We start from the raw sequence: 57,671 nt of genomic DNA, 5'->3' as shown, positions 1-57,671 counted from the left end.
TTTGCGTTACCAGTGCATTACGCTCGTTCATCACTTTGCGTGCGGGCCAGCTCTGGCGACTGTCCAGATCATCGAGGTAGGTATAGGTCCAGCCCCATTCCTTTACCTGCTCTTCGAGTGCCTTCACCCGGCGTTGTTGGTGTTGGTTGCCGACCAGTCTTGTTAGTTGAACGCCTGACTTGAAGTAGAAAGCTCTACGCATAAGATCGCGAAGGTCGCTTTCCTCCTCTCCGAGGTGAGATTCCAGGCGACGTAGCATCAGCAGGTAAGGATCTGTGTTCAGCAGGTCGGCGCCACCGTCCTGAACCTGTTTGCGGAAATCCCAGGCGAGCGGTCGGATATCAGGATACGCGGAAGCATACTCACGGTTGAGCAGAAGTTTCAGCAGTGACTTGTATGGATTGCTGAGCCCTTTGTTGAGTTGCCACAGGCCAGCGCCAACGAATTCTCCGGCGGGAATGGTCGGCAGACTGCCGACATCCAGCCACTCGGCGACATCAATCAGGTGGTTGTCCGTAAGTCTGGTCCAGTAGCTGTCGGCCTGATATTCCAGATCCTCAGGGGTTAACCACCAGCGTGGAGTTTTACCGGCTAACCAAAGAGCACTGCGGTAGAACTCATCCAGTAACAACAGGTGCTGGCTGCTGCCGCAGTCTTCGCCATCCGCGGACTGGCTTTGACCGTCGCGAAAGTCTTTGAGGTTCATCAGAAAAAAGTGGACTTCTGTGCCTTGTGAGTCTGCCCACTTTTCGATGCGCGTACACTTCTCCTGCAGATCGCTGATCTGCTGATCCGTTAGCAGCTCGTCGTGGCATAGCCAGACATCAAGGTCGCTGTTGCGGCTTTGGGCAACACTGCCCAGGCTGCCCATCAGGAACACGCCTTCAATACACCGTTGGCCCGGATCTCTGGGAATCTGTGCGCCCCGGGCGAACTGGTGCAGTGCTGAATGATGCTCAAGCGTAGGGGTGTACCCAGTGATCCCGCAGGGAGTGTGCGGTGCAACATAGCCCGGCAAACGAGAACCATTGCAGTGCAGCAGGAGCGGCAGAACGTCCAGCACGGCCTGCTGTCGGGGGGATAGTTGTTCTCGCGCGGAAGCCAGCTTCTGAGCGTTGAGGTCAAGAAAGTTCTGACGCCAGCGATTCAGAGTGCTCTGGTCCGGGGTAGGGTTGGCCGGGTTCATCACTTACTGCACAACGTGGGTGTGTATCTCAGTATAGATGGCCCGGCATTTTTCGCCGTTTTACTGTTTCTGTCAGAATCAGCTTATCCGGCAACCCTCCAGAAATACCTGCGCTACCTTGCCCGACACCGTTCGGTTTAACAGAGGGTGGTTATGACCACCAGAGGCAATTTCTGAGGCAGAGAGTGTGTATTCACCCTCTGGATCGTACAGCACCGCATTAAAGTCAGCGCCTTCCGTCAGAGACTGCGGAAGCCCGAGGACATTCGCAGGTGTGACGGATATGGCTCGCACCAGTTGCTCTACGGTCAGCTCTTCGCGCGTCACCAGCGTCATCGCCTGCGGTAGAAAAGCGTCATACTGACTCATGCCGGGCTCGGCATCAGAAAACGGTGCTTTCTTGGCCGCCAGCTCATGAGGGCTGTGGTTTGAACTGATGGCAAGTTCACCGCGGGCAACGGCTTGCACCAGTGCCTCTCGATCGCGCTCGCTGCGTAACGGTGGCTGTACGTTGTACAGGCTGTTGTAGCCGGTAACAGCTTCGTGGGTAAACAGCAGGTTCGCCAGTGGTGTATCGGCGGTTACCCGTAAGCCATTTTCCAGCGCCTGTTGTAGCATGCTGACACTGCGTCGACAGGTGATCTGGCTGATGTGAGCGCGAACACCAGTCTGCTCTACCAGCAGAAGAATCTGTGCCAGAGCAATAGTTTCAGCGGTCTCGGGTATCCCCGGTAAACCCATGCGGGTGGCCACCGGACCTTCGTGCATGCAGCCACCATCTGACAGGCTGAGATCATTGGCATTCAGGAATAACGGAATATCGTAGGTCGCTGCGTATTCCATCAGGCGTCGCAATACATAGCTGTTTTTGATCGGACGACGGGCGTTGCTCATGGCGACCGCGCCTGCTTCAGCAAGGGTGTACATGCTGGCCAGTTGCTCGCCTGCGAGGTCCTGTGTCATGGCACCCAGTGGCAGTACGCGGCTGAACCCGGCTTTACCGGCTTTTTCCAGAATAAGCTTGATCACAGCGGAGGTATCGGCGACCGGCTTGGTGTCCGGTAAGCTGCAGATGTGCGTGAAGCCACCGCGGGCGGCCGCTTCTGTTTCGCTGGCAATGCTGCCTTTCTGGCTGTAACCCGGTTCGGGCAGATGACCACCGAGATCAATCAGCCCCGGCATTAACCATTGGCCGGTGGCATCGATCGTATGTTCAATTTCACCGGCGTCTGGTCGACGGCCGACTGTAGCGATCCGACCATCGGCAACAAATACGTCTGTGACTTCATCGGTTTGAGTCTGAGGATTGATTACCCGTGCATTGGCAATATGCAGATATCTCATCAGGCAGGCTCCTCACTGTTTACCGGTGTTTGCTGGCCACTCATAGCCATGGCCATCACGGCCATCCGCACGGCAATGCCATAACTGACCTGGTTCAAAATGACGGACTGATTGCCGTCGGCGACGGCCGATTCAATTTCAACACCGCGGTTGATCGGGCCCGGATGCATAACGATGGCATCGGGTTTAGCAAACGCGAGCTTTTCTTCGGTCAGACCGTATAGTTTGAAAAATTCGCCTTCCGATGGAAGCAATGCATTCTGCATGCGTTCTTTCTGCAGGCGCAGCATGATGACCACGTCGCAGTCGGCGAGCCCCGCTTTCATATCGTAATAAGGAACGGCGCCCATGCTTTCGATATCAGAAGGTAGCAGGGTTCCGGGGCCAATGACTCTGACTTCGGCAGCGCCTAGCGTGCGCAGGGCGTGGATCTGAGAGCGGGCAACCCGTGAATGCAGAATATCGCCGACAATAGAAACGATTTTTCCTTCGATATCGCCTTTGTGACGGCGGATTGTGAGCATATCAAGCATAGCCTGAGTCGGGTGCGCGTGGCGACCGTCACCGGCATTAATAATGGCGACGTTTGGCGTTACCTGTTCGGCAATGAAATGGGCGGCGCCTGAGTCTGAATGGCGTACAACGAACATGTCGCTGTACATGGCCTCAAGATTCCAGAGGGTGTCCATTAAGGTTTCCCCCTTAGAAGTCGCCGAGCGCGCGATATCGAGGTTGAGAATATCCGCCGACAGACGTTTCGCTGCGAGCTCGAAGGTTGAACGGGTCCGGGTGCTGTTTTCAAAAAACAGATTGACGACGGTTTTACCGCGCAGCAGAGGAACGGTTTTTACTGCTCTCTCCTGTGTGCTGATAAATGAGTCCGCGGTGTCTAAAATTTCTGTGAGTAGCTCGCGGCTCAGGCCTTCAGTCGTCAGGAAGTGCTTAAGGCGTCCGTCTTCGGTGAGCTGGACTGTGTTGGGATCAGTCATGTGGTGTTCCTGTTCAGGCCAGAGTCAGAACTAAAGGGCGCGGGCCGGTCAGCTTGACCAGCTGGCCATCATTTAATGCCAGAGTCGCTCCGCAGAGGTCTGGCTGAATCGGTAATTCGCGACGACCGATATCCAGCAGACATATAAGGGTAATGCTGGCTGGGCGGCCATAATCAAACAGCTCGTTCATGGCGGCGCGTATGGTTCGGCCGCTCATGATGACGTCATCGATCAGGATGATGTGTCGGTCTTCAATGGAGTCCGGCAGCTCTGACCCCTGAACCTTCGGGTGCAGGCCGTGACGAGTGAAGTCATCGCGGTAGAAACTGATATCAAGTGTGGCGACGTCGTCGGCACATTTCAGTGTGTCATTGAGACGTTCTGCAACCCAGACGCCGCCCGTTCGGATACCGACCAATAAGGGGTTGTCGAGCTGGCGCTCGCTAATCAGCTCACTGACTTGCTCAGCCAGGTCTTGAGTAATGTGTTCTATGTCCGGCAGATTCATCATTAGTCTCCTGCTTTCGGGTGTTCTGACATCCAACTTTCCAGAATCAGGCAGGCAGCGAGGCCGTCTACCGAGTAGTCACCAAAGTTCTGATGCCCAGAATCTTCAATGACCATGCCTTTCGCTTCGTAGCTGGTCAGGCGCTCGTCCTGCGTGTACGAAGGGCGATGGAAACGACCTTCCAGACGGCGGGAGAATTTTGCCGCTCTCCGGCTCATTTCTGAAGGGGTGCCGTCCATATTGAGTGGCAAGCCAGTGACAAAGGCGTCAGGTTGCCATTCTTTAATAATGCGCTCCAGAGAGTCCCAGTCGGGTACGCCGTCTCTGGCTTTGATGGGCTCCAGAGCATTGGCACTGTCTGTCAGGCGCTGGCCAATAGCAATGCCGATGCGTCGGGTGCCAAAATCAAACCCCATGACGGAAGTGATACGATCAGGAATCTGAGGAGTATCAGGCATGGCCTGACTCATCACTGAGGAATTCGGCACTGACACCCAATTTACTGAGTGCAACATCATAAAGGTCGCGCTGGTCGAGGCGAAAAAGAAGGTCGGGAGTTGCCTCCAGTGTGAGCCAGGCGTTTTCGCGCAGCTCTTCGTCCAATTGGCCTGCACTCCAGCCGGCGTAGCCAAGACCAAGCATGTAATTCTGAGGTCCTGTTCCTTGAGCAATCGCACGCAGAATATCCTGAGACGACGTCAGGTGGGTTTTCTCTGTAATATTCATGGTGGCGCCCCAGTCTCCGGTTTCTTCGTGCAGAATAAAACCTTGCTCCGGACTGACTGGTCCGCCCTGAAGGATGGTAGGCGTAATGTGGCTACGACGATCAATATCCAGCTGTTCGCAGATATCACTGAACTCAATACTGGAGGGCTTGTTCAGTACCAGCCCCATCGCGCCATCCGCGTTGTGTTCGCATAAGTAGGTGACCGTGCCGCCGAACCAGGAGCCATCAAGGCCGGGCATCGCAATCAACAGGTGGTTACGCAGGCTGTTCAGTTCAAGCATCAGTTTGACCCCGAGAGGTAACGGTCACCGGTGAATTGCCAGGTGCGGATGATTTCCAGTCTATCCATTTCGCGCCGCATTTCGTTGGTAAATGGGGCGAACGGAGCAGCAAGGCGGACAATTCGTGTGGCAGCTTCATCGAGTACTCTGCGGCCCGAAGACTCAAGCACTGCGAGCTCATGGATGCTGCCATCAGGGTTGATGGACACTAAGATCCGTAAACGGCAATTGTCGTAGCAGTTTTCAGCTTCCTGTGGATAGTTAATGGCACCCATTCGCTCAATTTTCTGACGCCATAAATTCACGTAGTAAGCGTCGGTCGCTTTCATTGTAGATGCAGCGGTCAGACGATGAATACGCGGCATTCGTGCGTACATTTGGCGTTCGGTATCCAACTTAGCCTGCAGGCTGGCGATTTCGAGGCTGCGCTCAAATAAGCTTTGTTGAGGGCCGTCCGGAATATCTGGGGCAGGCGGTTGTTGTTCTGCAATCTGCTGTTGCTGTTTATCAGGACTGCGGGTGGTTGAAACAACTTGGGTATGCTGGCTGTCCTGCAGGCGCGGAGCCGTTGGCATCTGTTCTTCGCGTACGTTCTCACGGATGTCGTTGGCGTGGAAGTCGGCTTCAACGTCCGTGGTCTGCATCTGCGCTTCGTCCAGAGTGCCGCTGCCCTGTTGGTTTTCCTGGGCAAGAAAGTCGGCATCTTCGGGCGCTTCATCACTGCGGTAGCCTGCCAGGGTGACGTCCAGTGTCGAACTGAAAGCCGGGCTTTCCTGCGCACTGAAACTGATGCCCAGCACTAGCATGGCGTGCACCATGAGCGCGACGAAGATCGCGAACATCATGCGGTCATTGCTTGATACGGTCTGGGCACTCATGGTCTGTCAGGGTCTCCGTCGTTGTGCGCGCAAGTCTGCTCTCACCTTCAGGAATTGTCCACACTGGAACGGCGGATTTCCAGTAGTGTATCGATCAGTTGTCCGGCGACGTCGATACCGCTGTCGCGCGAAATTTCCCGCACGCAAGTCGGGCTGGTGACGTTGATCTCTGTCAGGCAGTTGCCGATGACGTCCAGGCCAACAAAATACAGGCCGCGTTTTATCAGCTCAGGACCGATGATGCTGGCGATGCGGCGATCGTCTTCCGAGAGCTCTTGCGTGACTCCGCGTCCGCCGGCGGCCAGGTTGCCGCGTGTCTCGCCTTGCGCAGGAATGCGAGCGAGGCTGTACGGAACGGGCTCGCCATTAATCATCAGAATGCGCTTATCGCCCGATGTGATTTCAGGAATGAATTTCTGCGCCATGATCTGTTGTGTGCCGTGAGCGGTCAGAGTTTCGATAATGACGCTGACGTTAGGGTCATCCTTTTTGAGTCGGAAGATGGAGGAGCCACCCATACCGTCGAGCGGTTTAAATATTACGTCTTCGTGCTCTGCGTGAAATGCCTTCAACAGGTCGGCACGTCGCGCAACGATGGTCGGTGACATAAGGTCAGGGAAGGCTGTAGCGAATACTTTTTCGTTGCAGTCACGCAGGCTTTGAGGACGGTTAGCAACAAGAACACCTTCCTCTTCGGCACGTTCAAGAATGTAGGTGCTGTAGATAAACTCGCTATCAAACGGTGGGTCTTTGCGCATAATGATGATGTCGAGTTCCGCCAATGGACGGTCTTCGAAGTCACCCAGATCAGCCCAGTGTTCTGGATTCATCGCCACGTTTAAGGGCGCCATGCGGCCATATGAGCGGCCTTTCTGAATAGAGAGATCAGGTTGTTCCATGTACCAGAGTTCGCAGCCTCGTTCCTGTGCTGCATTTAACAACGCGAGGGAAGTGTCTTTCTTGAAGTGGATGTCCTGAATAGGGTCCATGATTACGCCAAGTCTTATAGTCATTGCGTCTCCGCTGCGTGGTCAGTCATCTGAGTGACAGGAATAATTAATCGTCGGATTGTAACGTATCCGATTTGGCTTTTTCAGCGTTTTGTCGAGCCTTTGTCAGTGACAGTGTGTTGCATCAGGCAGGGTTCCCGGTATGCTCTCTAGCCTGCCCGGGCGGAGTGTGATACAAAAGCGGAGCGTCCCGGTGGCCCCGGGGAAACGACTGATTTTCTGTATTCTTTGCAGGACAGTCGGGGGCTCTTGCCGGTCTGAGGGTTGAGTCACAGAACTCTTTGGCCAATCAGAGTAAAACAACAACAGATAATTGGATGGTGAAAGGCCTGTCGTATGGACGATAATTTTCAAGATGTAAAGGTCATGGTGATTGACGACAGTAAGACAATCCGTCGTACTGCCGAAACCCTGCTGAAAAAAGTTGGCTGCGAAGTCATTACAGCCACTGACGGTTTCGATGCCCTGGCTAAAATCGCCGATACCGACCCGGATATTATTTTCGTCGATATCATGATGCCGCGACTGGACGGCTATCAGACCTGCGCCCTGATCAAAAATAATTCCAAGTTTAAGTCTACCCCAGTCATCATGTTGTCGAGTAAAGACGGCCTGTTTGATAAAGCCAAAGGTCGTATTGTTGGGTCTGATGAGTATCTGACCAAACCATTCAGTAAAGAAGAGCTGCTCGGTTCTATCCGTCAGCACGCGAAATAAGTAAGGGGTAAGTAGCATGGCGCGCATTCTTGTGGTGGATGACTCACCAACGGAAACCGAGGCTTTCCGGGCGGTGCTCGAGAAAAACGGCCACGAAGTGTTGAATGCAGAAAACGGTGCTGATGGTGTCGCGGTTGCTCGTCAAGAGCTTCCGGATCTTGTTCTGATGGATATTGTTATGCCTGGCCTGAATGGCTTTCAGGCAACCCGTCAGCTAACGCGGAGCCCTGAAACCAAGAATATTCCCGTTGTGATCGTGACCACCAAAGATCAGGAGACCGACAGGGTTTGGGGTAAGCGTCAGGGGGCCTCAGGCTATTTGGTTAAACCTGTCTCTGAAAGTCGTTTGCTGTCAGAGATCAACGCTTTGATCGGCACTGAAGAAGGCTGAAGGCATGACACCATTTGCTCTGCTCACCGCGATGGAAAATCGCAGCCGACGTTTTGCGTCGCCGCTGCCTCAGCAGGTTGAAACTGTATCGACCTGGCGCGGAATCGGATTTCTGCTAGGTAATGAGCAATACGTCGCCAATATGGCGGATGTCGTGGAAATTCTGCAGATGCCAAAAGTAACCCGTGTGCCTGGCGTCAAAAACTGGGTGCTGGGTATAGCCAACGTCCGTGGACGTATGGTGTCTGTTATGGATCTCAATGGTCTGCTTGGTCAGCCATCCCGTGGTAACTGGCGTAGCCAGCGGGTGTTGGTGATTGAGCAGGATGAATACCTTACCGGCCTGCTCGTAGACGCAGTGCTTGGTATGCAAAGTTTTCCGGTAGACCGGGAGGTGCCTGTGCCGCAGGTGCCTGATGCTCTCGCGCCCTTTGTTGCGAAAGCTTTTGAACGCGATGGCAGGAACTGGCCAGTCATGGAGTTTGGTGAGCTGTTGAGATCACCTGAGTTTATGAATATCGCCGTATAAACACGGAACGGAAAATAATAACAATTTACTGGCCCGTCGGGTCGGATAAGCATGCAGCGAGTTTGGAGAGGACGGCATGAGTGGAAACACAGTAAATCAGGGGAAAAAGAGTAACTTCAGTGCCATTGTTCTGATGTTCGTTTTCCTGATCGGTTTCATTGGTATCACCATTGGGGTCAACATTCTGGCCACAAAAGATGAACAGTATCTCGAGCACTCGGGTGAGCTACGGGTTCTGTCACAGGAATTGGCGAAAAACGCAGTGGAAGCCGCAGGCGGTAAGCCTGACGCATTTACTCAGCTGCGTCAGGCCCGTGATAACTTCGATAAGCGTTGGGGATATCTCGCTTCCGGTGATAGTGCAACGAGCCTGCCTCCGTCAGAAGATGCCGCGCAGTCGGGTGTTCAGGAAACCTGGAGCAGCGTACGTGAAGATGCTGACCAGATTATTCGCTCTGAACAGATTGTTCTCTCGGTTCACGAAGTGGCCGAACTTCTTTCTGAAACGATTCCTCAACTGCAGGTTGAGTACGATGAGATCGTTGATATTCTGCTTGAAAGTGGCGCCCCTGCTGAGCAGGTTGCAGTTGCCCAACGTCAGTCCTGGCTCGCGGAACGTATCGTCCGCTCAGTAAACAAGGTACTGGCAGGTGGTGATGACGCAGTGATGGCGGCGGACGCTTTCGGTCGTGACGCCTCGCTGTTCGGTCGGGTACTGAACGGTATGATTCAGGGCAACATCGCCATGAATATTTCTCAGGTAACGAACGAAGAAGCGGTGTATGCGTTGGCTGAAGTCGCTGAGCTGTTTGAATTTGTATCGGGCTCTGTTGACGAAATTCTGGAAACCTCTCCTGAACTCTTCCAGGTTCGTGAAGCCTCCGACAATATCTTCCAGAATTCTCGTGTTCTGCTTGAACAGACCTCTGTTCTGACCAATGAAATTCAGAATAACGCTGAAGAACGTAACATGATTCAGCTGGGTGGTTATGTTCTTGCGTTTATTGCACTGCTGTTTGCGTATATCTATTTCCGTACAGAATCTAAGAGCGCCCGTGAGCGCGAGGAAGATGCTCAGCAGCGAGAGCAGGATACTCGTCAGACGAATGAACAGAACCAGGTTGCGATTCTGCGTCTTCTTGATGAAATTGCTGACCTTGCAGACGGTGATCTGACAGCGTCCGCGACCGTAACCGAAGACTTTACCGGCGCTATTGCCGACGCGATTAACTTTGCGATCGACCAGATGCGCGTACTGGTATCCTCGATTAATGATACTGCGGTACAGGTATCGTCGGCGGCTCAGGAAACTCAGGCGACAGCGATGCATCTTGCTGAAGCATCTGAACACCAGGCCCAGGAAATTGCCGGTGCCTCTGCAGCGATCAACGAAATGGCGGTGTCGATTGACCAGGTATCCGCCAACGCCTCTGAATCATCTGCGGTTGCGGAGCGGTCGGTTGCGATCGCGAACAAAGGCTCTGAGGTTGTACAGTCGACGATCAGCGGCATGGATAACATCCGTGAGCAGATTCAGGAAACGTCTAAGCGTATTAAACGTCTGGGTGAGTCGTCCCAGGAAATTGGTGACATCATCTCCCTGATTACCGACATTGCTGACCAGACCAACATTCTGTCTCTGAACGCGGCTATTCAGGCATCGATGGCGGGTGACGCCGGTCGGGGCTTCGCGGTAGTTGCGGACGAAGTACAGCGTCTGGCAGAACGTTCTGCGGCGGCGACCAAGCAGATTGAAGCTCTGGTTAAAACGATTCAGAACGATACCAACGAAGCCGTTATTTCGATGGAACAGACCACCACCGAGGTAGTTCGTGGTGCCCGTCTGGCACAGGATGCGGGTGTGGCGCTGGAAGAAATCGAAAGCGTATCAAACAACCTCGCAGAGCTGATTCAGAACATTTCCAACGCCGCACGTCAGCAGGCGTCGTCAGCGGGTCATATTTCCAACACGATGAACGTGATTCAGGAAATTACGTCTCAGACCTCAGCCGGTACGACCGCGACTGCGAAGTCGATTGGTAACCTCGCTGAAATGGCGAATATGCTGCGTGAATCTGTTGCCGGCTTTAAGCTGCCTGAAACAGTGAGCGACGCAGAATTTCATGAAGAAACCGAAGAAGAGCAGAGCACTCTCTGAGGGCTCTGACGCAACGGTCTGATACATGAGCCAGTCAATCCGCAATGGTCTGAGTACGGTCCCTGAACTAGACGATGTACAGTTTAATCGTTGGCAGGGATTGCTGGAGGAGCGCACAGGGATGTTTCTGCCCCAACAGCGGCGCTCTTTCCTACAGACCAGCTTGGGTCTGCGCATGCTGGAACTTGGCATTCGCGACTATGGTGAGTACTACGAAAAGATTCAGGACGGCCCTTCTGGTGTGATGGAGTGGTCGACACTGGTCGACAGGCTCACTGTTCAGGAGACGCGTTTTTTCCGCGACCCCGATGCTTTGCAGCTGGTCGTTGAGCATATGCGCCGTCAGCGTCCGCGCCTTCAGGCCCGTGAGGAGACAATGGAGTTCTGGAGTGTTGGTTGTTCCTCTGGAGAGGAAGCCTACACACTGGCGATGCTTGCCGAAGAGAATCTCGCATCGACCGGTCTGAAGTACTCCATTACTGGTACCGATATCTCAACCATTGTACTGCGCAAGGCTCGCAGTGGCCGTTACCCGTTGCGGGCGCTGGAGCGTATTCCGGTTGAATACCACAATTGGGCTATTGCTCCGCTGTCTTCTCAGCAGGTAGAGGTTGCTGCTCAGTTGCGTCGCCGCTGCTGCTTCAGCCAGGTCAATATTCTTAATCTCAAGAGTTGTCCGCTACAGTCGCAGCACGTGATCTTCTGTCAGAACGTTCTTATTTATTTTCGTCGCTGGCGTCGGCGGGAAATTCTTGATGCTCTCGCGCAACGTCTTGCGCCGGGAGGCTTACTGGTTATCGGGCTCGGTGAAATGGTGGACTGGGAGCATCCGTTATTAGAATCGGTGCACAGCGGTCAGGTGACCGCGTTTGTCCGCAAACAATCCACATCGACAGGGGAGAGTGCAAGGCGATGAGTCAGGACTACATCGCCCTGGAATGGGTAAAAGGGGAAATTCAGGATACGCTGCAACAGGCTCAGCAGGCACTTGAAGCGTACGTTGAACACCCCGAAGACAGAAGCCGTCTGCGCTTCTGTTTAAGTTACCTGCACCAGGTGCATGGAACATTGCAGATGGTGGAGTTCTACGGAGCTGCGCTGCTGGCTGAAGAGATGGAAGCGGTTGCTCTGGCGTTGACCGAGGGTTCCCTGAGCAATGAACAGGACGGCCTTGAAGTCCTGATGCAGGCGATTATTCAGCTTCCTCATTATCTGGAGCATGTGAAGGTCGGGCGTCGGGATCTGCCCGTCGTGTTGTTGCCCATTCTGAATGAACTACGCTCGACCCGAGGCGAAAACTTCCTGTCTGAAACATCATTGTTCACGCCTCATGTCGAACACAATGCGCCATTAACCGGAGCGCAGAAAAATCTGTTTACGCAACCCAACTTCTCGCCATGGTTGCGTAAAACACGGCAGATGTTGCAGACCGCAACCTTGCAGCTGCTGCAGGATCGTGACCCTGATCTCGCAAAGCACTACATCAACAAGCTCTTCGCCAAATTAAATAAGTCCATGGGAGGTACACCTCAGGGGATTGTCTGGCTGCCAGCGTTGGCGTTCAGTGAATGGTTACTGAAACAGGAAAGCTTGCCGAAGAGTGCAAAGGTTCTGCTGCGTCAGCTTGATCAGCTTTTGAAAACCGGCCTTGATAAAGGTGTTGCGGCGATAAATCGTCCGCCCGCTGAAGAGCTGTTGAAAAATCTGCTGTTTTACGTGGCCCGTACCGATGTACGTGGTGATGCTATTCGCCTGGTGCAGAAGCGTTTCAGGCTGGCTGAAGCTCTGCCGAATGCGGAAGATGCTGAAGACCACGCCATGGGCGCAGGCTCTGATGCTGTATCGGGTGCATTAACTGCTCTGATTGAAGAAATTTCTACTGTTAAGGATGAGCTGGATCAGGTCGTCCGTGGTTCTGCAGAACGCGAACCCGCTCTCACGTCGATCCGAAGTACTGTCCGTCAGGTTGCCGATACGATGGGAATGTTGGGGCTGGGAATGCCGCGACGGGTGATGCAGGAGCAGGAAAGCGCGATTGTTTCGCTATTGGAAGCAGAGGCCAGTGACGAGCAGGACAGTAAATTGCTCGATGTTGCAGGCGCACTTCTGTATGTCGAGGCAACACTCAATGGCATGATCCGCGATGGCGATACCAGCAAGTCGGTGAGCGACAGTGCGATGTCTGATGCTCAGCGTGCAGTATTGCGTGAAGCGCGGAATGTACTGGAGCAGGTGAAAGACGGCGTCGTCTCTTACATTGCTCACCAGTGGTCAACCGAGAAATTACAGGAGGTTCCATCCCTTCTGCATTCGATTGAGGGGTCATTGAATATGATCCCAATGCCGCGCGTTGCGGTATTGCTATCTGACCTTTCAACCTTTGTACAGCAAGCGTTACTGGCCGACCGCCCAGCCCCTGAGTGGGGTGTGATGGATATGGTCGCCGAAGTTCTCAGCGGTGTTGAGTATTACCTTGAGCGTTACTCAGATGAAGCAACTACCACCGATATCGCCATTATTGAGCGTGCAGAGAATACGCTCAGTAAGTTAATGGAGCGCTGCGGTATTGAGGCGGCGGCGTCTGAAGATCTCTCAAATGTTGAGCTACCGGAAGGTTTTGCCGATGAAGCGGTTGATGTCACCAGCTTCTCTGAAGCGCTCGGTCTTGACGATGAGTTGGTAGAGAGCAACCAGGACCTGGCCAAGGATGATGCCGAGACGCCTCCTGTCATTGAGCTTGATGATGAGCTCAATGAAGAACTGGTTAATGAGGTCCCGACACAATCTGAAAGCTCTGCACAAAAAGATGCCGACGATGACCTCATTGACGATGAGATCATTGAAGTCTTCCTCGAGGAAGCTGAAGAAGTTACCGAAACTCTTGGCGAGTTCTGGCCCGCTTATCGCCAGAATCAGGACGACAGTGAAGCCCTGACCACGGTAAGGCGCTCTTTCCATACCCTGAAAGGCAGTGGGCGTATGGTGAAAGCAGACGATGTCAGTGAGCTGGCATGGTCTGTCGAAAACATGTTTAACCGCGTGCTCGATGAAACGATTTCCGTTAACGATGACATGATTGCGTTCGTTGATCGTGTGGTCGAGCAGCTCCCCGGCCTGATCGAAGATTTCCGTGCGAAGCGCGCCGCTTCAATTGATGTTCAGCCTTACATGGATTATGCCTTTGCCACCGCCGAAGGCAACCAGCCGGCGACTCTGCCAGGCTCAGGGGATGATGCGCCGGAGCTTGAAGATCAGGTTTCTGCTGATCTCGATGCAGACGGAAGTCGTCCGGATGAAGACATGGACGTGTTGGAAGAAACCCTTAATCCGGAGGCTGCAGAAGACGCCGATGCTCAGCAGGAGGCAGAAGATCGCGCCGCGCTGCTGGAAATTTTTATTGCCGAAGCTGAAGCACATCTTGCGGTTGTCGATGAGTTTGTTAGCGAGTCGAACGAAACGGCCTGTGGCAACCAGATCAGTGATGCTCTGCAGCGCGCTCTGCACACTCTTAAGGGAAGTGCTCACATGGCAGAGCTGGCTCCGCTCGCCGATGTTGCATCTGTCATTGAAAAATTAACGAAAGAACTTCGTGCATTCCGTTTACCGAACACACCGGACCTCGCATCACTGCTCAATGATGCGTCTGCAGCGCTTCGTTCTTATCTGACCGTCGATCAGTTGATGCTGCTTGAGGATATGCCAGAAGCACCGCCTTTAATGGAACGTGCCGCTGTCATTGAAACAGAGCAGCTTCAGCCGATGTATCAGGGCGACTCGCAGGCTGGCATTTCGACTGAGGCGATCAGTCATTTTCTGGCTTCCGGCATGGACTCCCTGATCGAAGCAGATGAACTCCTGCAGACCTGGCAGGAAGAAGATCGTTCGGAAGTGCTCGATACTATTTCGTCAGATCTGGCTTCGGCGGCGCAGGCTGCAGACGATGCTGGTATTCCTGCTGTGAAAGAAATGGCTCTGGCGCTGCATCACTTCTACCAGGGAGCGGGACAGGCCGCAGCTCACCCTGAGCCAGAATTGGTTGGTTTTATCAGCGACGCTCACGAAGAGCTTCTCAATATGATGGATTGTCTGGCCGCTGGTCAGGACCTTCCTGATGTGTCGGAGACTGTCCGCCGCGTGCGTGACTGGCAGTTCCCTGAGTCTCAGCAAATCGAAGACCAGCCAGAGCCGCGGTCAGAAGACCCGGCCGACGAAGAGTCTGCAGAGGTACCTGTCGCTGAATTTTCGGAGCCTCAGGTGCCAGAGTCGTCTGTGGTTGAAGGAATGCTTTCGCAGGAGGCTGCAGATACACCACCCGTTCCAGAGGTTGATGAAACGTCATTGAGTGAACTGGAACAGGCAGACATCGAAGAGCAGGAAGACGATCTGATTCTCGATATCTTCCTGGAGGAAGCGGAAGAAATTACCGAAGCTATTGAAGCCATCATGCAGAAGTGGGAAAAAACACCCGACGACCTTCTGCCAGTGGCCGAGCTTCAGCGAGAGCTGCACACCCTGAAAGGTGGCGCTCGAATGGCTGAGCTGCCTGAAGTTGCTGACTTGTGCCATGAACTGGAAACACTCTATGAACGCCTTAACGACGGCGTTATTGATCTGTCCGAAGATACGCTGCCGCTAGCGCAAAGTGCGCACGACCTACTCTTTACCCAGTTGCAATCGGTCAGGGAGGGCAAGGGCCCGGAGAATCCTGAACGTATGATTGAAGCCTTGAAGGTAGCATCGCAGCGTAGTGGGACTGAGCAGGCACCTGTTGAGGAAACGGAGACTGCAGATTCACGAGCCTACGCGGTTCAGTCTGAAACTGCCGATGAAAGCGATCGTGAAATTGTTGGCATCTTCCTCGAAGAAGCTGGTGAGTTGATGGAAGCGCTGGATGAGGGTGTCGAGGCATGGCGCACCGAACCGGCATCGACTCAAGGTGCTGACGAGCTGTTGCGTGTTCTTCATACCTTGAAAGGCGGTGCTCGTCTTGCCGGGTTGTCTGTCATTGGTGACACTGCGCATAACTTCGAATCGGATATTCAGAAGGCGTTGTCACGTGAAGCGCGATTCGATGACACCTTCTTCAGACACATCCATGAACGACAGGAAAATCTGCAGTCAAAAATTGACGATGTCGCAAACCTGCTCGACAGTGACGGCGTCCTGGTACTGGGCGAGAAGGAGCTGGTGGTCGATTCACCTGTTTCTGCTCAGGATGTGGTTAGTGATGTTGATACGCTCTCCAGCAGTGATTCTTCACTGACAGAAGAGCTGGGTGAAGAAGCGTCAGCCGATGCTGAAACTGAAAACTCGCAGCTGGCCGTCGTGCCACTTCCCGGCAAAGAAATTGAGACGGCGCCAGAGCGCACACCACCGGCTATGGCGCAGCAGCGCAAAGCACCGACCGAGCTTGTAAAGGTATCGGCCGATCTGCTGGACAGCCTGGTAAACCTCGCTGGCGAGACCGCCATTGGGCGCGGTCGTCTGGAAGAACAGGTCAGCGATTTTGCTGGAACCCTGACGGAAATGGATCAGACGCTGGACCGGATGCGCGATCAGCTGAGACGTCTGGATATTGAAACCGAAGCTCAGGTGATCTTCCGCCAGGAGCGTCATGGACCAGATTACGAAGACTTTGATCCTCTGGAGATGGACCGCTATTCGGCAATGCAGCAGCTTTCGCGAGCATTGATGGAGTCTGCATCTGACCTTATCGATCTTAAGGAAACCCTGTCGGGTAAAACCCGTGACGCAGAGACGCTGTTGCTCCAGCAAAGTCGTGTGAATACCGAGCTTCAGGAAGGTCTGATGAAGACTCGTATGGTTCCGTTCCAGCGCATGGTGCCGCGTCTGCGTCGTATTGTTCGTCAGGTGAGTCTTGAGCTGAATAAACAGGTCGAGCTGCGAGTTAATAACGCCGACGGTGAAATGGATCGAACCATCCTTGAGCGTATGATTTCGCCTCTTGAGCACATGGTTCGGAATGCGGTTGACCATGGTATTGAAAGTGGAGAGCAGCGCCGGGCAGCGGGTAAACCCGAGAAGGGCAGCATTGAACTTGATATCCGACGTGATGGCGGTGACGTGGTTCTGACCTTACGTGACGACGGACAAGGGATTAACCTGGATGCTGTTCTCAAGAAAGCGCGAGAGCGTGGCATGGTGCCGGAAGGCGTCGAGCCGACCGAACACGACATTCTGCAGTTTATTCTGCAGCCCGGTTTTTCGACCGCAGAAGTCATCACTCAGATTTCTGGTCGTGGTGTCGGCATGGATGTCGTTAGCAGCGAAATTAAGCAGATGGGCGGTAGTGTAGAAATTCGCTCTGAAGCGGGTTCAGGCAGTGAGTTTGAAGTGCGCCTGCCATTCACCGTATCTGTGAACCGCGCACTGATGGTACGTATTGGTGAAGACCTCTATGCGGTACCTCTGAATAACATTCAGGGCATTGTTCGTGCTTCTGTCGCTGAACTGCAAAACCTGTACGATCAGCCAGAGGGCGAGCGCTTCTTTAACTACGCTGGCCGCGATTATCAACTGGGTTATCTGGGGGCTATGCTCGATGAGCATTCGCACCCGAAAATATCAGGGCAGCATATGCCGTTGCCTCTGCTACTGGTTCGCGGCCAGGTTCCTTTTGCGTTGCAGGCCGATGCGCTGCTTGGCTCCCGTGAGATCGTGGTGAAGAGCCTCGGCCCTCAGTATGCCAGTGTGCGTGGCATTTCTGGTGGTACGATTCTCGGTGACGGTAGCGTCGTTATTATTCTCGATCTGCCAGCCATGATCCGGACCTACACCAGCCTCGAGTATCAACAGGCGAAAGCGCTGGATAATAAAGCGGCAGAAGCGCGTCATGAACAGGAGCGCAGGCTGCCTAAAGTACTGGTTGTTGATGACTCGGTGACCGTACGTAAGGTGACTACGCGTCTGCTCGAACGCCATGGTATGGAAGTAATGACCGCGAAAGACGGTATGCATGCGATGGAAGTCTTGCAGGATGTGAAGCCTGACGTGATGCTGCTCGATATTGAGATGCCGCGCATGGATGGCTTTGAGGTCGCCTCTCTGGTACGTCACGATGAGCGCTTAAAAGATCTGCCGATCATCATGATCACTTCGCGGACGGGTGATAAGCACCGTGAGCGCGCAAGAAGTATTGGTGTGAATGAATACATGGGTAAGCCCTTCCAGGAAGAATTGCTTCTGGAAAATATCAATGCCTTCCTGGGACATGAGGTTTACTGAGTGGCCAGCCCAAAAGTCGCTGTGATAAACAGCGACCTTTTGCAGCAACGCATACTGGCAGAGTCTCTGCAGCGGCTGGGGTTTGAAGTAATCCTGAATATCCCCGCTGCAAGAATGACTCTGGCGGCGATAGAGCAGACTCATGCCGATGCATGGTTGGTTACCTTTCGTGATGATGACGACGTTTGTGGCGAGAGTTTTGACGCTTTACTGAGCGGTGAAGCGCCAGTTCTGGTGGGATTGGACGATGCGCCAGATAATCATTGCACCAGCTTTTTGCGATGGGAAAAGAAGCTACTGACAAAGCTTCGGGATCTGACGGATACGCCAGCACCAGCGGCAGAAGTCAGTCAGATGCCATGGGAACAGAAGCAACACAGGGAGATTCCGCTTCCTGATGTATTTGCCGATGGCGCTTCGAAGCTTCCTTTGCAGATTTTTGTACTTGGAGCGTCCCTCGGCGGCCCGGAAGCCGTGAAAGAATTTCTTGATGTGCTTCCAGCCGGATTGCCGGTAGCGTTTGTGTACGCTCAGCATATTGATGAAAGATTTGAGCAGGCTTTGTGTCAGGCGGTTGGGCGTCATTCTGCGTATCAACTTAAAAATGTCGAGAATGCAGCGGTACTGGCCGCTGGAGAAGTGCTGATTGCGCCGGTATCAACGACCTTCGACCTGGTTGGTATGGATCGAATCAGTGTAGGGAGTACATCCTGGGATGGGCCTTACGGACCGTCCATTGATGGCGTGATCGACGTGGTGTTTAATCACGCCCGGCAGCGTTTCGGTTGCATCCTTTTCAGCGGCATGGGTAGTGATGGAGCCGAGAGTATCTCGGCGCTGCCGCAAGGCACAGATATCTGGGTTCAGGCGCCCGAAGGGTGTGGAAACGCATCCATGCCTGAAAGTGCGATTCAAACAGGCAGGGTCACCTTCGTCGGTGATTCGTACCAGTTAGCGTTAAAGCTGGTTGAACATCTGAAAGAGAAATGGACAGAGAATTATGAGCGAAAACCAGATCACCAGTGCGGATAATAAGCCTGAACAGGTCGACTGCCTGCTGGTGCCGTTGAAGGATCGTAATCTTATTCTGCCGAACGTGACGGTAGCCGAGGTTATTCCGTTTTCGCACTTGCTGACGACAAATGCCAGCACAGACTGGGTACTGGGTCGCCTCGACTGGCGTGGAACTCTGGTTCCGGCTCTGTGTTACGAACTGATGAGCGGTCAGGCTGCGCCGGCGCCTAACCCTGATGCGCGCTTTATTATCGTGAATGGGGTCAATGCTAATCCTCAGATGCCTTTCTATGCCATCCTCGTGCAGGGTATTCCTCGATTGATGCACGTCGGTGAAAACGATCTACAGGAAGTCGAAGCCATGGGCATGGGGCAGTTTGATAAGGTCGCAGTGACGTTTGAGGGGGTTACCGCGATGATCCCGGATCTGGAACGGGTTGAGAATGAGGTGCTCATCACTATCTGACTTTGCCCTTTCAGGTTTCCGCAAACCGGTGCTTGCTGTATAGTCAGCCGCTGCAATAAACAGAGAATCCGGACGATGTTCCAGCTATTACGCCGCCGTCTGCAGGGCCGGAAAGCAGCAATAGATATCCAACCTTTTAGCCGTTCACCGGCTGAGATTCCTTACCGTCAGGCCAAAGCGATTGTGACCCATGTCGCCGCGGATCGCTGTCGCAGTAATTTTCTTGGGTTTCCTGTCCAAGACAGTCCATTTGTGCAGATTCTCATCCAAGACCATTCTAGGTATGAGGGCAGTGCTCTAGAAGCCTTTTATCAGACATTTCAGCCTGAAACGGTTGGGGAACTTCTGGGGCTGAAGATCAGTGCAATTGCGTCGATGCCAGCGATGTCTGCGGTCATGCCGTGGTGGAACCGTCACCCGGAGCAACGCCTTGAGCAGGTAGCCGTAAAGTCGGGCAGCGGACGTTTACTGGGTAAGGAAGCGATTAAACTGGGTGCTTCAGAGCAGACTGACTTTGGCTGGCAGTATTATGGCCCAGTGAGTGCTCCTGTCGGAAAGATGGAGTATGAGCGACAGGTTTCTGTATTCCAAAGTATTCGGGATAAAGGCTTCCAGCCGACTTCAGCAACGCAGATTCACGGTGAATTTCTGGTCAATGGAGAGGACTGGGTGTGGGTGAATATTGGTGGAAAACACCGTCTGAATTCTTTGGTTGCGCTGGGTAATCCGGAGATTCAGGTGTCTGCGAAAGGCAAGTATGGTCCGGTGATCATCCGCCGTAGTGAGTCTGCTATCTGGCCGAATGTTCAGAACGGGCTGTTTGACGAAGCAGAAGCTCTCGAATTATTCGATCGTATACTTGCGGGACGTGGCCCGGAGATGAAAACGCAATGAGAGTTGCCGTTATAAATGATACTCGTCCGACCCACCATTTTGGTTGCATGCTGGTTATGGAAAACCTCCTTCGCTTATTGAGTGAACAAGGGGTGGAAGTGGTCTGGACCTGGCCAGTCAGCGTTGACTGGCGTCGCCATAAAAAACGGATACTGAGTATGCCACCAGTTGACGCCATTATTATTAATGGTGAGGGCACAATTCATCATAACGATAGCCGCCGCTTTTCTCAGGCATTGGTTGATATGGTGGACTTCGCTGCGGAAACATTAAAAAAGCCCTGTTATCTGCTCAATGCCACTTTGCATAAAAATTCCGCTGCTGCCTATCAGAGCCTGGGAAGAGCACGCGCCATTTATGTGCGTGATCGCGGTAGCCTGAAAGAATTGCAGGAATTCGGGGGACTGACTGGTGCCTATGTTCCGGATCTGACATTTGCATCAAATGCTTCGCATAGCAGCAATCAAAGCAACTCTGATCGAACCCTGGTGGTTGATAGTGCTGTTAAGGAGGATAGCCGTTTTCTTGAGGCCTATGCCAATGAGAACGGCTTTGATTTTCGCTCTATGGTCGTTGCCCGTCCATCTAATGCCCGTTTTCTTCGCAGTCCAAGACCTTGGGTAAAAAATGTCATTAAGTGGCTGAAATCGGACAGGAAACTGGCAACGGATGCAGGAAGTTATATTCGTTATCTTAAGGGCTACGGAATGGTTATTACCGGTCGCTATCATACGGTGACCATGTGCCTGAAAAACAGAATTCCCTTTGTCGCGCTGGAGTCCAACACACCGAAGGTCAGATATCTGCTTACTGATGTTCTTGGTGAAGCAGGCCGGTCGTTGACAGTAAGTAGCTTGACATCTGCTATTCCGGAATGCCTGGAAAGTTTCAGTGAAAAGGAACTTGAGGCTATTGCTCTATTTACCGCGGATGCGGAAATTGCAATACAGTCGATGATTGCAGATATCTGCAAGGACATCCGTCGTGGTGCAGAAGGACGATACGAATACTGATATGAAAAGAAACTGGCTCAGGACGGCCAGGGCAATCGCCCGAGTTCATAGTATCTGTAATGAAAATTCGATCAATCCGCGCATACTGCTGGATGTACTCGGTGAAGCATCGGGTCAGTTACGAATTACAACTCTTAATCTTGAGTATGCCGAATTAGGTGGAGTGAATAATCAGGGCATGTTTCTCCATTATGGTGATTCAGGTCGTACACCGCTTGCTCTTTCTAAAATACAGGCACCGGAGTTAGCAGAGAGAGAATTCCGCTTTATCCGCTGGTCACATGATCAGGGTGAAAAGTTGACGGCAGCGCCAGTGTATTACCGCCAGCTCAGCAGCGATCTGGCCGTTACCAGCAGTACATTTCTGAAACAGCCTTCTCGATACCTGCCGTCCGTTATTCATGCACTACATTGGCGCCTTATGCAGGTGGACGATTATGAGCATGCTTTAGGGGATAGGCGTACTTTACGGGCTCAGGTTCGTCCCGATACGAATATACGCAAAGTACTTCATCATCTTGTCAGTGAAGAACATGCCGGAAAAGCGCTGGCGTTTATAGAAGGTTTTCTCGAAGAACGAAGAGGGGTGTTGGGGCAGCGTATTCGTGAGCGAATTACGTTGGTTGCGCGTACAGTGATGCGTAACTGGGAGGCGTTGTTTGAGCGTGAGGTAGGTCTGGTCCATGGTGATTTTAAACGCCAGAATATTCTTTCTGTATCGGATTTTGATTATCGCCTGATTGACCTTCAGTACTATCTGGTAGGCATCCGTAGCTGGGATCTGGCTTTTTACTACTCCAAATACGACGAAGGGTTTACCTACGCCCTGATGGATTATCGTGGCGCAAACCGCATTCTGCGTACGTCAGATGAATCTCTGTTTGTGTTCCTGTACCTCATAGCCTCTTCACTGAAAATTAAGCCAAAACATCGCGAGCAGGTAATGATAAGAAAGCTTCTTCCTGCACTCAGCTACTTTGAACACCAGGGAACCTATGCAGCCTGAGAAACAACGTCGTATCGGAATTATGGTGACAAGCCTGATGGGCGCCGGTACCGAAAAAACCATACTTACACTGGCAGAAGCTCTGGTCAGGGAAGGCGCTCTGGTCGACCTCTACGTCCTGCGCGATCATCGCGATTACACCCCTCAGGCGGGGGTGAACTGTATCTGGCTGAAAACGTCGTCAAATCGCGAGGCCAGAATCCGCCTGAAGCAGAGCATTTCTGAGAAGGGTAAGGATTACTACGATCTGTTTGTTATCAGTAATGCTAAATACTACCCGGTGGTGCCGGTCACGAATAAGGTCTGCTCTGTACACATAACGCCGACAGCGTGGATTACCGATGGTCCTCGCTGGAAGTTCTGGAGTCGCGCGAGAAAAATCCGCAATCTCCGCAAGAAGTTTGCCGCGCGCCCTGTGATTGCTCTGTCAGGGGGCATCAGAAATGATCTGGTTAATAATCTGAAAGTGCTTCCTGAAAATGTGAGGCAGATTGTTAACCCTTTCGACCTTAAGGCGATACGAACAGCTGCCGAGTCTGATGGCAACCTGCCGGAAGGCCGTTATATTGTATCCATCGCCTCTCTGAATGTTCGAAAGCGCCATGCAGATACAATTCGGGCACTGGGGTGTATGCAGAACACAGAGGTTTCACTGGTATTAGTGGGCCGGGGGGAAGATGAGAATAATCTTAGGGCATTAGTCAATGAAATGGGCCTGCAGGAGCGAGTGATTTTTTGGGGCTGGGATGGGAATCCATATCGTCTGCTTAAAAATGCAGCGCTTTCAGTTCTTGCTTCTGAGGCTGAGGGTTCTCCGCGAGCTTTGATTGAGTCTCTTCTTGTCGGTACTCCAGCCGTCGCGACAGATTGTCCATCAGGACCTTCTGAAATACTGATTGATGAACTGGCGCCGTTTTTGGTGCCAGTGGGGGACGTGAGTGCTCTGGCGACCGCGATGGATCGAGCGCTGTGTGAGTATCCGAAAATTCCCGCCTGGATTGAAAAGCGCTTCGATTCTGCTGAGGTCGCCAAATACTACCTGGCGTTATCTGAAGAGGGTGTATCCAAACGGTAAGCTGAGAATTGCAGAAGCAGGAAGATGACTGACAACATAAGTGTGAGTGAGGTCGCCCGAATTGACGGAGTGTTAGTCAGTCCGTTGAGTAAATAGACAGTCGACACCGCAAGCACAGACTGTGCGACGATATTCCTCTTATTTCTAAGGGCCCATGCTAGTGGGTATACGGTAAATGCCATAAATAGTAGCCCGAGCGGGATGCCCATCCAGGTCATAGCGTTTATAAAATCATTATGAAGGTGGATGAAGCTGGTTGCTCGTGGGTGCATGTAGTCCTTTAACTCTAGGTTCTTTGCTTTAAAATGATCATTCTGCTGTCCGATACCAACCCCGCTGATGGGGTGTTCAATAATCAGGTCTTTGGCTCCCCTCCACATTTCAAATCTCAATCCCATTGAACTGCTTTTTACGTTGGAGGATATATTTGAAAGACCGTCACTCAGTCTGGAAAACATAGAGGACTGCATTACTGCAAATGTGGTAACCGAACTGAGTAAGATGACTATTACTACGGTTTTAATCCAGCCTATATACTTCAGGCCTACTAGAGTAATGGTAAACAGGGAAACAACCAGTATTGAAAGCAGTGGTCCGCGACTGCCACTCAGAATAATTGCCCATATTCCCAAAACACTTGCGAGAAGACTGACAACAAGCAGGATTGGATGCCTGAGGGGCTTCATAGTCATCATAGACATAATTACGGTCGCACTTAATATAGCCAGATTGGTTCCGTAAATTATCTGAAGTGAAATATTGCCACTGGTTCGGTAGCTCGGTGAACTGTGTGCATACTGGTCAATAACTCCGGGAATTGCCATGCATGCAACCGAAACTGGTAAAGCCCAGCGAAATAATTGAAAGGTAAGCTTGTCTACAGTAGCAACAGGCAGAATCAGGGCAAAGCATATCGCAGGGGTCACGAAGTCTTTTCTGAATCGATCTGACATTAAAGTTTCAGATAGAGATGTTTCCACCAGAACTATCGAGGCAGATAAGAGCAGAAGAATACTCAAGATTATGCGGGGATCTTTCAGGTCAAATTTTACCGGTAGATTATTTTTCGCGGTAAAACACTGCACCCCAACACGTAGCCAGGTAACCAGCGCAACGAGTGCAGACAGGTGGAGTAGAGTCTTGGTGATCTGGTAGTTCAAACCATAGGCAATAAGACCTGCCAGCATCAGATACGAAATCAGCCTGCCACTTGAAGTGAAAGTGTGGTTCATACAATTCTTACCTCAATTCCAATTTTATCCATTAGTTCTGTCAGGCTATTTGTTTTTTCTGCGAGACATACGACCTTAAGCTGTGGGCGCAGCCAGCGAGCTGTCAGCAGAGCACTGGATATATCGCCGATAACGCAGCATCCCGGTTTTAATCCGCCCAGGAGTAGCTCGAAAGGAATTTTTGCGTTGACCTCTTTCATCCATCCGGCATTCTCGGTTGTTGCGGACTCTGAGCGTGGGTGGCGCTTGATACCGCAGTTTACATGCTGACTCCCTTCCTGTAGCAGTAGTTGCTCAGTCTTTTCCGAACGTACAGATTCGTGAGGAAGGATGATTAATGCATTCAGCTCTGCTATTTCTGATAGCGTGTCAGAATAATCAGCGCCCAGTGAGGCGAAAGCTGGATGTGAGAGTAGATCCGGGATCTGCCGGACCTCTTTTTTCCGGAGCTGGGGCACTGCGTGTTCCGGAAATGCAAGGTGAGCCATCTGGATCCAGTCAGATGCACCGATTGTCTCAGGTTGTTTCCACCAGAATCCATAGGTAAGCTTTTTGAGAAGATTGTCTATGATCCCATCACTCAACCAGCCGGTCTTTCTGCCAATGTAAGAGTAGGTGCCGTCGTCAATGTAGTGACCTTTCACTGTGGATGGCAGATGGGCCATAAGCCATTGAAACTCTATACGGCGGTCATTTCCGGTATACAGATCTGTTACGTCCAGACTCATGGCCTGCTGGGTAAGTTGCTCCAGAATGTTTTTGCGCTGCTTCTTGGCGTCGAGACTTTTAGCTTGAAAGGTAGCCAGGCGAATTTCTTTGAAAGGCGAGCCACTCCATGACAGGACTCTCTTAATAAATTCCGAGCTTTCATGAGGTTGATCAATCAGCCATAGGTCGCTGATATCCTCTTTGGGTAGTTCAAGAGCAATCATACTGGCAATCACAATATTAAATGGGGTAGACGCCAGAAAAAGGTGATGGGCCATGATCAGTGATATCAGCGTATGAATGAAAGAATACGGGAAGCCATTGAGTCCAGATGGTGGTCGTCAGGGTTCTGCCAACTTCCCGGTACAATGTGCTCATCTCTTATATGTGTCAGAAAAGCATTACGTAGGGCCTGATCAGGCTGCCAGTCTGCTACGTTTCTGAGGGCATTTTCGAGCCCCTGCTGCCCTTTTGCTTTGAGTGTCAGACCTTCAATTCCATAGAATGCCTGACCGAGAATGATAAGTTTTTTGTTCATCAGGATAGCCTCCATCCCGACTGAAGAGTTTATGGTACACACGGCATCTGCATGACCGATCAATACTGGCGTTGGAGTATCGGTTTCAATATGCAGTTTTCCTTTGCGTGAATTGATTTTTTCAATCAGGTCACTGTAATCCTGCTCACAGGCTGGGTGAGGCTTAAAAACAACGTGTGGCATCTTATCCCCGAGTGTTTTTTCGGCTTGTTCAAAGTGCTTCACCATATCAAACATGTTTTTAAGCCAAGGGGAGAACAGTACAATCTGGCTATCTGTATTCACTTGAAAGGGAACGAATATATATGAGTCCGGAAGTTTATCCGGGCGTGAAACTGGACAGGGTGTAACCGAAAATTCCTTGCAGTGTGTCTTGTAGTAGGCTGGTTCACGCGGTACGGAGTTTAGATAATTGATGCCTTGAGGATCCAGCGTGGTGGTCCCAGGGAAGAGTCCGCGTTCAATATACATGGTGGGTATGCCAAGGTCCCGGGCAGCTATGACAGCAATCCGCTGACGGAACTTCAGGCCATTCCAGATCACAAGGTGAGAAAATTGCCGACTCTTAAGCGTGTGATAATAGATGCTGTATAGAGCCCGTGCTTCTATTAATTTAAGGGGAAATAAAATATAGAACCGCTTCCCACCTGAAGCGACGGAGGCGGGACTATTCTGTTTGGTATGTAGGAAGTCGATTGCCACCCGAATTAGTGACGACCCGGGAGCCCGGAATAGCGTGATTAACCATGCGGGTGTCTGCCAGAGATTTTTGTACCACAGTACCGATGTCTCACTAGCACCAGAGTGCCTCAGGTAGCCACTGAGTTTATTGGCATAATGACGATGGGTTTTTCGCGCGGCAAATATCGCGATCTTCACAGTGAATGTCCTTTATCTTTGCCGCGCCATTGTTTTCTGATCAGATCAGATTCCGCCAGACGCGCAGGCTGGCCTCAGATTGGTTCAGGGTATAGAAATGAATACCCGGTGCGCCGCCTTCGAGCAGGCGATGGCACATTTCAGTGACGACTTCCTCACCAAACTGCTGGATTGATTCTGTATTGTCACCATAGGCTTCCAGCTGTTTACGGATCCAGCGTGGAATCTCAGCACCACATGCATCTGAGAAGCGTGCCAGTTTGCTGTAGTTAGTTATTGGCATAATACCGGGAATAATTGGAATATCTACACCCATGTCACGAACCCGGTCAACAAAGTAGAAGTAGCTGTCGGCATTGAAGAAGTACTGAGTAATCGCACTGTCCGCACCTGCCTTCACTTTGTTTACAAAGCGTTCGAGGTCGCTTTCAAAACTGGTCGCCTGTGGGTGCATCTCTGGGTATGCCGCGACTTCTAAGGTGAAGTGGTCACCGGTTTCTTCACGGATGAATTCAACCAGCTCATTGGCGAAACGCAGTTCGCTGCTGGCCAGGCCTGCGCCGCTGGGCAGGTCGCCACGCAGAGCAACGATGCGGTCGATGCCCAGGTCTTTGTACTCGTTCAACAGTGAGCGCAGATCTTCTTTGCTGTCGCCGACGCATGACAGGTGAGGCGCGGCAGCAATACCACGTTCCTGAATGGCTTTGACGATGGCATAGGTGCGGTCGCGGGTAGAACCACCGGCACCGTAGGTCACCGAGAAAAACTCTGGATTAAAGGCAGCGAGTTCGTCGCGCACTTTCAGTAGTTTTTCTGTCCCTTCCTCGGTTTTGGTCGGGAAAAATTCAAAACTTAAGGTCGTCATTTTCACTTCTCTTAATCTGGCAGAGAGAGCCCCTCTCTCACCAATTATTTTGTTCCAAGCTTACGCGCTGCTCACTTCCTACAAGCTTCCGGGGAGCGTTAGCGAAGCAGGCAGAGCAAGGCGAAAAGTGGCGTGAAAACGCAGCTTACTGGGTGTAAGTGAGTATTTCGCGCCGCTTTTCAACAAAGCTATGCCAATGCAGCTAGCTCCGCTCAAACATCAGTACTTGTACGCTTCTGGCTTGTACGGACCATCTACATCGACATCAATGTACTTCGCCTGAGTTGGAGTCAGCTTGGTAATCACACCACCAAAGCCTTCTACCATATCTTTCGCCACTTCTTCGTCGAGTTTCTTTGGAAGAACTTTAACGTAGATGCTTTCTTTTTTCTCGGCTTCCATCATGTCGGCGAACTTGCGTTCATACAGATAGATCTGCGCCAACACCTGATTAGCGAATGAACCATCCATGATACGTGATGGGTGGCCAGTCGCATTACCAAGGTTCACCAGGCGGCCTTCTGACAAAAGCAGCAGGTGATCGTCAGTCGCTTTGTCACGATACACCTTATGCACCTGCGGCTTGATCTCGTCCCATTCCCAGTTCTCACGCATGAACGCGGTATCGATTTCGTTATCGAAGTGACCGATGTTACAGACGACGGCGCCGCTCTTCAGCTTCTGAAGCATGAACTTGTCGCAGACATTCACGTTACCGGTGGTCGTCACGATCAGATCGGTTTTACCCAGCAGATCGCCGTCGACAGATTCCAGCGTGCCTTTGTTTTCTCCGTTGATGTACGGAGAAACCACTTCGAAACCATCCATACAGGCCTGCATAGCACAGATAGGATCGATCTCAGTGACCTTAACAATCATGCCTTCCTGACGCAGAGAAGCGGCAGACCCTTTACCTACATCACCGTAGCCGATGACCAGTGCTTTCTTACCCGACAGCAGGTGGTCCGTCCCACGCTTGATAGCGTCGTTCAGCGAGTGGCGGCAGCCGTATTTGTTGTCGTTCTTAGATTTGGTCACAGCGTCATTTACGTTGATCGCAGGGACTTTCAGGGTTCCTTCTTTCATCATTTCCAGCAGGCGGTGTACACCCGTGGTGGTTTCTTCAGAAATACCGTGAATCTTGTTCAGCATCTCTGGAAAGTCGTTGTGAACCATTTCGGTGAGGTCGCCGCCGTCGTCGAGGATCATGTTGGCATCCCACACCTGATCTGTGTCTTTCTCAGCCAGAATGGTCTGCTTAATGCACCAGAGGAATTCTTCTTCAGTTTCACCTTTCCAAGCGAAGACAGGGATGCCCGCCGCAGCGATAGCAGCCGCCGCATGATCCTGAGTTGAGAAAATATTGCACGAAGACCAGCGTACATCAGCGCCCAGGTCCACCAGAGTCTCAATCAGAACGGCGGTCTGAATGGTCATGTGGATACAACCCATGATTTTTGCGCCCGCCAGCGGCTTGTCATCGCTGTACTTACGACGCAGTGCCATCAGAGCCGGCATTTCGTCTTCGGCGATTTTAATTTCTTTACGGCCCCAGTCGGCGAGGCTCATATCTGCAACTTTGTAATCAGTAAACTGGGTCATCTTTTTGCCCTTTTGCTGTTACGGTCGCCGGGGAATACCAGCGACCTGAAAATAAATTTGAGATTTAGTGCGCGATTAAACGCCTGCGGCGGTTTTCAGTGCATCCACCTTGTCAGTGCGCTCCCAAGTGAACGCAGTGAAGGTTTTGCTTTTCGCTTCACCGTTGTCTTTGTATTCGTAGGTCATTTCGAACGGTTCACGGCCAAAGTGGCCGTATGCCGCCGTTGCCTGATACATAGGGTTCAGCAGTTCCAGCTGGTTCTGGATGGCATATGGACGCAGGTCGAACACCTCGCGGATCACTTTCGCCAGCTCGATGTCGCTGATCTTGCCAGTGCCGAAGCTGTTAACCGACACAGACGTCGGCTCAGCAACACCGATGGCGTACGACACCTGAATTTCACAGCGGTCAGCCAGACCCGCAGCAACGATGTTCTTGGCGACATAGCGGCCCATGTAAGCCGCAGAACGGTCAACTTTTGATGGATCTTTACCAGAGAACGCACCGCCACCGTGACGGGCCATACCGCCGTAGGTATCAACGATGATCTTACGGCCAGTCAGGCCCGCATCACCCACAGGACCACCGATCACGAAGTTGCCGGTCGGGTTGATGTGGTACAGCGTGCCTTCATGCAGCCATTCAGCGGGCAGTACTGGCTTGATGATGTGCTCCAGCACTTCAGCGCGCAGTTCTTCCAGAGAGATGCTTGGATCGTGCTGCGTTGACAGTACAACCGCATCCACTTTCGGACTGTCGCCTTCCCAGTTGATGGTGACCTGAGATTTTGCATCCGGACGCAGCCAAGGCAGGGTGCCGTTACGACGCAGTTCCGACTGACGCTGCACCAACAGGTGCGCGTAGTACACAGGCGCTGGCATCAGGTTCGGGGTTTCGTTGGTCGCGTAACCGAACATCAGGCCTTGGTCGCCCGCGCCCTGATCTTCAGGCTTAGCACGGTCAACACCCATGTTGATATCAACAGACTGCTTACCAATACCGTTCAGTACGGCACAGGTCGCGCCGTCGAAGCCGACATCAGAGCTGTTGTAACCAATGCCTGTGATGACATCGCGCACGATTTCTTCGAGGTCGACGTAGCAGGAGGTGGTCAGCTCACCGGCAACCACGGCCATGCCCGTTTTCACCAATGTTTCAACAGCAACACGGGCGTAAGGATCACGAGCAATGATGGCATCCAGTACCGCGTCCGAAATCTGGTCAGCGACTTTGTCCGGGTGACCTTCAGAAACAGACTCTGAAGTAAAAATTGAATATTCGCTCATTTGCGACTCCTCAAAAAAATGCACTCAAGCATGAAATAAGCGGAACTGGATCTGAAACCCGTTCCTTAAACCGGAATACTGGCTTTGTCCTTCCTTCAGCCCGGCTTCTTCAGCCCACTGACTGAGATCGGCAGGTTCAAAGCCAAGCCATAAATCTCCACACGACTCACGCGCCCACACTTGTTCGTGTCGACACAGATCGGTTACTAAAAACGTGCCACCAGAATGCAGAAGCTGAGCGACATCGTTAAAAATACTTTTGGGTGACGGCACATGGTGCAGCACCATATTGGCAACAGCGAAGTCATAGCTGCCTGCTTTCTCTTGTGACTCCAGCAGGGTCCGTGTATCTCCCTGTACGAGTGCCACGTTGCTCAGTTGCTCGTTTGAGCAGAACGTTTCTGCTTTTGAGAGCAGGTCTGGCGATATATCCAGGCCGGTTACGCCGTTAAATCGCTTGCTCAGCGGTTGCAGAAATGCTCCCTCGCCAGGGCCGATTTCCAAAGCGTAGCCACTATTTGAGCCCTGACCGGGACGGTAGCCCAGCGAGTCAAGAATGGTCGCCAGTGCATCACCGTATTGCTCGTACGAGGCGATCAGATCCTGCTGCTCCCGAAAGTCATCGGCGTGTCGCGCGAAAAAACCGGCGCAAGCCTCTGCTCGTTCAGCAAGTACGCCCGATACCGCCGGGCTGAGATCAACATCATCATGCGCAGCGTCCATGGTGCGGAACAAACTACGCAGCCAGTTACTGAAAGCATCGTCGCCCGTATTCAGGGGCCGGCGATAAAAGATACTGTTGCCTTCGCGCTGATTACTGACTAACCCGGCCTGCGACAGCACTTTCAGGTGGTGACTCATGCTCGACTGCTTGATATCGAAGATCTGACAAAGCTCAAGTACACCGAATGCACCCTGCCCCAATAGTTTCATGACTCCCATGCGCAGAGGGTCTCCTGCGGCTTTAGATGCCAGAGCCAGTCTGGCTAAGGTCAAATCATGGGTAGTCGGATCATTCATGTTAGCCAGTATAGTGATTTTGAATTCTATATCAATTTTTTTTGATATAGATCTGTATCCCTTTGTAAATGACCGTTGAGTTAGCATTGCGTCCAGATCAGACCTGTTTGGCCGCATACAAACTTGTATGATGGACACCTGTATATCTCAATGCCACGGACATCAGGACGCCTCGATGACAGCCAATACACCGCTTACTCTCTTCACAATTAATATGTCTCACTACAGCGAGAAAATCCGCTGGCTGCTCGACTATGAAGGGATTGCGTACAACGAGATCGCACTGACGCCTGCAGTACATACCTTGCCCATGCTGATTAAAGGTAAGCGTGCCGAAACAACTGTGCCTCTGGTGCAGCGGGGTGAAACCTGTGTGCAGGATAGCCCACGCATTGTTGGTTGGCTGAACAGTGAATTTGGCCCATTGAAGACAATGCCGGCGGCATACGAGCAAGAGATTGTCGCTATTCAGCAGCGGTTTGATGCGATAGGTAAGCCGGTTGCTCGCTACCTTTACCTGCCTGGGTTTGCGCATGATGCTCTGATCAAAGACATCTGGACGCAGTTCTCGAAGCCTTGGGAAGAAGTCTTCGTGCGGACCTTTTATCCGGTTATTAAGCCTGTGTTCAAAGTGAAGCTGAAAATTAACAAAAAGGACGTCGCCCGTGCAGAGCAGAAGATTGATGCCGAAATCCGTTGGTTGGAAGAACGTATTCAGCAGGCAGGAGAATATCTGGTAGGAGATCAGCTGACAGTGGCGGATATCACAGCTGCTTCTTTACTGGCGCCATTAGCCTGTCCAGAACAGCATCCTATTTATAGTACTGCTGAATTCCGCGAAAAAATGGCGGGTCCGGCCCAGCAGTGGTCTGATAGTCCAGCGCTACAGTGGGTCCGGGATATATACGAAAAGCACCGTGGTGTAATTTGGGCAAAGCCACCGGTGGCCGCCTGACGTTAAAAGCTTTCGCGTTAACACTCTGTTTGCTAACGCACTGGTATGATGGTTAACTACTGGCTGTTTATACAGCTTAAGCGTTCGCCATCATGCGCCTCTTCATAGCCGAAAAACCCAGCCTTGCCCGTGCCATTGCCGAGGTTCTTCCCCGCCCACATAAAAAAGAAGAAGGCTGCATTCGTGCCGCCAATGGTGACGTCGTCAGTTGGTGTATCGGGCATCTGCTCGAGCAGGCAGAGCCGGAGGCCTACAACCCCGTCTTTAAAAAGTGGCAGCTGGACCATCTGCCGATCTCACCTGACGAGTGGCAGCTTCAGCCCAAACCTAAAACCCGGAAGCAACTGAGCGTTTTACGAAAACTGGTCAAGGAGGCCGATCAATTGGTTCACGCGGGCGACCCGGACCGCGAAGGTCAGCTGTTAGTGGATGAGGTGATTGATTACCTGAAAACGCCACAGACTAAGCGCCGTAATGCCCAACGCTTACTGGTTAGCGACCTGAATCCATCGGCAATCAAGCGTGCTATGGGTGAGCTGCGTAGCAACAGCGAATTTATACCGCTCTCTGTCTCTGCGCTGGCGCGCAGTCGTGCGGATTGGTTGTACGGCATAAATCTCACGCGAGCCTGGACGATTAAGGGCCAGCAGGCGGGCAATCGTGGGGTGCTCTCGGTCGGTCGGGTGCAGACACCTGTACTGGGGCTGGTGGTCCGCCGTGATCAGGAAATCCGCAATTTCGTCAGCAAGCCTTTTTATGAAGTACAGGCCTCAATACATCTTAATGAGGGGGCGCCGTTATGCTTCCATGCGCGCTGGCAGCCGAGTGAGGCCTGCCGGCCCTATCAGGATGAAGATGGACGGGTGTTGAACCCAAAACTTGCGCAGAACGTGGTAAACCGGATTCGCCAGCAGCCAGCGCAGGTAAAAGCGTTTGATAAAAAACCGGGTAAGCAGAATGCACCTTTGCCTTATAACCTGTCTTCTCTACAGATCGATGCCGCAAAAGCCTTCGGTATGGCAGCGAAAACAGTACTGGATATTTGTCAGAGCTTGTATGAGAAGCATCAGCTGATTACCTACCCTCGTTCCGATTGCCGATATCTCCCTGGCGACCACCACAAGGAAATGCCCCAGATTAGCGCCGCAATCCGTTCTGTACTGACGGATGCTGAAAAAATGATTCAGTACACAGATAAATCACGAAGATCTCCGGCGTTTAATGACAAAAAAGTCGGAGCGCACCACGCTATTATTCCTACGTCGAAAAAAAATTCCGGACATTTAAGCGACTCTGAAACGAAAATTTATCGTCTTATCGCCCGGCAGTATCTGATGCAATTCTGTGATCTGTACAGCTACTCAGATACTCGTATCAATCTTGAAATTGCTGGTGGATCATTCTCCGCGCGGGAGCGGATCACGCTGACGGAAGGCTGGAAAGCGCTTTTGCCGGCGAAAGATAAAAAATCTTCGCCGCTTCCGGATCTTTCAGTGGGGCAGACGGTGTGGAGTGGCGAACCTGTGTTCGAAGAGAAACACACAGAGCCACCAAAGCACTATACCGATGCCACCCTGCTTGCGGCGATGACGGGCATTGCTCGCCATGTAAAGGACGCCGAACTGCGTAAAGTGCTTAAGGATACCGATGGTCTGGGCACCGAAGCGACCCGTGCCAGTATCATTGAGCTTTTATTCAAACGTAAGTTTTTACAGCGCACGGGCAAAAGCATTCAGGCAACAGAGACTGGGAAACAATTGATTTCGGTTTTGCCAGAATCCTGTTCACACCCCGATATGACTGCGCTTTGGGAGAAACAACTGAATGACATCAGCGAGGGGCAGGGTAGTTATAACGGTTTTATGCAGCCGTTGAATCAGGAGCTTGACTCACTTGTGACCGCTGCGCGAGTAGCGACTATGCCTGCGATGACATCGAATAACCCGGGCGGAGGTAAAAGCACTTTCCGGCGCAGAAAGAAAAAGACAAAGAAACCTGCTTGAGTAAGAAGATTGGCTGTTACTTCTTTCTGGGCTATCTGGCTGTTGAAGTTCTATCAGGCTCAAATCAGACGGCGGCTGCGTGCATGCGCTTCCAGCTCATCTCTGAAGGCCGGGTGCGCTATATCAATCAGTGCCCGGGTGCGCTGAGGCAGAGACAATCCTTTGAGGTCGACGCAGCCAAACTCAGTGACAACGAAATGGGCATCCATGCGTGTATCAGTCACACACCCGCCGGATAGCTCAGGAACGATGCGGCTCAGCGTCCCTTTTTTTGCAGTAGAGTGGAGGGCGATAAACGAGCGGCCGCCATGCGAAGCAAAAGCACCACGGACGAAATCAAGTTGACCTCCGGTGCCAGAAAACGGTGTGCCCTTAATGGATTCGGCGTTGATCTGACCTGTAATATCGACCTCAATGGCGGAATTTACCGACACCATGTTCGGATTTTTACGTATCACGGATGGATGATTCACCCACGACGCCGGGTAACCAACAACCGATGGGTTATCGTCCATAAAGTCGTACATCGCACGATCTCCTATCGCGAGGGTGTAGACATGCTTATGTTGCATCAATCGCTTTTCCCGACCGTTAATCACACCGTTCTGAATCAGCGCGGCGATGGCTGGAGAAAACAGCTCGCTATGGAGCCCAAGGTTTTTGTGTGAGTCCAGCAATCGGGCGACAGCCGCAGGCACGCCGCCGACCCCCATCTGTAGCGTATCGCCATCGTGAATGTATTCGGCAACCTGGCGAGCGATCAGCTGGTCAGTTTCAGAGGGGGCGGCTTCAGTCACTTCGGACAAGGCGCTGTCTGCCTCGATAAGCGCGTCAACTTCTGAGATATGTACTGAGCACTCACCAAAGGTACGAGGCATATTGCGGTTCACTTCTACGATGACTTTCTTGGCTTTGCGAATAACCGAAGCACCATAATCGGCATTGGTACCCAGGCTGAAATAGCCGTGCTTATCCATTGGAGATACCGTCACCATAAAACAGTCAGGCTCAACCTGCTGAGTTAGCAGGCGGCCCACCTGATGAAAGGCACACGGAACGAACTCAACCCAATGCGGGTTCTGAAGTCCGGCGATGGCTTTGCGGTCGTGACTGCTTAAAAACAGGCACCTAGGGGTGAACTTACCTTCGAGCTCATTTTTTAACAGAGAGTCTGCCAGCGCTTCGGTGCCGTGCATGTAATAGACATTGAGTGGCGGTAGCTGATCTTTTGCAAAAGCATGACCCAGAGCTTTCAGCAAGGCAGGTGGCATAGCGACGCTCATGCCGAGAATCAGATTATTGCTGTCTTTCAGCAGATTAACTGCAGCATCGGGCGATAACCGCTTTTTATCGTATTCCTTTCGCCATTGCATGATTCCCTCCTGCCCTCTTCAGCACGTTGATGAACTGAGCATGTTCTTTATTACATCATCTTGATGCTGGAAGGCTGCCTGGTGTCAGATTTTAAGCCAAACTAAAGTACATTCTCGTCAAACTGCAGCACAATCACAGACAATGACTCACTCATTAAAAACAGTGGTGCGGTTGCGATAACACGTATCAAGCCCTTTGAATGGCTCTTGAAGAAGTGGCACTCCTGCCATGGAGTTCACTCATAACTTACAGATCGCTCATAGAGAGCTTGATAGTTTATTGAATCATCAGAAACGAAAACAATGTCAACAAGATTACGGGCGCCACAACTGGTTTGTTGAAGGATTGGTTATTGAAGGATTAGCTGGCTTTAGAGGAGGAAGCAATCGCTGATTCTGATACCCAAATATGTGCATTCTCTGACAGTATCTTTCTTTGCTTGTGGGCTTTTTTAGGTTGAGCGGATGAGAAATTTGCTTCTGAAACATCAGTGCTAGGGGACACGCTTTGGAATGGCGGTTCAACTCAGATACGGACGGTATCTTCTGGGGAATATGGTGAATGTGTTACCCAGATAGACTTTGTGACGGGCGGTACGACTATAAAGTCGACAATCTCTTGTCTGTTGCCTCCTGACAGTGATGGGCGCTGGCAACGTGGTATAGTGCTCCCCACTAATTAAGGAGAATTTATGAATAAGCTTTCAATCATAGCAACTGGGGTTCTTACAACGACGTTGATTGGGTGTGGTGGCGAAGATGGCTCCACTGCGTCGACTGGTATTGCTCTGGACGCGTCGCTCAAAGGGCCCGCTTCAACGCCTGAACTTGTAACTGTGACTTCTGGTACCGTATACCTCAATAGTTTGATTCAGAGTGAAATTGCTGAGGACGGCGTCGAGCGATGGACCTTCGTATCGGAAGCTGATGGTGAAGTGTTGCTTGCACTTTCATCTTCTGCACAAGACCTCGACCTGGAGGTAGACGGCAACAGTGTTTCAGATGACAGTACCTCTGACTCTTCACAGGAGTGGATTATCTTCCAGGCTGCCAGTGGCGAGAATTATCAGCTGGAAGTCGAATCCTGGTATGGCAATGGTCCTTATGAATTGCAGGTCACGACGCCGAATCGTGAGAGTGTTGGCTTGTCTGAGAACGAATACTTGTATGAGGTTAACGCGACGGTTGAGAGTGAGTGCGATGGTTCAGAGCGTACTTATACTAACTCATACAATATGATCGTGAACTGGGCACAGGGTTATATACGTACCGAAGATAGAACTAATTTCACTAGTGTGGATGGTAATCAAGTAACGATAACGTACAGTGAATCTGATAGTGAGCCAGAATATGATTATTCATATGAAATGAGTGGCTCAGTGACTTTGAATGTTAATGAGAGCTCTGGCGAAATAAGTGGTATGGATATCTGGTCTGATGCCGAAGAGACGGGTGGCTCGAGAATAGAATGCAATTACGAAGAGACACTATCTGGTGTGATTTTACTCTGAATTAAAAAACCCCGGTTAAACCGGGGTTTTTTTAATTTACTCACATAAAAATAAAATCAGAGAAATTATTTACAAGGAGTAATCCACTCAGCATTGAATGGGTTCTTGCCCGTCACAGTATCAAAGTACATGGTCTGCAGCTTTTCGGTGACTGGGCCACGACAACCCTTACCGATAATGCGACCGTCCAGAGACTGAATCGGCAGTACTTCTGCAGCGGTTCCGGTAAAGAAGGCTTCGTCGGCAACATAGACTTCGTCACGAGTAATGCGTTTTTCGCGTACTTCATAACCCAGAGACTGAGCCATTTCGATGATGGTTTTACGGGTAATACCATCCAGGCATGAGGTCAGTTCTGGCGTGTAAATAATGCCGTCACGAACAAGGAAGAAGTTCTCCCCTGAGCCTTCAGCAACATAGCCTTCGTTGTCCAGTAGTAGAGCTTCTTCGCAGCCACTGTCGATGGCTTCTCTCAAGGCCAGCATCGAGTTGATGTAGTTGCCGTTCGCTTTCGCTTTACACATGGTGATATTCACGTGGTGGCGGGTGTAGCTTGAGGTACGGATTTTAATGCCCTGAGTTTTTGCTTCTTCACCCATGTAAGCCGGCCATTCCCAGGCGGCGACCATGACGTGAACTTTCAGGTTGTCAGCACGCAGGCCCATGCCTTCAGAGCCGTAAAACGCCATCGGGCGGATGTAGGCACTGTCGAGGTTGTTTTCACGTACTGCAGCACGCTGAGCTTCGTTCAGCTCTTCTCGCGTGTAAGGCAGTTTCATATTCAGAATGTGTGCGGAGCGGAACAGGCGGTCGGTGTGTTCCTGCAGACGGAAAATCGCCGCGCCCTGATCAGTTTCATAAGCCCGCACACCTTCAAAGACGCCCATACCGTAATGTAGGGTGTGAGTCAGTACGTGAACTTTGGCATCGCGCCAGTCGACTAACTCTCCGTCAAGCCAGATCAGACCATCACGGTCAGACATGGAAGGTAGCATAAGGACCTCACTCGTAAATGTAATGTTGTATTCGGTAATTCAGTAAACGTTCAGCAGTCTGCGCTTGCCTAGCAGTGGTTACTGCTCAGGTTCAAGCCAGAGTTTCCACAGTCGGGTCACATCATTACGCCGTGCATCAAATCCGAGTGCCGACACGGAGTCGCTCTCGAGGAGCAGGGATTGTTTCTGCAATGCACGCCGGTGAGTTTCGGCTCGGTAGGACAGGTAGGTTTCCTGTAGGGTCTGACAGTCTTGTGGAGCCATCAGACCGGCCTTCGTTAAGGCATCCAGCAACCGCATGTTATCGGTGACCTGAATAAGCTCAGGATGCTGGTGTGACCAGGCCAGTACGCCATATTGAACCAGAAACTCGATGTCAACAATACCCCCTTCATCTTGTTTCAGGTGAAACTGCTGGCCGTTCGTATCTTTAGAGCCAAGATTATCCCTCATTTTTTGCCGCATGGCTCGCACTTCTTCGCGCAGTTCAGGAATATCTCGTTGTGATGTCAGGATTTTCTGACGGATGTCATTAAAGCCTGCCTCCAGCTCACTGGACCCGCTGATTACGCGTGCGCGGACCAGCGCCTGATGCTCCCAGGTCCAGGCATGGTTCTGTTGGTATTCTTTGAAGGCGTTAAGAGACGCTACGATCATGCCGGAGTTACCTGACGGACGAAGGCGCAGGTCGACTTCGTACAGGTCACCTGATCGTGTCTGCGTACTACAGAAGTGGACCATGCGCTGACCCATGCGGGTATAGAAAACGCCGTTGTCGAGGCTGCGTTCACCTGTGGTGTAGCCGCCTGCGTGCCCGTTATGAATAAAGACCAGATCAAGGTCTGAGCTGTAACTCAATTCCATCCCGCCCACTTTGCCATAACCCACAATGAGAAACTCGGGGGTATATACGGGCTCTTTGTTCGCGTCAGTCGGATAGCCATACTTAGCGACCATCTGCTCGAACGCCAGATTCTGCACCATGGTCATGGTGGTTTCTGCCAGACGGGTGAGGTAGTCGCTGATTTTCATCAGAGGCAGTTTGTTCATTACTTCGCAGGCTGCTGCGCGGAGTTTGTGAGCACGCACAAACTGTCGCATCTGCTCCATCTGCTGTTCGAGATCATCGGCTTCGATGCGCAACAAACGGAGATGCAGTTCTTCCTGCAGTTCACTCTGGTCGGGCAGTCGATACAGAGATTCCGGCACCAGAAGCTCGTCGAGAAGAAGTGGTGTTCGGGTAATGAATTCTGCGACCCAGCTGGATGCCGAACAGAGTTTAATCAGTTGCTCCAGCGCCTGTGGGTTTTCACTGAGCAGAACGAGATACGCTGTGCGTCTGAGTACCGCTTCGAGCAGAGGGATGATCCGCTCAAGTGTTTCTTCGGTGTTGTCTTGCGCCCAGACCTGCTCCAGTAACGAAGGCATCAGTGCTTCAAGGCGTTCGCGGCCTATCTGCTGCATATTGGTCACCGGGCGTGATTCACGGAAGGTATCGATGCGCTCGCGCACGGCAGATTCACCAGCACACGGATACTGCTCAAGGAAATCTCTGGCGGCCTCTTCGTTCAGTTCGCCATGCCAGAGGTCGAGCCAGACGAGGTCGGCTTCTTTGTCATCCTGCTCGTCGTCGTGCGCTACGATTTGTGCGAAATGGTGGCCGACAATGCTTCGGTGCTGATTCAGCAAAGTGACGAAGGCTTCCCAGTCGTCGCATTGCATTGAGACCGCTATGCGTGTCTGATCGCTTGGGTCTGTGGGTAGTTCCTGCGTCTGCTCATCCCGTAAGCTCTGAATTGCGTGCTCGGTATCACGCAAAAAGAAGTAGGCGCTTTTCAGCTCTTCGGTGGCACCCGACGGCAGGTAGCCCTCAGCAGCGAGGATATCAAGGACATCGGCGAGTTCCCGTATCTGAAGATGTTTTTCCTGGCCACCACGGATCAGCTGAAACGCCTGTACGATAAATTCGACTTCGCGTATGCCGCCCGGGCCCAGCTTCACATTGTTGGTTAGTCCACGTCTGCGCACTTCTGCATTAATCATGGCTTTCATTGAGCGCAGCGACTCGAAAGCACTGAAGTCTACGTAAACGCGATAGGTAAATGGCCTCAGAATATCGAGCAGTTCTTGCGCCTCAGGCGTTTCTTCTCCGGTCATTACCCGGGCTTTCACCATGGCGTAGCGTTCCCAGTCGCGCCCCTGGCTTTGGTAATACTCATCTATAGAAGCGAAATTCATCACCAGAGGGCCACTCTGACCGTAAGGGCGCAGGCGCATGTCAGTACGGAAGACAAAGCCATCGACGGTTTGCTTATCAAGCGCCTGAATCAGTTTCTGGCCAAGCTTAATAAAGAATTCCTGATTACTGATGACCTTCGGCCCCGTGGTGTTGCCACTGTCGGGGTAGGCGAAAATAAGATCAATATCGGAGCTTAGATTCAGCTCCCAGCCGCCGAGCTTTCCCATACCAATGACAAGGAGGTGCTGCTGTTCGCCGGATTCTTTACCCACAGGCTGGCCATGGCGGGATTCAAGTAACGGCGACAGGAACTGAATACTGCGGACGACACAGAGGTCGGCGAGTTGAGAAAGCGCTTTCGTCGTTTCCAGTGTTCTGGCTGTTTTCAGTGCATCCCGCCAGATGATATGTACCATAGCGCGGCGTCGTAGTTTGCGCAGTGCCGCGTGCCACTCATCTTCTGTACTGGCCTCATGCGCGAGTTGATCGAGCCAGTCGTTCATAGTCTTTGGGGTAATCTGAATATTGATCGACCCGTCGCTCACGGCGGCGCATAAGTGTTCATGATCACGAGGGAAGGCATCGGCGACATAGTCGCTGAGAGCAATCACGGTTTGTAATGCCGTTTGTTGCTCTTCGTTCAGGCCTGTAAAAAAATCGGACCATTGCCATCCCATTCGCTCTGCCAGAGATGCAAGCTGAGGCTCGGTTGCTTGCCAGTGAGGTAGGAGTGAGGAGGGGAGCATATGCATAAACCTGTGTTGTTATCTGACTGATTGTCTGGCCGGGAGCCTGAATTAACTGTAGCCGCAAAGGTGTACCTGTGAAAAGGGTACACCGAAGTGACTATAGGAACAGGGCGATTATAGAAATAGACACCCGCATTCGGGAACCCGATACTGTCAGCGGGGTCGATATAGCCTCTGTTATTGCCTACAAAAATTGTGACCACCTATTTTTATCAAGTGTTTTGCCGGAGCTATTGAACGGATGTCAGGGAAACCTACCAACAAGCCAACCGAAGAAAAGGCAGCGTCTAAGAAATCCATGCCTAAGAAATCAGTACCTAAGAAATCAGTACCTAAGAAATCAGTAACTGATAAAAAAACAGGGAAGCCGCCGAGAAAACAGGGCACGGAGAATCCGGGAGTAGCAAAGCCGCGCCGCTGGAAAGCGACTCTGTTTGGCTTGTTTTCGGTATTGCTGGTGGTCTTCGCTGCCTGGCTGATCTATCTCGATGCTGAAGTGCGCAGAGCCTTTGATGGCAAAAAATGGGCGTTACCTGCAAAAGTATACGCTCGTCCTCTCGCCCTGTATCCAGGGCTTTTGCTGTCGCCAGAGCAGTTACAGGCTGAGCTGCAGTGGTCGGACTACAGGCAAAGCGCGACGGCTGATCGGCCGGGTACGTACCAGAGAGTCGGGAATACATGGCGTATATACCGCCGGGGGTTTCCATTCTGGGATGGTCCGGAGCCGAGTCGGATTATTGAGGTGACACTGAGGTCAGAGCGTGTCGAAAAGGTGTCTGACCAACAAAGCGCACAGGCTCTGGTACGTCTTGAGCCTCAGTACATTGGTGGCATTTTCCCTGTTCATAATGAAGACCGCGAACTGGTGCGCCTTGAAGATGTCCCGCCAGTGCTCGTGGCCGCATTGATTATTACCGAGGATAAGCGATTCTTTGAACATTGGGGGATATCCCCAACCGGCATTGCCCGGGCGATGGTGGCCAACGTCAATGCCGGGCGCATGGTGCAGGGCGGATCAACGCTTACTCAGCAGCTGGTCAAAAATTTCTTTCTTACCAATGAGCGATCACTGAGCCGTAAGGTTCAGGAAGCCTTTATGTCGTTGCTGTTGGAGTTGCACTACGACAAAGAAGAAATTCTTGAAGCGTATATTAATGAAGTTTATCTCGGGCAGTCCGGGCGGCGCAGTATTCATGGCTTCGGATTAGCGTCGCGTTTTTATTTTGGCAAACCCTTGAGGGAACTGGATAACGCCGAAATCGCAACTCTGGTCGGGTTGGTGAAAGGGGCGTCATTTTATAACCCGCGTCGCAATCCGCAACGCTCGAAAGATCGTCGGGATTTGATCCTTGGCCTGATGGCTGAAAATCAGGTAATTACCGAAGCAGAAAGCCTGCGTGCTAAACGCAGCCCTTTATTAACCGCGTCACCGAAACGAGCAGGTCAGCGGGAGTATCCCGCGTTTCTCGAACTCGCAAAGCAGCAGTTACAGCAGGATTATCGTCTGCAGGATCTGCAATCAGAAGGACTGAGGATTTTTACAACACTCGATCCGTGGGTGCAGAGCGCGGTTGAGAGCTCTGCGGAGGCGCATCTTTCGTCAATAGAAACACGTGCTCCGCGACTGAAAGGCAAGCTGGAAACGGCAGCGGTGATCACCAGTGTGGATGGTGGCGAAATTCGCGCATTGCTCGGTGGGCGTGACGCGTCTTTCTTTGGTTTTAACCGGGCGTTAAATGCGAAAAGGGCTGTTGGTTCTCTCGCTAAACCAGCAGTCTACTTAGCGGCTTTGCGCAGCGGTAACTATCACTGGGGTACTTTGGTTGACGACAGCCCGGTCACAGTAGAGGGGCAGGATGGCAGTCTCTGGCAGCCGAAAAACTACGATAAAAAAAGTCACGGGATGCTGCCTATGCAGGAGACTCTGCAGCGATCACTGAATCAGGCAACTGCTCGTCTGGGCATGACGGTTGGGCTGGAGAAGGTTGTTGATGAACTGGTCCGCTTAGGTATCCGTGATGATCTTACGCCATATCCTTCGCTGCTACTGGGTGCGATGTCGTTGTCGCCATTCGAGATGACTCAGATGTATCAGACCATAGCGTCAGAAGGCTTTCTGATGCCGCTACGAACGATTGATGCGGTCACGACTGCAGAAGGGGATATGCTTTCATCTTATGCAATCCGCGGTCAGCAGGTGTATGACCCGGTGACGATGGAATGGCTCACGTCAGGTCTTAAGGCCGTCGTTCGCGAAGGTACCGCACGGAGGCTCAATGACCTGCCGCAGCCACTCGCGGGCAAGACAGGTACCAGTGATGAGCAACGGGATGCCTGGTACGCTGGATTTGATAATCGTCACTTGGGCGTCATTTGGGTGGGCATGGATGACAATACCCCAATGCCATTCACAGGCAGTAGCGGAGCATTACCCATCTGGCAGGAATCGTTCAGGAGAATGGGAACGGAACCGCTGGCTCCGTCGAGAAGTCTGATAGAGATCCCTGTGAACCCGCAAGGGCAATTACTCGAAGACGGTTGTTCTGGTAAGGTGTATGCATTCCCCGCGTCGTGGCAGGCACAAGACAGGATTGCCTGTGAGTCAGGGGTCCAAAGTATCGGTAAAGGGATTCGCTCATGGTTCGAACGATTGTTTTGATTGCAGTGGCTGGCTTTCTGGCTGCATGTGCGACGCCATCATCGCAAGAGGGGGCCTCTCAGGATTACGGCCAGTATCAGGATGGCACTGATCATCCCGCGGTAAAAATGCTGTTTGGTCAGGCAGACGATGCTGCTCAGGCAGGCAACTGGAGCGCCGCGCTGACATACCTTGATCAGGCGCGACGGATTGAGCCCAGAAACCCCTACGTTTTATATCGACAGGCAAAAGCGTATGCAGCCGCTGGTGACAGTGCACGTGCACGTCAACTGCTTGAACGGGCGCGAGTGTTCGCTAACGAAGATGATGAAATGCTGAGTTATCTCTTGTACGAGCTGGAGTTTCAGCTATAAAAAACGGCCACTGGTTCGTGGCCGTTTTTATTATTTTCGGGGCGCTCTTAGTGCGTTTTAAAGTTAGCCAGTAAATTCGCGAGCTTACCAGCCATATTGGCTAACTCACCCGTTTTCGATTTCGAGGCCTGTGCCAGTGCAAGATTAGAATCTCCAATTTCACGGATTGATATAATATTGCCATTGACCTCGTTGACCGCCAGATTCTGCTCTCGGATAGCCTGTGCAATTTGCTGATTCATCGTACTCATTGATTCTACCGCTGATTTAATCAGCGTCAGTTGCTCATCAATATGCCCTATCTGGCTGACGCTTTCGCCAACACCGCTGAGTGATGTTTCCATGGCGCTGACTGCCTCACTTGAGCCCTTCTGCAGTTGTTCAATCATTCGTTGAATTTCTTCGGTACTCTCGTGCGTACGTGACGCAAGGGTGCGAACTTCATCGGCAACAACAGCGAAGCCACGCCCTTGTTCACCCGCACGGGCAGCCTCAATTGCGGCATTCAGTGCTAAGAGGTTCGTTTGTTCTGCAATGCCCTGAATTACAGATAACACAGAGCCGATATTGTTACTTTCTGAGTCCAGGTTTTCGATCACCGTATTCGCAGTCTTAATATTTTGCTCCAGGCGTTCGATACTGGTTCTTGCGGCGCGGATTTCTTTATCGCTGGCAGAAGAAACTTCGGTTGCAGACGTTGCAGATTCGGCTGCTTCATCTGAGAACCGGTTTATTTCCTCCATCGCGCTGGTCATCTCCTGAGTCGCAGAGGCAATCAGGTCAGTTTCGTCGCTTTGCTTACTTGATCCCATCTCGACGGTTTTGCATGATTTATCAAAGTCATCGCTGATCCCCGAAATCTCGCATGACAGTTCTCGTGCTTCATTGACGAGTTCATTGACCTGAAAGAAGAAGGTGTTAAATGTATGGCCAAAAGAAGACTGAGGTTTATCGAGTTGATAAGACAGGTCAATCTGCCCTTCTTTCTGCAGATGCTCACCAATGCTGAGTAGCTCCACACTCTGAAGAAACTCCGCCCAGCTTTTACGGGATAGATAAACAAGTATGCCAGCTTCGAAAACGACGAAAGCGGCGTGTAACAATACAATCTCCAGACCTGCGTGGTACTCAAAGATGTATACCCCAGAACCCATTTCCTGAAGGTAGTTGAACACCAGATGATGGACGGCGATCACGGCCGCTGCAGTGATGATAGTGAGATGGTCGCGGTAGTAGAGGAGTGCAGCAAGCAGCGCGAAGATACCAAAGTGCATTTCTATAAGGCCATGCGCCTGATGAATATGCAGAGCGGAAAAAACCATCAGCGAGGCCGCAAATGAGATACGTGTTAAGCGGTGGCCTGGCAAGGCCTTGCTGATCATTGCAGGTACAGCAACCGCAGGAACGCCGACCAGAAACGCCTCCGCCCAGGTGTTGTTCCAACTGGCCAGTGCGAACGAGAGCGCGAGTAAAGCAACGCTCAGTGTCAGAAAAAACCGGTCCGCATCTTGATAGAATTTTTTTATTGCAGGGGGTTGGTTCATAGCAGTAACCACATTCCTTATATTGGTATCTGCTTTGAGTGTAGACAAGGTTCAGAGGCTTGCTACCCGCAATAACGACCGGTTTATCAATAACTCGGTCTGATTTCTTATACGGGAGTTGTACAAAGTATGGTCAACGTCTGTGCGGTTACTTCTTAACCTGCTGGCGATGATGAAGGCTTGTTTGATAGAGCAGGATCACCAGAGGAATCGCAAGGTAGGTCAGTTCTACACTGGATCTGAGTCTCTCGTAAGAAAAACGTTCGTAGCCATGAGTGAGGTAAGTGAAGGTTACGATTCCCCACAGAGAGGCCACCAGAAACTTCTGTCCCATAAATAATCGAGGCTTGAGTGACCAGGCCAGTAGTGAGGCAGCGCCAATAACAGCGCTGATTGCGGGGATAAACTCCGCGACACCGCTGCGGCGTGCCAGCTCAAAGACAACACATAAAACGAGTAAAATCCGGCCCCAGATTACCCTGTCCCAGTAACAGTATTCGCCTGCTCCCATTACCTGGGCTGCTTGCATAGTTCTCACGAGAACGACCAGTGGAAGCGCGGCGTACCACGCCAGACCATACAGAAGTGTTTCAGCGGCATCATTGCCGGTGGCGGCGCCGAATATTTCGCCGCCAGCAGCAACCGCGATAATCAGGCCGGCTGCAAAATCAGCCGCCTTTTCACCAGACCACTCTTTCTGAGATGAAGGTCGTGCGCTCCAGCAAAAGAGCGCAGAGACCAGAAGTAGAAGCAGGCTTCCTGTCACAGGGTCGCCATTACGCGGTCAGCCGCCGCGATAGTGTCGTCGATATCCTGCTCTGTGTGCGCAATGGACATAAAGCCCGCTTCGAATGATGACGGCGCAAGATACACACCTTCCTTCAACATGCCATGGAAGAATTTATTAAAACGCTCGCCATCGCAGTGGTCTGCGACATCACGGAAGCCGTTAATTTCGTTTAGCTCTGTGAAGAACAGGCCAAACATAGAGCCTGCGCTGGTGGAGGTGAACGGAATACCGTGCTTATTTGCCGCTGCTTTAAAGCCGTCCAGCATCTGATTTACCCGCGCGGTCAGCTGGTCATAGAACCCTGGCTTCTGGATAGCTTTCAGCATCGCCAGGCCCGCAGCCATCGCCAGTGGGTTGCCCGACAGAGTACCCGCCTGATACACAGGGCCAAGCGGCGCCAGATATTCCATGATCTCGCGCTTGCCACCAAAGGCACCAACGGGCAGACCGCCACCAATGACTTTACCCAGGCAGGTCATGTCTGGGGTGATATCGTAGTATTGCTGCGCCCCCCCAAGAGATACGCGGAAGCCACTCATTACCTCATCGAAGATAAGTACGATACCGTGCACTGTGCAAAGCTCGCGCAAGCCCTGAAGGAAGGACTTTGAGGGTGGAATGCAGTTCATATTTCCAGCGACTGGCTCGATGATAACGCAGGCAATTTCGTCGCCCATTCTGGCGAAGCATTCTTTGACATTATCGAGGTCGTTGTAATCGAGAGTGATGGTATTTTCAGCAACACTGGCAGGAACACCCGGGGACGTGGGTACGCCCAAAGTCAGCATACCGGAGCCCGCTTTTACCAGCAGTGAATCTGCGTGCCCGTGGTAACAACCTTCAAATTTCACCAGCTTGTCGCGCCCGGTAAAGCCGCGAGCAAGGCGGATGGCGCTCATGGTCGCTTCAGTACCGGAGTTAACCATACGTACCATATCCATTGACGGGATCAGTTTACAGACTTCGTTCGCCATCTCGATTTCAATATGCGTTGGCGCACCAAAGCTAAGGCCTTTGTCCATCCGCGCACGCACGGCGTCCAGAATTTCGTCGGCGGAATGCCCGAGAATCATTGGTCCCCAGCTACCGACGTAATCAATGTATCGGTTGTTGTCGGCATCGAATACATACGCGCCTTTCGCGTGGTCGAAGAAAATAGGTGTACCGCCCACACCTTTAAATGCACGTACCGGAGAATTAACGCCGCCCGGGATGTGTTTCTGAGCAGCTTCAAACAACGCTTCTGACTGAGAAATAGAATAAGTCATAAAAATACCTTGGAATTAAAACGGTCGGACGACGACGAGAATAACGACGCCGAGCAGAATAAATACCGGAACTTCATTAAACCAGCGATAAAACACATGGGTTCGGGTATTCCGGTCTTCTTTGAATACGTTCAGCAGGTGACCACAATAAAAGTGGTAAACAACGAGTAGCGCGACCAGCGTCAGTTTGGCGTGCATCCAGCCCTGGCTGAAGTAAAAGCCGGCGTTCATGAATAACATCCAGAGGCCGAGTGCAATCACCACGACCATGGATGGGGTCATAATGCCCCGGTAGAGCTTGCGTTCCATGATTTTGAAGCGCTCTCGTGAAATTTCGTCTGTCGCATCGGCGTGATAAACAAACAGGCGCGGCAGGTAAAAAATCGCTGCAAACCAAGTGACGACAGCAATGATGTGAAAGGCTTTCAGCCAGAGGAAGGTCATGAATCAGGCCCCTTGTGCCGGACGGTACTGGTAATAGCTTTCGATGTCTTCGCGCGATACAACACCAGCAAACTGATGTCGTCGCTCATCTCGATACACTATTAACCATTGTAATTGATGTGACTGCATCTGGTCTAAGGCGTCCTGCAGATTCGCTTTCAATGAAATACGTGCCGCCGCCTGGCGATCCGCCGGAATGGTAAAAAGGTCAATCGTTTCTGCGTCCGGGTCTGTTTCCAGCGCTTCTGCGACGGCAGCAGGCCTTATCAGAGTATCTTCGCCAGCGATCAGGAGCCAGCTCGGGTCTCGCTGCAGAATAAAACCAGCGGCTTCACGTCCGACTTTGCGTTGAACCTCAACGACGGAGCTTTGCATGGCCTGAGCCACCCAGGTGTTGCGTAACATCTGGCGAACCGGGCTGGGTGTCTGGTATTGAACGTTACCCCCGAGCTGTACCTGAAAAACGGACGGTAAACGGAATACCTCGCTGACCACCAGGCTGGCGATTACGACAGAGAGCATGCCCGGCATAATAATATTGGGGTTCGCTGTCAGCTCTAACAGCGCAACCAGCGCTGCCAGCGGGGCTCGGAGTACTGCACCCATCATAGCGCCCATACCCAGCATGGTGTAAAAGCCAATGGACAATGGATAGTCCGGCACTAACCAGACAGAAAGCTGGCCCATCAACCCACCAAGCGCAGCACCGATAAAGAGTACCGGGCCGATAAGACCGGCGGGAAAACTGACGGCTGCTGCCCAACTGGATAAGAACATTTTCGCCAGAAGTAAAAGCAGTAAGGTCGTAAATACCACTTTGCCATTCAGCGCATCATTCACTGTGTCGTAACCAATGCCAAGGATTTCCGGGAGCCACCAACTGATGGCCAGTGTCGCCAGGGTTAAGCCTCCCCAGCGGATGACCAGAGGCAAGTGCCCGAGGCGCTGCAGTATTTTAACCAGGTAAATGTATCCGGTAGCGACCAGACCGGCGACGACGCCCAAGAGCATGATGTACGGCACTTCCCACAATGAAGTGAGATTCAGTGCCGGGACATCAAACGCAGTCTCGTGACCAAAAACCGCACGGCTGACAATGGCACCACTGACTGACGCGAGAATAATAGGAATAAAACCGCGGATGCTGTATTCAAGCAATACCACTTCCATGGCGAAAATCACGCCCGCCATCGGTGTGTTGAATGACGCAGAAATAGCGCTGGCTACGCCGGCGGCGGCCAGAATTCGTAAGCGGTGGTGGGCTAATTCGGTGTGTTGTCCTATCTGGCTCCCTGTTCCTGCGCCTATATGAATAGCGGGGCCTTCGCGACCTACGCTGTGTCCGCTGACCAGTGCGATAACGGCGGATATCCATTGCAGAACAATATTTCTGGCAGGCAAGTAACCCTGATGACGCTCCATCCGTAACAGAACATGAGTCACTCCCATGCTTCGCCGGTCTTGTGGCACCCAATAAAATAAAAGAATCAGAAGAGCGCCACCGCCCAACAGAAGTAAAGACCGTGCTTCCTGGGACATCCCCTCAAAGTTTTCGGCCGACCCAATAGGGAAGAATGCGACAAGAGGCAGCTCTATAGCCAAGCGGAAAAGCGTAATCAGGCCTGCACTGACAAGTCCGGTTAACAGAGCAAGACCAGCCAATCCAATCTGGTTATCAGACAGCGTGATCATGTTTTGCCAGAGTTGGCGTAACGGGGTCACTATTGACGGTTCCTTTCTGGCCTTATGGTGTGAAGAGTGCAGAATACCAGCTATTATACGCATCTTTGCGGCACGGCTGGAAACCCACCCGGACGCCGCTGCCCGGCGGCGCTGATTCGTGATGTTCACCAGGATTTACCGCCGCAAAAACACATAGAGCATTACTAGAGCACTACGGAGATTGTCTGTGATTAAGGTTGGCATCGTTGGCGGTACCGGTTACACCGGTGTAGAACTGTTACGTATTCTCGTACACCACCCAGAAACTGAGCTGAAAGTGATCACATCACGCAGTGAAGAAGGTGTCCGAGTCGACGATATGTACCCTAATCTGCGCGGTTACACCGACCTTGAGTTTACAGTGCCGGATGCTGATGCTCTGGGTGAGTGTGATGTGGTGTTCTTCGCTACACCTCATGGTGTTGCCCATGCTCTTGCAGAAGACGTGCTGAACTCAGGTGCCCGCGTTGTCGATTTGTCTGCAGACTTCCGTTTGAAAGATGTCCCTACATGGGAAAAATGGTACGGCCAGGAACATGGCGCACCGGGTATTCTCCCAGAAGCCGTATATGGATTGCCTGAGGTATATCGGAGTGACATTAGCAAAGCACGTCTTGTTGCTTGTCCCGGCTGTTACCCAACGTCGGTCGAGTTGGGTCTGATTCCATTGATCGAGCAGGGACTGATTGAAGACCAGCTACTGATTGCCGATTGCAAAACAGGGGTGAGTGGTGCCGGACGAGGCGCGAAAGTCGGCTCGCTGTTTGCCGAGACGGCCGACAGCTTTATGGCCTACGGCACATCTGGACACCGTCATCTTCCGGAAATACGCCAGGAGCTGAAAGCGGCTGCGGGTGGCAAAGACGTCAATATTACTTTTACACCTCACCTCGCCCCGATGATCCGCGGGATTCTTGCGACCCTTTATGCTCAGGTGCCGGGGCAGAAGCTTGAAGAGTTGCAGAAAATGTATGAAGAGCGTTACGCAAATGAACCCTTTGTTGACGTGCTTCCCGCGGGCAGTCAGCCAGCGACCAGAAGTGTTAAAGGCAGCAATGTTTGCCGTCTGGCCCTGCATTATCACGAAGACACAGGTCAGATCATTGTCCTGTCTGCGATTGATAACCTGGTCAAAGGATCTTCCGGGCAGGCCGTTCAGTGCATGAATATTATGTTTGGCTTTGAAGAAAGCATGGGCCTGCAACACGTTGCTCTGATGCCTTAATGATCGGTTCTGGAGGTAGAACATGGCAGTAGTTGAAGGCAGTGTTCAGGACGAACTGGTCATTGTACGCCGGGCAAAGGGATATCGTTTCTGGCGGGCCTTCTGGCTCGCTATTCTGATTCTGGTGACTGCGGGTGGTGGGTACCTGTATGGGTACTTCGACAGCTACACACAGATGAAAGTGTTAAAAGAAGAGAATGGTTATCTGAAAGACGGTCTTCGTACCAGTGAGAAAACCATTGAAGATTTAAGTCAGCGCGTTGCCGTATTAGAGAAGGGCGGTGAAGTTGATCGTCAGGCCGCTGATGGATTTCGGGATACTGTAAAAGATCTTAAGGATCAGGTTTCTGTACTTGAGCAGGAAGTTGCGTTTTACAAAGGCATCATGGCCCCCGGAAGTGCCGATAAGGGGTTACGTATCAGCCGGATAGACCTTGATGCGATCAGTGCAAATCAGTACAGCTATGCCGTCATGATGACCCAGGTAGTCGATAACACTAACTATGTTCAGGGCGAAGTAGCCGTCAATGTGATTGGCCTGCGATCTGGTGAGCAGGAAGTTATCGCCCTCCGGGACCTGGATGACAATATCAGTGAGTTGGGCATTCCGTTCCGCTTCCGGTATTTCCAGGAGCTGAAGGGAATACTGAATCTACCGGATGGCTTTACTCCGCAGCAACTGCAGGTTGTGATGCAATCGCGAGGGCAGAACTCACAACGGGTGGAAGAAACCCGAAACTGGAATTCCGAGGGAGAGGCCTGATGTTCAGTGCTAAGACTAATAACCATATAGATTTTGATACCGTAATCTCGGCTCGCACTGAAATCCGCGGCGACGTTACCGTTAAAGGTGCCATCCAGATCGATGGTGTCCTGAAAGGCAATCTGATCGCTGAGCCGGGTTCTAAAGCCTCTGTGCGTATCAGTGACAAAGGGCGTGTGGAAGGGCGGATTACAGCCCCAAATGTCATCATCAATGGTGAGGTACATGGTGATATCCATGCCTACGACTACATTGAATTAGCGAAAAAAGCCCGCATAACAGGGGATGTCCACTATGCATCAATGGAGATGGTATTGGGTGCTCAGGTAAACGGGCAATTGATTCATGGGTCGGCATCAGCGAAGGCTGGCACTGGCGTGACTCAACCAGAAATGGCAAAAGTTGACTAATTCACTGGGTTAAGCAGATAATCCTACAAGACTTATCCAAAACATCTTTCCCAAGGTAACTATGACAGCAGTTCAGCAGGCCGCTCCAATCGAACTGACGCAGGCGGCAGAAGAAAAAATCCGTGACCTTCTCGAAGATGAGGGTGACGATGAGCTGTGTCTCAGAGTGTTTGTAACAGGTGGTGGCTGTTCCGGCTTCCAGTACGGATTTACTTTTGACGATGAGCAAGCGGAAGATGATGCTCTTATCGGCCACCAAGGCGTGCGGGTGCTTGTAGACTCACTTAGCTACGGTTACCTCGTCGGCTCCGTGTTGGATTATAAAGAAGGTCTGGAAGGGTCCCGGTTTGCTGTTTCTAACCCCGGTGCCTCTTCTACTTGTGGTTGTGGTTCGTCATTCGCAATCTGACTTGATGCGCATCAGGGAGGTTCCCATGCGAATTGTACTAACTGCTTTACTCGTATCATGCTCTTTATTCGCCCATGGCAATCAGGACGAACAGAACACATCATCAACAGCTGACGCCAGCTCAGAGGTTGCCCCGGTAGAGGCCATTCAGGAAGGTGAAGTAACGGCTGAAATCATTCCTGCCTCCGCTGAAGATATTCCTGCACTGTTTCAGGCCCGCATACAGGAGCACTCAGCGGATGAAATGCTTGCGCTGCTACAGCGTGCCGAGAAAATTGCTTCGGGTCAGGATGTTTACCGCACTCGCGAGCCAGTGATGCTGGTTCTCTCGGGGGATGAGATTGAGTTGTTCAAGCGTGACAATTATCGAGACAACAAGGCGCTCGTAGATCTTGCCGCGCGCCTTGATGCATTTAATATCATCGATGTGAAAGTGTGCCGCCACTGGACGGGGCAAAGAGGTATTGAACTCACTGACTTGCCGCCCTTTATCGAAGGCGTTTCATCCGCTGATCAGGAAAGTAAGCGTCTTGAGAGTGCGGGCTATGCCTACTTCTGATAGCCGTTGCCCGTACTCCCCGGGTAAATTCCACCGAGAATTCTCTCACCCTGAGCACCGGTAACCGCAGGCAGGTTACCACTCAGGTGGTTGACGGTTCGCCAGCCGAGCCAGGCGAAGGCCATCGCCTCCATCCAATCCGGGTGTATGCCCACCGCTTCTGTCGACTGAACATTTAACCCACTTGTGTGGGCTTTAATGCGTTCCATAAGGTGGCTGTTTTTCAGGCCGCCGCCACAGACGTAGAGCTCTTTAAGCTCCGGCGCATACCGCTTGATAGCATCGGCAATGCTGGTGGCCGTCAGTTCCGCCAGGGTGGCAAGAACGTCATCAGGGGAATAGTGGGCAGGAATAGCAAGCTGCTGCAGATTGAAGAGTTCACGTCCCGTGCTCTTGGGCGGCACTTCTGCAAAATACGGATGCTTCAGCCACTCATCAAGCAGTTCAGTAATGACCACTCCTCGCGCAGCAGATGCGCCTCCAGCATCACAGCTGCAACCTGTCATTACGCGGCAGTACTCATCCATTAACGCGTTGCCCGGCCCGGTATCAAAACCGAGAGTCTTATCCTGATCGGCATTGATCAGGGTGAGGTTGGCGATGCCGCCGATATTGAGAACCGCGCACGGCTGATGTGCCTGCATGGCAACCTGATGAAACGCCGGTACAAGAGGAGCGCCTTCACCGCCAGCGGCAATATCTCTGCGTCGGAAGTCAGCGACACAAGTGATGCCTGTGTACTCGGCCAGCCATGACGGATCGCCGATCTGCCAACTGAAACCATCCGGCTGAGGTCGGTGCCGCAGGGTGTGCCCATGGCTACCGATAAGGCTAATATCTCTGGCTGAAAGTTCGTTCTTCTCCAGCAGAGAAACCACGGCCTGGACACCGTACTGCGCAATTAATCGGTCGGCATCCATGATCAATTCAGCACTGAGCGTTTCGCTGACCGCTAATGCCTTGAAGAAGTCTGATACTTCATCCGGATAATCAATGCATAACGCATCAATCATGGTTACCTTTTCAGGCGTGATATCAACCAGACAAGCATCCATTCCGTCGGCACTTGTACCCGACATCAGCCCGATACATAACGTCATTGAAATTCTCCGTCCGGGCCTGAAGAAGCACTGAAGTCTGTTAACCAGCTCGTTAGCTTTTCCGACTCTTTCAGGAAGGCCGCTTTTTCAGAAGATTTTATGGACTCTGCTTTAGGCAGTTTTACCCGCAATGAATCTCTGTGGACGCCGTCGACAAGGAACTCGTAATGAAGATGGGGGCCGGTGGAGGCACCGGTCGTACCTACGTAACCAATGATCTGCCCCTGCTTAACGTAGCGGCCCACCCGCACGCCACGCCCGAACTTGCTCATGTGAGCATACTTGGTCTGATAGCGCTGGCCGTGTTGTATGACAACAACGTTGCCATAACCGCCATTGCGGCTGGCGAAGGTTACCTTGCCGTCGCCTGCAGCTTTGATCGGGGTACCCGTCGGTGCAGCATAGTCGGTTCCACGGTGTGCGCGGATGGTGTTCAGAATCGGATGCTTACGGTTGGGATTGAAGCGTGAGCTGATGCGGAAGTAGTCGATCGGGTTGCGCAGGAAGGCCTTACGCATACTCGTGCCTTCCGGAGTATAGTAGTTAGCCTGCCCCTGGCTGTCGACGTAGCGGACGGCAGTTAATTCCCGGTCTCGGTTGTTGAACTGAGCAATCAGGATGTCACCGTAGCCGATCTGTTCGCCATCGAGCTGCACTTCTTCGAAGATGATGCTGAAAGAATCGCCTTTGCGGATATCCAGTGCAAAGTCGATATCCCAACCGAAAATGGCAGCGAGTTGGTACAGTATCTGGTCAGGAACACCGGCTTGTGATCCGTCGTAATACAGAGAATTATCGATCGTGGCCGAGGCAAAGCGAGGGATATAATCTGCTGTCCTTTCAATCAGCTCATAAGACAGCGTGCCGTCGTCTTTGCGTGCAAGAGAGTGCCGCGCCAGGGGCGAGAGAATAATCTCCAGCTGTGAAATTTTATTACCAGCTGTCCGTACCCAGCGCACGGTCTGACCAACTTTGAGGTTGATCACATCTCTCGGAACAGCCTTCGCGATATCGATGACATCGACAGCACTGAGACTCTCCCGATCAAACAGAACTGAGAGGCTGTCACCACTCTTTACTGTTGTCTCCTCCCAGTCGGGTTCAGGCTCCGGCGGGGGAATGTCGGGTTCCGAGACCTCAGGAAGGTCAATCACAAAGGTCTGTTGCTTGGTTGACTCGCCGGAATCCGGGAGAAGAACCAGAATGAGTAGCAGCAGAATACCGAGCCCGGCACCGATAAGGTGACGTAACGGGAAATACTGTAGTTGCCCGGGCAGAGCCATCTTATTATCGAATCCTCGTATGCATTTCGCAGGAAAGTGTAAACAATCACTGGGCATTTTACCCGGTGAACTTGATTTTGCACCTTGATCAGGTATGTTCAGCTCCCTTTCCGACAACCGAAATGTGAAGATAGCTCCCATGACAGCCGCACTTATTGCTGACCTGAAAGAGCGTGGTCTGCTGAATCAGATCACCGCTGAAGACGAATTCAATGAACACCTCAACGGCGGTCCTCGCGTTCTTTATTGCGGCTTCGACCCAACCGCAGACAGTCTTCACCTCGGGCACCTGGTGCCTTTGCTGGTTCTGCGTCGCTTTCAGGATGCCGGACATAAGCCAATCGCATTGGTAGGTGGCGCGACAGGATTGATCGGTGATCCAAGTTTTAAAGCCGCCGAGCGACAGCTTAATACGGCTGACATTGTCGCAGGCTGGGCCGATAAGATTCGCGGTCAGGTCAGCCAGTTTATCGCCTTCGAAGGTGTTGAAAACCCAGCCGTTGTTGTAAATAACCTCGACTGGGCTGGAGAAATGAATGTTCTCGACTTCCTGCGTGATGTCGGCAAGCACTTCTCTGTTAATGCCATGATTAATAAAGAGTCGGTGCAGCAACGCCTGAATCGTGAAGGTGCTGGGATCTCCTTTACCGAGTTCTCGTACGCTCTGCTTCAGGGAATGGACTTTGCCGAACTGAATCGTCGTTACGACTGTACTTTGCAAATAGGTGGTTCAGACCAGTGGGGCAATATTGTCGGTGGTATCGATCTGTCCCGTCGCCAGAATGGCGCTCAGACATTTGGCCTGACCGTTCCGTTGGTGACCAAATCTGATGGCACTAAATTCGGCAAGACAGAGTCTGGTGCCGTGTGGTTAGATCCATCCAAGACGTCGCCATATGCTTTTTACCAGTTCTGGATGAACACTGCGGACGCGGATGTCTATAAGTTCCTTCGTTATTTCACCTTCCTGCCTGTCGAAAAGATCGCAGAGATTGAAGCTCATGACGCTACCATCGAGGGCCGGAAGACTGCACAGCCTGTTCTGGCGGAAGAAGTGACTCGTATGGTTCATGGGCAAGAAGCTCTTGATTCCGCTCGCCGTATCACCGAGGCGCTATTTTCAGGTGACCTTACACAGTTGGCTGAGAATGAACTGGAGCAGATTAAGCAGGACGGACTTCCATCAAGTGCGCTCGACACTACAGGACTCGCGGACAAACCTCTTACTGCAATACTGTCTGAGGCTGGCATGGGCCAGGGCAAGCAAGTTAAGGATGCGCTTGGTCGTAATGCTGTGATCATCAATGGTAACGCGTACGGTATGGCTGACCTGATGAAAGGTGAAGAGATATTTGCCCCTGATCATGCGATGTACGGTCGTTTCTTTATGGTTCGCATGGGCAAGAAAAAGCATCATTTGTTCGAACTTGAAAAATAATTCAGAAAGACTGTTGACGGCGCAGATGAGATCTCTATAATGCGCCGCTCCTGAGTTGAGACGGCTTCTTTAAGAAGCGGAAAAAACAAAGGAAAAACAAGGGGTTGACAGTGATTTTAATCGCTATATAATGCGCCCCGCTCTGAACGGAACGGATCACTTCGGACCAGTCAGAAAAAAGAGGTTGACATTGAAGATTAACTCTTTAGAATGCGCAGCCCGCTTCGAGTGAAACACGAAGCAAAGTTCTTTAACAAATTGTTCAGACAATTTCGTGTGGGTGCTTACTGAGGTGTTGTGGAGACATAAGATTTCAA

General features: G+C 51.9%; 48 protein-coding genes (1 of these 48 running past the window's edge). 23 read left to right on the top strand and 25 right to left on the bottom strand.

The features are described 5' to 3' along the window. The 8 genes from B2R29_RS13270 to gshB all read right to left on the bottom strand — a co-directional run. A protein-coding gene (locus B2R29_RS13270) for a class I adenylate cyclase (protein ID WP_301181501.1) crosses the window boundary here: on the bottom strand, positions 1–1,186 show its start. The gene continues 1,607 nt to the left of window position 1, outside the view; the window shows 1,186 of its 2,793 coding nt (coding positions 1–1,186); the start codon lies at positions 1,184–1,186; its stop codon lies beyond the left edge, outside the window. Between the two features lie 78 nt (positions 1,187–1,264). Next, positions 1,265–2,530 (bottom strand): dihydroorotase, encoded by a 1,266-nt coding sequence (locus B2R29_RS13265; protein ID WP_301181500.1) that lies wholly within the window; start codon positions 2,528–2,530, stop codon positions 1,265–1,267. Further along, positions 2,530–3,519, bottom strand: a complete 990-nt coding sequence (locus B2R29_RS13260; RefSeq protein WP_301181499.1) for an aspartate carbamoyltransferase catalytic subunit — start codon at positions 3,517–3,519, stop codon at positions 2,530–2,532. Before B2R29_RS13260 ends, B2R29_RS13265 begins: the two co-directional genes overlap by 1 nt. A 13-nt stretch (positions 3,520–3,532) precedes the next feature. Next, positions 3,533–4,027 carry a bifunctional pyr operon transcriptional regulator/uracil phosphoribosyltransferase PyrR gene (gene pyrR / locus B2R29_RS13255; protein WP_301181570.1) on the bottom strand — a complete coding sequence of 165 codons (495 nt, stop codon included), beginning with the start codon at positions 4,025–4,027 and terminating at the stop codon, positions 3,533–3,535. Between the two features lie 2 nt (positions 4,028–4,029). Further along, on the bottom strand, positions 4,030–4,485 hold the full coding sequence (ruvX, locus tag B2R29_RS13250; protein ID WP_301181498.1) for a Holliday junction resolvase RuvX: 456 nt from the start codon (positions 4,483–4,485) through the stop codon (positions 4,030–4,032). After that, positions 4,478–5,035, bottom strand: a complete 558-nt coding sequence (locus tag B2R29_RS13245; RefSeq protein WP_301181497.1) for a YqgE/AlgH family protein — start codon at positions 5,033–5,035, stop codon at positions 4,478–4,480. The genes ruvX and B2R29_RS13245 overlap by 8 nt, the downstream gene beginning before the upstream one ends. Beyond that, a complete protein-coding gene (locus tag B2R29_RS13240) occupies positions 5,035–5,913 on the bottom strand; it encodes an energy transducer TonB (protein ID WP_301181496.1) in 879 nt (292 codons plus the stop codon). Before B2R29_RS13240 ends, B2R29_RS13245 begins: the two co-directional genes overlap by 1 nt. A 47-nt stretch (positions 5,914–5,960) precedes the next feature. Beyond that, positions 5,961–6,926: a glutathione synthase gene (gene gshB / locus B2R29_RS13235; protein WP_301181495.1), complete on the bottom strand. Its 966-nt coding sequence runs from the start codon at positions 6,924–6,926 to the stop codon at positions 5,961–5,963. Positions 6,927–7,259: 333 nt separating this feature from the next. Between gshB and pilG the strand changes: the two genes are divergently transcribed. The 12 genes from pilG (at position 7,260) to B2R29_RS13175 (ending at position 23,431) form a co-directional block, all read left to right on the top strand. Beyond that, positions 7,260–7,640: a twitching motility response regulator PilG gene (gene pilG / locus B2R29_RS13230; protein ID WP_068442958.1), complete on the top strand. Its 381-nt coding sequence runs from the start codon at positions 7,260–7,262 to the stop codon at positions 7,638–7,640. A 16-nt stretch (positions 7,641–7,656) separates the two neighbouring features. After that, a complete protein-coding gene (pilH, locus tag B2R29_RS13225; RefSeq protein WP_301181494.1) occupies positions 7,657–8,031 on the top strand; it encodes a twitching motility response regulator PilH in 375 nt (124 codons plus the stop codon). 4 nt (positions 8,032–8,035) lie between these two features. Beyond that, entirely contained in the window at positions 8,036–8,560 is a 525-nt protein-coding gene (locus B2R29_RS13220) for a chemotaxis protein CheW (RefSeq protein ID WP_301181493.1), read from the top strand. A gap of 76 nt (positions 8,561–8,636) precedes the next feature. Then, positions 8,637–10,718: a methyl-accepting chemotaxis protein gene (locus tag B2R29_RS13215; protein WP_374047312.1), complete on the top strand. Its 2,082-nt coding sequence runs from the start codon at positions 8,637–8,639 to the stop codon at positions 10,716–10,718. Positions 10,719–10,743: 25 nt separating this feature from the next. Then, a complete protein-coding gene (locus tag B2R29_RS13210) occupies positions 10,744–11,634 on the top strand; it encodes a CheR family methyltransferase (protein WP_301181492.1) in 891 nt (296 codons plus the stop codon). Beyond that, positions 11,631–17,963, top strand: a complete 6,333-nt coding sequence (locus B2R29_RS13205; RefSeq protein ID WP_301181491.1) for an Hpt domain-containing protein — start codon at positions 11,631–11,633, stop codon at positions 17,961–17,963. The genes B2R29_RS13210 and B2R29_RS13205 overlap by 4 nt, the downstream gene beginning before the upstream one ends. Beyond that, a complete protein-coding gene (locus B2R29_RS13200) occupies positions 17,964–18,995 on the top strand; it encodes a chemotaxis protein CheB (protein ID WP_287028001.1) in 1,032 nt (343 codons plus the stop codon). Next, positions 18,964–19,443: a chemotaxis protein CheW gene (locus B2R29_RS13195; RefSeq protein WP_301181490.1), complete on the top strand. Its 480-nt coding sequence runs from the start codon at positions 18,964–18,966 to the stop codon at positions 19,441–19,443. The genes B2R29_RS13200 and B2R29_RS13195 overlap by 32 nt, the downstream gene beginning before the upstream one ends. 75 nt (positions 19,444–19,518) lie before the next feature. Beyond that, on the top strand, positions 19,519–20,337 hold the full coding sequence (locus B2R29_RS13190; protein WP_301181489.1) for a hypothetical protein: 819 nt from the start codon (positions 19,519–19,521) through the stop codon (positions 20,335–20,337). Continuing rightward, positions 20,334–21,350, top strand: coding sequence for a polysaccharide pyruvyl transferase family protein (locus B2R29_RS13185; RefSeq protein WP_301181488.1), 1,017 nt, complete (start codon positions 20,334–20,336; stop codon positions 21,348–21,350). The genes B2R29_RS13190 and B2R29_RS13185 overlap by 4 nt, the downstream gene beginning before the upstream one ends. 1 nt (position 21,351) lies before the next feature. Next, complete coding sequence (locus B2R29_RS13180; RefSeq protein ID WP_301181487.1) at positions 21,352–22,356, top strand: phosphotransferase; 1,005 nt, start codon at positions 21,352–21,354, stop codon at positions 22,354–22,356. Further along, on the top strand, positions 22,346–23,431 hold the full coding sequence (locus B2R29_RS13175; RefSeq protein WP_301181486.1) for a glycosyltransferase: 1,086 nt from the start codon (positions 22,346–22,348) through the stop codon (positions 23,429–23,431). The genes B2R29_RS13180 and B2R29_RS13175 overlap by 11 nt, the downstream gene beginning before the upstream one ends. Here B2R29_RS13175 and B2R29_RS13170 read toward each other — a convergent pair. From B2R29_RS13170 to B2R29_RS13140, 7 genes are all read right to left on the bottom strand, one after another. Beyond that, complete coding sequence (locus tag B2R29_RS13170; protein ID WP_301181485.1) at positions 23,392–24,663, bottom strand: O-antigen ligase family protein; 1,272 nt, start codon at positions 24,661–24,663, stop codon at positions 23,392–23,394. The two genes, B2R29_RS13175 and B2R29_RS13170, sit on opposite strands and share 40 nt — an antisense overlap. Next, positions 24,660–25,649, bottom strand: coding sequence for a hypothetical protein (locus B2R29_RS13165; protein WP_301181484.1), 990 nt, complete (start codon positions 25,647–25,649; stop codon positions 24,660–24,662). Before B2R29_RS13165 ends, B2R29_RS13170 begins: the two co-directional genes overlap by 4 nt. Before the next feature lie 11 nt (positions 25,650–25,660). Beyond that, a complete protein-coding gene (locus tag B2R29_RS13160; RefSeq protein ID WP_301181569.1) occupies positions 25,661–26,380 on the bottom strand; it encodes a hypothetical protein in 720 nt (239 codons plus the stop codon). Between the two features lie 448 nt (positions 26,381–26,828). Then, positions 26,829–27,653, bottom strand: coding sequence for a methylenetetrahydrofolate reductase [NAD(P)H] (gene metF, locus B2R29_RS13155; RefSeq protein WP_301181483.1), 825 nt, complete (start codon positions 27,651–27,653; stop codon positions 26,829–26,831). 219 nt (positions 27,654–27,872) lie between these two features. Further along, positions 27,873–29,255 (bottom strand): adenosylhomocysteinase, encoded by a 1,383-nt coding sequence (gene ahcY / locus B2R29_RS13150; protein ID WP_301181482.1) that lies wholly within the window; start codon positions 29,253–29,255, stop codon positions 27,873–27,875. 75 nt (positions 29,256–29,330) lie between these two features. Further along, positions 29,331–30,542, bottom strand: coding sequence for a methionine adenosyltransferase (metK, locus tag B2R29_RS13145; protein WP_301181481.1), 1,212 nt, complete (start codon positions 30,540–30,542; stop codon positions 29,331–29,333). Positions 30,543–30,566: 24 nt separating this feature from the next. Further along, entirely contained in the window at positions 30,567–31,562 is a 996-nt protein-coding gene (locus tag B2R29_RS13140; protein ID WP_301181480.1) for an ArsR/SmtB family transcription factor, read from the bottom strand. A 175-nt stretch (positions 31,563–31,737) separates the two neighbouring features. Here B2R29_RS13140 and B2R29_RS13135 point away from each other — a divergent pair, with 175 nt between their 5' ends. Beyond that, a complete protein-coding gene (locus tag B2R29_RS13135) occupies positions 31,738–32,517 on the top strand; it encodes a glutathione S-transferase family protein (RefSeq protein ID WP_301181479.1) in 780 nt (259 codons plus the stop codon). Positions 32,518–32,609: 92 nt separating this feature from the next. Further along, positions 32,610–34,520 (top strand): DNA topoisomerase III, encoded by a 1,911-nt coding sequence (locus B2R29_RS13130; RefSeq protein ID WP_301181478.1) that lies wholly within the window; start codon positions 32,610–32,612, stop codon positions 34,518–34,520. 59 nt (positions 34,521–34,579) lie between these two features. Here B2R29_RS13130 and B2R29_RS13125 read toward each other — a convergent pair whose 3' ends face one another. Continuing rightward, positions 34,580–35,893, bottom strand: a complete 1,314-nt coding sequence (locus tag B2R29_RS13125; protein ID WP_301181477.1) for an acetyl-CoA hydrolase/transferase family protein — start codon at positions 35,891–35,893, stop codon at positions 34,580–34,582. Positions 35,894–36,585: 692 nt separating this feature from the next. Here B2R29_RS13125 and B2R29_RS13120 point away from each other — a divergent pair. Beyond that, positions 36,586–37,404 carry a hypothetical protein gene (locus tag B2R29_RS13120; protein WP_301181476.1) on the top strand — a complete coding sequence of 273 codons (819 nt, stop codon included), beginning with the start codon at positions 36,586–36,588 and terminating at the stop codon, positions 37,402–37,404. Between the two features lie 65 nt (positions 37,405–37,469). Here the strand turns inward: B2R29_RS13120 and B2R29_RS13115 are convergent, their stop codons facing one another. Next, entirely contained in the window at positions 37,470–38,399 is a 930-nt protein-coding gene (locus tag B2R29_RS13115; RefSeq protein ID WP_273091845.1) for a branched-chain amino acid transaminase, read from the bottom strand. A 78-nt stretch (positions 38,400–38,477) separates the two neighbouring features. Beyond that, positions 38,478–41,384: a bifunctional [glutamate--ammonia ligase]-adenylyl-L-tyrosine phosphorylase/[glutamate--ammonia-ligase] adenylyltransferase gene (glnE, locus tag B2R29_RS13110; RefSeq protein ID WP_301181475.1), complete on the bottom strand. Its 2,907-nt coding sequence runs from the start codon at positions 41,382–41,384 to the stop codon at positions 38,478–38,480. A 244-nt stretch (positions 41,385–41,628) separates the two neighbouring features. Here glnE and mrcB point away from each other — a divergent pair, with 244 nt between their 5' ends. Beyond that, positions 41,629–44,046 (top strand): penicillin-binding protein 1B, encoded by a 2,418-nt coding sequence (mrcB, locus tag B2R29_RS13105; protein WP_301181474.1) that lies wholly within the window; start codon positions 41,629–41,631, stop codon positions 44,044–44,046. Next, positions 44,025–44,399, top strand: a complete 375-nt coding sequence (locus B2R29_RS13100; RefSeq protein WP_301181473.1) for a tetratricopeptide repeat protein — start codon at positions 44,025–44,027, stop codon at positions 44,397–44,399. Before mrcB ends, B2R29_RS13100 begins: the two co-directional genes overlap by 22 nt. A 47-nt stretch (positions 44,400–44,446) precedes the next feature. Here the strand turns inward: B2R29_RS13100 and B2R29_RS13095 are convergent, their stop codons facing one another. The 5 genes from B2R29_RS13095 to B2R29_RS13075 all read right to left on the bottom strand — a co-directional run bounded on the left by B2R29_RS13095 (position 44,447) and on the right by B2R29_RS13075 (position 50,167). Beyond that, entirely contained in the window at positions 44,447–45,943 is a 1,497-nt protein-coding gene (locus tag B2R29_RS13095) for a methyl-accepting chemotaxis protein (RefSeq protein WP_301181472.1), read from the bottom strand. 148 nt (positions 45,944–46,091) lie between these two features. After that, a complete protein-coding gene (locus B2R29_RS13090; RefSeq protein WP_301181471.1) occupies positions 46,092–46,709 on the bottom strand; it encodes a hypothetical protein in 618 nt (205 codons plus the stop codon). Next, on the bottom strand, positions 46,706–48,001 hold the full coding sequence (gene hemL / locus B2R29_RS13085) for a glutamate-1-semialdehyde 2,1-aminomutase (protein WP_301181470.1): 1,296 nt from the start codon (positions 47,999–48,001) through the stop codon (positions 46,706–46,708). The genes B2R29_RS13090 and hemL overlap by 4 nt, the downstream gene beginning before the upstream one ends. 15 nt (positions 48,002–48,016) lie before the next feature. Next, on the bottom strand, positions 48,017–48,445 hold the full coding sequence (gene hemJ / locus B2R29_RS13080) for a protoporphyrinogen oxidase HemJ (protein ID WP_301181469.1): 429 nt from the start codon (positions 48,443–48,445) through the stop codon (positions 48,017–48,019). 3 nt (positions 48,446–48,448) lie between these two features. After that, complete coding sequence (locus B2R29_RS13075) at positions 48,449–50,167, bottom strand: chloride channel protein (protein ID WP_301181468.1); 1,719 nt, start codon at positions 50,165–50,167, stop codon at positions 48,449–48,451. Between the two features lie 187 nt (positions 50,168–50,354). Between B2R29_RS13075 and argC the strand changes: the two genes are divergently transcribed. The 5 genes from argC to B2R29_RS13050 all read left to right on the top strand — a co-directional run bounded on the left by argC (position 50,355) and on the right by B2R29_RS13050 (position 53,533). Then, a complete protein-coding gene (gene argC, locus B2R29_RS13070) occupies positions 50,355–51,392 on the top strand; it encodes an N-acetyl-gamma-glutamyl-phosphate reductase (protein WP_301181467.1) in 1,038 nt (345 codons plus the stop codon). Positions 51,393–51,414: 22 nt separating this feature from the next. Continuing rightward, entirely contained in the window at positions 51,415–52,155 is a 741-nt protein-coding gene (locus B2R29_RS13065; RefSeq protein ID WP_301181466.1) for a DUF6776 family protein, read from the top strand. Further along, the gene (locus B2R29_RS13060) at positions 52,155–52,565 is read left to right on the top strand and encodes a bactofilin family protein (RefSeq protein ID WP_301181465.1); all 411 of its coding nucleotides are present in this window, start codon (positions 52,155–52,157) and stop codon (positions 52,563–52,565) included. The genes B2R29_RS13065 and B2R29_RS13060 overlap by 1 nt, the downstream gene beginning before the upstream one ends. 61 nt (positions 52,566–52,626) lie before the next feature. Next, positions 52,627–52,974 carry an iron-sulfur cluster insertion protein ErpA gene (erpA, locus tag B2R29_RS13055; RefSeq protein ID WP_301181464.1) on the top strand — a complete coding sequence of 116 codons (348 nt, stop codon included), beginning with the start codon at positions 52,627–52,629 and terminating at the stop codon, positions 52,972–52,974. A gap of 25 nt (positions 52,975–52,999) precedes the next feature. Beyond that, on the top strand, positions 53,000–53,533 hold the full coding sequence (locus B2R29_RS13050; RefSeq protein WP_301181463.1) for a hypothetical protein: 534 nt from the start codon (positions 53,000–53,002) through the stop codon (positions 53,531–53,533). Here the strand turns inward: B2R29_RS13050 and B2R29_RS13045 are convergent. Both B2R29_RS13045 and B2R29_RS13040 read right to left on the bottom strand, forming a co-directional pair. Then, positions 53,524–54,633, bottom strand: a complete 1,110-nt coding sequence (locus tag B2R29_RS13045) for an anhydro-N-acetylmuramic acid kinase (RefSeq protein ID WP_301181462.1) — start codon at positions 54,631–54,633, stop codon at positions 53,524–53,526. The genes B2R29_RS13050 and B2R29_RS13045 overlap by 10 nt on opposite strands. Continuing rightward, positions 54,630–55,916, bottom strand: a complete 1,287-nt coding sequence (locus tag B2R29_RS13040; protein WP_301181461.1) for a M23 family metallopeptidase — start codon at positions 55,914–55,916, stop codon at positions 54,630–54,632. The genes B2R29_RS13045 and B2R29_RS13040 overlap by 4 nt, the downstream gene beginning before the upstream one ends. 139 nt (positions 55,917–56,055) lie before the next feature. Here B2R29_RS13040 and tyrS point away from each other — a divergent pair, with 139 nt between their 5' ends. Next, positions 56,056–57,354: a tyrosine--tRNA ligase gene (gene tyrS, locus B2R29_RS13035; protein WP_301181460.1), complete on the top strand. Its 1,299-nt coding sequence runs from the start codon at positions 56,056–56,058 to the stop codon at positions 57,352–57,354. Positions 57,355–57,671: the final 317 nt, after the last annotated feature.

Origin of the sequence: Thalassolituus sp. UBA3500 (assembly GCF_002377545.1) — a bacterium.
In the GTDB taxonomy this organism is placed as follows: domain Bacteria; phylum Pseudomonadota; class Gammaproteobacteria; order Pseudomonadales; family Oceanobacteraceae; genus Thalassolituus.
The sequence above is the reverse complement of the archived record's forward strand: the minus strand, read 5'-3'. Positions and strand labels throughout refer to the sequence as shown.

What these genes read in the sequence shown, in the direction of transcription:
- B2R29_RS13245 (WP_301181497.1), bottom strand. Translation starts at nt 5,035, where the DNA reads ATGCTTGAACTGAACAGCCTGCGTAACCACCTGTTGATTGCGATGCCC.
- B2R29_RS13165 (WP_301181484.1), bottom strand. Translation starts at nt 25,649, where the DNA reads ATGGCCCATCACCTTTTTCTGGCGTCTACCCCATTTAATATTGTGATT.
- B2R29_RS13195 (WP_301181490.1), top strand. Translation starts at nt 18,964, where the DNA reads ATGAGCGAAAACCAGATCACCAGTGCGGATAATAAGCCTGAACAGGTC.
- pilH (WP_301181494.1), top strand. Translation starts at nt 7,657, where the DNA reads ATGGCGCGCATTCTTGTGGTGGATGACTCACCAACGGAAACCGAGGCT.
- B2R29_RS13095 (WP_301181472.1), bottom strand. Translation starts at nt 45,943, where the DNA reads ATGAACCAACCCCCTGCAATAAAAAAATTCTATCAAGATGCGGACCGG.
- B2R29_RS13040 (WP_301181461.1), bottom strand. Translation starts at nt 55,916, where the DNA reads ATGGCTCTGCCCGGGCAACTACAGTATTTCCCGTTACGTCACCTTATC.
- hemL (WP_301181470.1), bottom strand. Translation starts at nt 48,001, where the DNA reads ATGACTTATTCTATTTCTCAGTCAGAAGCGTTGTTTGAAGCTGCTCAG.
- B2R29_RS13215 (WP_374047312.1), top strand. Translation starts at nt 8,637, where the DNA reads ATGAGTGGAAACACAGTAAATCAGGGGAAAAAGAGTAACTTCAGTGCC.
- B2R29_RS13160 (WP_301181569.1), bottom strand. Translation starts at nt 26,380, where the DNA reads ATGTATATTGAACGCGGACTCTTCCCTGGGACCACCACGCTGGATCCT.
- B2R29_RS13115 (WP_273091845.1), bottom strand. Translation starts at nt 38,399, where the DNA reads ATGCTACCTTCCATGTCTGACCGTGATGGTCTGATCTGGCTTGACGGA.
- B2R29_RS13130 (WP_301181478.1), top strand. Translation starts at nt 32,610, where the DNA reads ATGCGCCTCTTCATAGCCGAAAAACCCAGCCTTGCCCGTGCCATTGCC.
- B2R29_RS13205 (WP_301181491.1), top strand. Translation starts at nt 11,631, where the DNA reads ATGAGTCAGGACTACATCGCCCTGGAATGGGTAAAAGGGGAAATTCAG.
- B2R29_RS13265 (WP_301181500.1), bottom strand. Translation starts at nt 2,530, where the DNA reads ATGAGATATCTGCATATTGCCAATGCACGGGTAATCAATCCTCAGACT.
- B2R29_RS13045 (WP_301181462.1), bottom strand. Translation starts at nt 54,633, where the DNA reads ATGACGTTATGTATCGGGCTGATGTCGGGTACAAGTGCCGACGGAATG.
- ruvX (WP_301181498.1), bottom strand. Translation starts at nt 4,485, where the DNA reads ATGCCTGATACTCCTCAGATTCCTGATCGTATCACTTCCGTCATGGGG.
- erpA (WP_301181464.1), top strand. Translation starts at nt 52,627, where the DNA reads ATGACAGCAGTTCAGCAGGCCGCTCCAATCGAACTGACGCAGGCGGCA.
- mrcB (WP_301181474.1), top strand. Translation starts at nt 41,629, where the DNA reads ATGTCAGGGAAACCTACCAACAAGCCAACCGAAGAAAAGGCAGCGTCT.
- B2R29_RS13190 (WP_301181489.1), top strand. Translation starts at nt 19,519, where the DNA reads ATGTTCCAGCTATTACGCCGCCGTCTGCAGGGCCGGAAAGCAGCAATA.
- B2R29_RS13260 (WP_301181499.1), bottom strand. Translation starts at nt 3,519, where the DNA reads ATGACTGATCCCAACACAGTCCAGCTCACCGAAGACGGACGCCTTAAG.
- B2R29_RS13125 (WP_301181477.1), bottom strand. Translation starts at nt 35,893, where the DNA reads ATGCAATGGCGAAAGGAATACGATAAAAAGCGGTTATCGCCCGATGCT.
- pilG (WP_068442958.1), top strand. Translation starts at nt 7,260, where the DNA reads ATGGACGATAATTTTCAAGATGTAAAGGTCATGGTGATTGACGACAGT.
- B2R29_RS13100 (WP_301181473.1), top strand. Translation starts at nt 44,025, where the DNA reads ATGGTTCGAACGATTGTTTTGATTGCAGTGGCTGGCTTTCTGGCTGCA.
- B2R29_RS13170 (WP_301181485.1), bottom strand. Translation starts at nt 24,663, where the DNA reads ATGAACCACACTTTCACTTCAAGTGGCAGGCTGATTTCGTATCTGATG.
- glnE (WP_301181475.1), bottom strand. Translation starts at nt 41,384, where the DNA reads ATGCTCCCCTCCTCACTCCTACCTCACTGGCAAGCAACCGAGCCTCAG.
- B2R29_RS13175 (WP_301181486.1), top strand. Translation starts at nt 22,346, where the DNA reads ATGCAGCCTGAGAAACAACGTCGTATCGGAATTATGGTGACAAGCCTG.
- B2R29_RS13180 (WP_301181487.1), top strand. Translation starts at nt 21,352, where the DNA reads ATGAAAAGAAACTGGCTCAGGACGGCCAGGGCAATCGCCCGAGTTCAT.
- B2R29_RS13050 (WP_301181463.1), top strand. Translation starts at nt 53,000, where the DNA reads ATGCGAATTGTACTAACTGCTTTACTCGTATCATGCTCTTTATTCGCC.
- pyrR (WP_301181570.1), bottom strand. Translation starts at nt 4,027, where the DNA reads ATGAATCTGCCGGACATAGAACACATTACTCAAGACCTGGCTGAGCAA.
- tyrS (WP_301181460.1), top strand. Translation starts at nt 56,056, where the DNA reads ATGACAGCCGCACTTATTGCTGACCTGAAAGAGCGTGGTCTGCTGAAT.
- hemJ (WP_301181469.1), bottom strand. Translation starts at nt 48,445, where the DNA reads ATGACCTTCCTCTGGCTGAAAGCCTTTCACATCATTGCTGTCGTCACT.
- B2R29_RS13210 (WP_301181492.1), top strand. Translation starts at nt 10,744, where the DNA reads ATGAGCCAGTCAATCCGCAATGGTCTGAGTACGGTCCCTGAACTAGAC.
- B2R29_RS13185 (WP_301181488.1), top strand. Translation starts at nt 20,334, where the DNA reads ATGAGAGTTGCCGTTATAAATGATACTCGTCCGACCCACCATTTTGGT.
- B2R29_RS13220 (WP_301181493.1), top strand. Translation starts at nt 8,036, where the DNA reads ATGACACCATTTGCTCTGCTCACCGCGATGGAAAATCGCAGCCGACGT.
- B2R29_RS13240 (WP_301181496.1), bottom strand. Translation starts at nt 5,913, where the DNA reads ATGAGTGCCCAGACCGTATCAAGCAATGACCGCATGATGTTCGCGATC.
- B2R29_RS13060 (WP_301181465.1), top strand. Translation starts at nt 52,155, where the DNA reads ATGTTCAGTGCTAAGACTAATAACCATATAGATTTTGATACCGTAATC.
- ahcY (WP_301181482.1), bottom strand. Translation starts at nt 29,255, where the DNA reads ATGACCCAGTTTACTGATTACAAAGTTGCAGATATGAGCCTCGCCGAC.
- B2R29_RS13065 (WP_301181466.1), top strand. Translation starts at nt 51,415, where the DNA reads ATGGCAGTAGTTGAAGGCAGTGTTCAGGACGAACTGGTCATTGTACGC.
- metF (WP_301181483.1), bottom strand. Translation starts at nt 27,653, where the DNA reads ATGACGACCTTAAGTTTTGAATTTTTCCCGACCAAAACCGAGGAAGGG.
- B2R29_RS13120 (WP_301181476.1), top strand. Translation starts at nt 36,586, where the DNA reads ATGAATAAGCTTTCAATCATAGCAACTGGGGTTCTTACAACGACGTTG.
- B2R29_RS13140 (WP_301181480.1), bottom strand. Translation starts at nt 31,562, where the DNA reads ATGAATGATCCGACTACCCATGATTTGACCTTAGCCAGACTGGCTCTG.
- gshB (WP_301181495.1), bottom strand. Translation starts at nt 6,926, where the DNA reads ATGACTATAAGACTTGGCGTAATCATGGACCCTATTCAGGACATCCAC.
- B2R29_RS13135 (WP_301181479.1), top strand. Translation starts at nt 31,738, where the DNA reads ATGACAGCCAATACACCGCTTACTCTCTTCACAATTAATATGTCTCAC.
- metK (WP_301181481.1), bottom strand. Translation starts at nt 30,542, where the DNA reads ATGAGCGAATATTCAATTTTTACTTCAGAGTCTGTTTCTGAAGGTCAC.